This window comes from uncultured Kluyvera sp. (genome assembly GCF_902485085.1).
GTDB lineage: Bacteria > Pseudomonadota > Gammaproteobacteria > Enterobacterales > Enterobacteriaceae > Kluyvera > Kluyvera ascorbata.
Map to the genome: position 1 here is coordinate 1 of NZ_CABTJS010000182.1, position 57,671 is coordinate 57,671.

The following is a 57,671-nucleotide window of genomic DNA, read 5'->3' on the forward strand; positions in this document are numbered from 1 at the left end:
AACGGTCTAAATAGGCTGATTCAAGGCATTTACGGGAGAAAAAATCGGCTCAAACATGAAGAAATGAAATGACTGAGTCAGCCGAGAAGAATTTCCCCGCTTATTCGCACCTTCCCTAGCGCATCCACATTCCCGCCCGAAGCAATAATCTCTTTAAAGCTGCTGCGGTGGATATTGCCCATCGTGCAGTAGAGCCAGAACAGATAGATAACCAGCGCTAACAGCGAACCGTAGACGATACTTTTAATGAGTTTGTCTTTACGTTTGCCGTAGCAGATTATCAGGCTGGGAATGTTGCCATGAAAACCAAACGACGCCAGGCATACCGGCACCGCCATCAGAATATAGGGGAGGCAGGTACTGTTCGCTTCCGGTGCCGCAATATCGCGAAGAATGGTGTAGTCGACCTGAAAGAAGAAGGAGCCAAAGACCACCACGAAGGCGATAATTTTAATGCCGAGGAAAAAGGAGGTGATACGGCTAGCCGCAAGGGAGCTAACCCACAGCACGCTGGCGACAAACACTGCGCTACAGATACCGACGATACGTGGATTAACATGCGTTCCGGCGTTGATGCTGATGGTTTCGCTGATGATCGCCCCGTTGACCGAGATATAGGCATAGGTCAGGATATACAGAACGAAGGCAACGGTAATACCGCTGACCACATTCCACTTATTACCGATTAAATCTTTAGTGATGGTATTAAAACTGGAACCTACGGGATAATTAAGATTAGCCTCTAAAAGTAGTAACCCGGAATGCAACATAGAAAACCAGGAAATAATTAAAATAAATGCACCCCAGAAAAACCATGCCCCAGCAAGGTCAACCGGTAATGCAAACATTCCGCCACCGATGACGGTGCCGGCAATAACCATAATTCCCCAGAAGGAGGAATGTTTTGTATTCGACGCTTCTTCCATGGCCTTCCCTTATTGATAACGTTTACGTTTCTGCTGTCGTCAGAAATAATCAATGATGCCAGGTGCCAGAATCTCCAATGGCTATATCAGTGATATAGCCATTGGAATCGGTGGGAATTAAACTTCTTTCAGTTTTGCGGTGAAGTGTCGTAATACTTTCGGTTCGTAGGTAAAGGTTAAGCCTTTAATATTTGGTGCATTCTCCTTCACGTGTTCAAAGGCTTCAATAATGAAGTCCATATGCGTTTGGGTGTAGGTGGCGCGTGGAATGGTTAAGCGCAGTAGCTCTGCCGGGCAAGGGAGCTGCTTGCCGGTTTTCGGATCACGTCCTAGCAGGAAGGAGCCGATCTCAACGGCGCGAATACCGGCGACTTTATACAGTTCACAGGCCAGCGCCTGCGCCGGGAACTGCTCGGCTGGGATGTGCGGTAGCAGCTTACCGGCATCGACAAACGCCGCGTGCCCACCCGCCTGTTGGCAGGTAACGCCGATAGCCTCCAGCCCGTCGACCAGATACTGAATCTGCTTAATACGATAGGAGAGCCAGTCCTGATTCATCCCGTCGGTCAGGCCAACGGCCAGACGTTCCATCGCCCCGCCTTCGAGGCCGCCGTAGGTTGGGAAACCTTCCTGCACCACGCACAGCGTGCGGCATTCGGTGTAAACATCGAAGAAACCATCATCTTTGATACACAGCAGGCCGCCCATCGGCACCATCGCATCTTTTTTCGCCGACATCGCCAGCATATCGGCATATTTGTAGGTTTCGCGGGTAATCTCTTCAATGCTCCAGTCGTGATATCCCGGTTCGCGCTGTTGAATAAACCAGGCATTTTCCGCGAAGCGCGCGGAGTCCATCACCACCGGAATGTCATATTTCTTCGCGATGGCATACATCGCTTTCAGGTTCGCCATGGATACCGGTTGGCCGCCCGCGGAGTTACAGGTGATGGTAGCAACAATATAAGGAACGTTATTGGGGCCGACCTCTTCAATGCCGTTTTCCAACCCCTGCAAATCGAAATCGCCTTTAAAATCATTACGCGCAGAGGTATCAAATGCCTCTTTAATATAAACGTTGCGCACAGTGCAGCCGTTAATCTGGCTATGGCCTTGGGTGGTATCAAAGAAATAGTTGGAGAAGGCGACCATTTTGCTGCGGTCCAGCCCTTTTTCCTGCTCGCGCTTTTTGATTAATACCGGAATATAGATTTGCTCTGCGCCGCGTCCCTGGTGGGTTGGAATCGTGTACTGGTAGCCGAAAATCTCTTTAACGGCATGGCATAGCGCGTAGTAGCTGCGGCTGCCGCTATAGGCTTCATCGCCGCGCAGCATGGCAGCCTGCATATTTTGCGTGACGGCGCCGGTGCCGCTGTCGGTCAACAGGTCAATAAAAACATCTTCGCTGTCGAGCAGAAACGGGTTCATGCCCGAAGCAACAATCGCATTTTCACGGTGTTCCCGGGTGGTGCGTTTTACCGGCTCGATAACGCGAATACGGAAAGGTTCTGGCAAATGTTTAAAGTTATTCATGGCGTAATCCTTTTTTAGACACACTCGTCCCGCAGGTTATTCATTTATGATGAAAACCATTTTCTGGGCGCAATACGAATACCTTGACCAGATAACGTTATATAGCGACAAGTCCCGCTCGCGGCATATTAAAAATGCGTGCGGTACATCTCTGCTATTAAACAGTTATCTTGAGATAGGTATGTGATATCAGAAACAGAATTCAGGCTTCTGTTTGCAATGATATGGACGCGAAGTCGTATGAGGGGCTAAGGACGGTGATTGACAATAACGTTGTCAATATTAAACCATTTTGAGGTGTTATACGTTCTATTGTGGAAGTTCATAATGTATGCTCTCCATTAGACACGAATATACATTATTAGATTTAACTTATTTGTCTATTGGCGTTTTATTCAATTGTGAATTTGGTCACGAATGCGTATATCTCATTATCAATAGTGAGTGTTTAGCCTGCACTTAATAAATAAAGCAATAATGACCTACGTGAGTAATAAAGCGGGCGTGAAGCCACGCCCGCTTTATTAAGGTGTCAGATAAATCTGCGGTACCGCCGCTTCCGGGTGCTGGCACATCGCAATTTCTGCGCCGTACCAGCGGTGAATCACCGATTGCTGAATAACTTCCTGCGGCGTGCCCTGCGCTACAAGTTTTCCCTGATGCAGCAGCAGTATCGAGTCGGCCCACAGCGCGGCGAGATTGAGGTCGTGCAGCACGATACAAACATGCAGCTTGCCGCGTCGGGTCAGCTTTTTCAGCAGTCGCAGCAGGTGCTGTTGGTAGTAAAGATCCAGCGCCGAGGTGGGCTCATCCAGAAACAGCCAGCCCTGCGGGCCATCTTCACCCCATAGCTGCGCGAGGCTTCTTGCTAACTGTACGCGCTGCTGCTCGCCGCCGGAAAGCGCCGGATAAAGTCGGCCTGCCAGATGCGTACAGCCGGTTTCGGCCATCACCCGCGCAATCAGCGCCGGGTCAACCTGCGTTCCCCACGGCGCACGTCCCATTGCAATCACCGTTTCCACCGGCCAGTTGGCGTTAAGCTGCGTGCGCTGCAGCATCACCGCGCGACGGCGGGAAAGGGCGGAGGCAGACCAGGCGCTCAGCGCCTTGCCCTCGATATGCTGCTCGCCGCTGTCGGCGGATAAAAAGCCGGTCAGCAGCCGCAGTAACGTCGATTTTCCTGCGCCGTTAGGGCCAATCAGCGCGGTCACTTCGCCGGGCTGTAGTGCCAGCGAGATATTATCAATTACCCGGCGTTTGCCGAGTTTCAGCGATAGCGAGCGCGCAATGTACTGGTTATCCACGCATCCCCCTTTCCTGACGGAAAATAAGCCACAGGAACCACGGCGCGCCGAGCAGGCTAGTCAGCAGACCGACTGGCATTTCGGCGGGCGCGGCGATGGTACGGGCGAGGGTGTCGGCAATCAGCAGTAAAATGGCGCCTGCCAGCAGCGAGCCGGGGATAAGCCCCCGGTGATCCGGCCCCAGCCACATCCGCATCAGATGCGGCACCACCAGCCCGATAAAACCAATGACGCCGCTGATCGCCACCGCAGCGGCCACCAGCACCGCGCTGCACAGTAGCAGCAGCCTTTGCAGCACTCGCACGTTAACGCCGAGGTAGTGCGCCTCTTCATCACCCAACTGGAGCAGGTTCAGGCGTGCCGCCGTCCACCAGACTACCAGCGAAGCAGGAATAATCAGCGTGGCGGCAACCAGCAGCGTCGGCCACTCGGCCTGCCCCAGGCTGCCCATTCCCCAGAGTGACATCTGGCGAAGCTGCGTGTCGTTGCTTATCCATGACAGCATGCCCACCAGCGCACCGCACAGGGCGTTAATCGCAATCCCAACCAGCAGCAGGCGGGAGAGCGAACCGTCTCCCGCCTTACTCAGGACAAAAATCACCGCCATCACGGCCAGGCTGCCGATAAACGCCGCCAGCATTGGCGCATACAGGGCCACCAGCGCCGGTACCGAAACGGGTAGCACTACCCAGAAAGACACTGCCAGCGCCGCGCCGCTGCTGATCCCGAGCAGACCCGGGTCCGCCAGCGGGTTACGAAACAGCCCTTGCATCACGCAGCCGGAGAGCGCCAGCGCGCTGCCAACCAGTAGCGCCAGCAGGACGCGGGGCAGGCGGATGGTGAGCCAGATATGACGCAGCACTTCATCGCCCGACGGCCAGATGCTCGCCAGCGGTAGGCGCATGGCGCCGAGCGTGGTGGCAAACAGCGTCAGGGCAACGAGCAGCAGCACCATCAGCCACAGCTGGCGTGAGGCGGTGACGTTCATCAGTACAGTTGCTCCGCTTTCTGGCGCAGCTGTTGCAGCGCCTGCGGCGTACGCGGGCCGAAGCCCAGCAGTGCCATATCGTCAATCACCAGCACCTGCTTATTGCGCCCGGCAGGCGTTTGTGCCAGCCCCGGCAGCTTCCACAGCGCGGCTTCACCGCCCATGCCTTTCAGACCATCAGCGGAGATAACCACCAGATCCGGCAGGCTGGCTATGACCCCTTCCTGCGACATGGTGCGGTAGTGGTCGAAGCCCTGCATGGCGTTTTGCAAGCCTGCCAGCTTGATAGCACCGTCGGCTGCCGTTTGCTGACCGGCCACCAGCGCGCCGGAACCGCCGTGGCTCAGGATAAACAGCACGCGCTTGTTCAGCGGTTGCGACGGGATGTTGGCCATCTCGTCATGTAACGTTTTGCGCAGCGCATCACCCTGTGGCTGTTTACCCAGCGCGTCGGCAATGACCTTTACCTTGCTGTCCATCGCGGCGGCATCGTAGCCGCCCGGCACGTTCACTACCTTCACCTTGCTGCCTTCTACTTTTTGCAGCACCAGCGAGGGCTGTGCCTGCCTGCTGGCGAGTACCAGCGTCGGGCGCAGTGAAAGAATGCCCTCGGTGCTCAGTTGGCGAAGGTAGCCGACATCCGGTAAAGCGGCCGCCTCTGGCGGCCACTGACTGGTGCTGTCGCGTGCGACAAGCGCCGACTTCGCCCCAAGTGCGTAGACAATCTCGGTGACGTCGCCGCCGAGCGTAACGAGTCTCTCCTGAGCAGCCGAAAAGGCCATCAGAGGAAATGCGGCAATCAGGGCAAGCAGGCATCTCATGCCGGCTGTCCTTCTGCTGTCAGCGCATTAATCTGCGCGCGCCACTGAGCCTGTTCTGGTTCACCTTCTGTACGCTGACCAAAAAGCTGGGCAATTTGCGTGCCGTCCTTCGCGAACAGTTCCAGGCTGGTGACGTGGCCGTCAGCGGTGGGTTTACGCGTGACCCAGGTTTCAGCGATATGCTCTTCCATCAGATGGAGAGTGAAGGTTGGGTTAAAGATGTTCAGCCAGCCCTTCATCGGCACGACCTTTTCAATGGTGCCGGTAAAGATTTGCACGCAGCCGGTATTTCCCACGAACACCATAATTTCGTTGGCGTCCTGATTTGCTGCTTCCAGAATCTGAGAAAGCGCATTGTTTGGCACTTTGCAGGCGAGATCGTCACCCACGAGCTCAAAGGCCTGCTGACGGCTCAGGTTATGGCGTTTCATCAGTAAGAAGAACTGGTGGACGTCGGTCATGGCGCGCCATTCCCGATCGACGGTCTGCGCGTCGGCCGTTACGGTGGTGCTGGTGGTTTCTTTGGCTTTCAGCACGAGTGGTGCATTTTCATCAACGATGAAACGCTGCAATACCGCTTCCCAGGCAGTGGTGTCAGTGTTGTCGGTTGCGTAGACTTTAAGCAAGGCATCGCCCTGATGGTCAAAGAACTGGATGCTCTGACGTTCGCCGCGGGCGGTATTCTCCTTGATGAAGAAGACGCTTGCCCACTGATTCAGGAACAGACGTAAATCGAGCGCGCGTGGGTTTAGCACTAACCCGGCATGGCCGCTCAACTGTTGATTGGTAAAAGCACCCACCTGCTCGTGTACGGCATATTCGTTACGGCAGATGCATTTGGTTTCGCCAACCGCTTCCAGCGCGGTCAGAATATCGCGAATTTCGCCGTTCAGTCGTTTGGCATCATGACCAACGCGAGCAAAGGTCAGCTCGGCTTCGCTGATGTTCATTAAACCTGCGATGTCGCGGGCGTATTTGCCTGGGTTTTGTTCTTTTAGCTCAAGCCAGCGAGTGTAGTGGTTCATTGTCTCTTCCTTCCAGATAATGGCCCGGCCAAATGCCGGGCCGAATTGTTACCATTGATAGCTTACGAAAAGTTTGCCGCTGCGGCCGTCCTGCGGGATCCCCTGCGGTGACCAGTACTCTTTATCAAAGGCGTTACCCAGCACCAGCGTGGTGGTCATGCCTTTCAGCGCTTGCTGACCTTGGTAGCTAACGTAGAAGTCGTTCACCGCGTAGCCTGGCTGTTTGCTATAAGAGCTGCTGATGTGCGTTGAGCGATCGGCAAACGTACCAATCCAGCCGACGGAGAAACCGCTGTGAGCAACCGGAATATCCAGCTTGCTGGTGACGGTATCCGGGTTGATGCTGGAGATATACTCGCCGGTATCCGTATCTTTACCGCGGGTGCGGTTATAGGCGACGTCGAGGCTGAACAGGTCAGCGGTATATTTGGTCATCACGTCCCAGCCCCAGATTTTGGCGTTAGGAACGTTATAGGACATGGTGGTCGCCGCGGCGAAATCGACGGTCGTGGAGATGTAGTCTTTCGCTTTGGTATCGAAGTAGCTGGCTTTAAATTCCAGTGCGTCGTTGGAGAGCATCAGGTTGTCAAAGCGTAAGCCGAACCCGTATTCCTGGGTTTCGTTCGTTTCCGGGCGAAGATTTGGGTTTGGTACCCAGTAGTTGGTGTAGAAACGGCCAATCGAGAAGTGCTTCTCGTCATTGTACATTTCACCCATCGTCGGCGCCCGGAAGGCCTGAGCGTAAGAGCCAAACAGCATCAGCCAGTCGGTCGGGCTGACGGTCATGCCCGCGCGCGATGACCATTTATCGGCATCTACATCCGCGTAGCCGTCGCTGCTGCCGCGATAGTTATCGTAGCGAGTGCCGCCTAACAGGGTGACAGGCAGGTCTCGTAGGGTGATTTCATCCTGCAACCAGCCGGAGCTGAAGTCGATTTTCGCGTCAGGGAAGCCGGTCGCCGCACCGCTTGGGCTCTGTTCCTGACGATAGTATTCGCCACCGTAGGTCAGCAGGTTAGAAGCAAAGGAATCCGCGAACAGACGAGTACGATTTTCTACCTTACCGCCTTTGGTGGTTTGTTCACGATATTCAGTCGTTTTATCCAGATTCTCGGCATTAATTCGTGCCTCTGATCAGTACACTTTGGCATCGGCATTCAGCCAGTCGTTACCCTGTGGCGCAATTTTGTAGGACAGCTGCGCATCACGCTGGATAGTCGAGCGGTCAACCATTGGGTTACTGGAAGTTGAGGCTTCAATTTCCTGCGGGTTTTTCGGTTCCTGAGCTTTGTTGTTGTAATAGCGGAAGGAACCGCTCAGGGCCTGCGCTTCATCAATGGTCCAGGTTCCCTTCGCCAGCATGTTGTTGATAGATTCATCATTTGGCGCGGTTGAACCGTCGCTCTGTTTTAAGTCCCCGCGATCGCGGCTAGACCAGGAAACCAGGCCATCCAGATTATCCGTACGCCCAAATGCACTGGCGCCCATCCCCAGGCTATGGTCGCCGGTAGCCCCTGTACCAAACACGCGGAATCCGCTGTTCTGGCCTTCCATCAACAGGTCTTTGGCATCCACGGTATCGTAGGAGATTACGCCACCCAGCGCGCCGCTGCCGTACAGTTGGGCGGATGGGCCACGCACGACTTCAATACGCTTGATCAGTGCAGGATCCAGGAACGTGCTATTCAGGTGACCCGTATCCGTACCCTGACGTACGCCATCGACCAGAACCAGCACACCACGACGGTCGTAGCCGCGAAGATTAATGTCTTGCCCGTTGGTTCGGCCTGTGCCGCTCAGCGTAATTCCCGGTACGCTACGCAGGAGGTCTGCGGCTGAACTGGCGGTCTGGTTTTCCGGTGCCGATGCATCAATCACGCTGACCATCATCGGCGCTTCGAAGGCGCTGCGGGCGTTGCCCGTTGCGGTGACGGTAAGGGTGTCTGTTTGGGCAAAAGCCGCTGCAGGTAAGAGGCTACTAATGGCAAGCGCTAACATTGAAGGGCGCAGCGGGGCGTATTGCAGGCGTAACATAACAACTCTCCATAGGGAAATTGAAAAGCGCTTGCTGCCTGGGGATAACCTGGGTGGCTGGCGGTATTTAATAGGTTGTGTTTATTTAGTCAGAATGAGCTTTCCGGATTGCGTCTGGCGCAGCAGATAGTGTTGACCATTATGTTCAATCAAGACCCAGCCTTCTTCGCCGAGCAAAGCTTTACTCTGGATCAGCTGTTTTGAACGGGTCGGAGAAAGCGGCGCGTTTTCTTTTTTTAGTATTGCCGTAGTGTCATGCATATGGGCACATCCGCAGTGAAATGATGAATAAATGTAAATAATGCGAATGATTATCTTTAAGATAAGCGTTCTCATCAAGAACTTTTTCGTAAATCTGTGTCTAAGGTGAATTTATGCGGAAATCATCAAAATAATGCGCTACAAATCGCTATCTTGTGAATATATTTGATTAAATTGATATGAGTATTAAATGATGCCGAAGCCCGCGATTGTTATTACGTACTGCTCCCAGTGCAACTGGATGCTCCGTGCCAGCTGGATGGCGCAGGAATTGTTACATACTTTTAACGTTGACATTGCCTCGGTGATGCTGGTACCCGGCACCGGCGGGATTTTTACTATTACCGTTGGCGAGGTGCTCATCTGGGATCGCAAGCGCGACGAAGGTTTCCCGGATGCCGCCGAGCTAAAGCGTCGGGTTCGCGACGTTTGTTTCCCGGAAAAACCGCTGGGACACGTGGATAAGCACGAAGGATAATGCGGCTGCAAAAGCGCCATTAAAAGTGTATTATTAATGCATCTTTATTGGTAAGGAACAGGCTATGGCAGGCAAACGCATCGACCGGGAAAAACGGACCATCCGCAGCATGATTGCGCTCTATCAGCAACGTTGCCCGCAGGCGCAGGATGATGCAGAGCACTATCAGGCGCTGAATGCCTACGCTGATAAACGACTGGATAAGTGCGTGTTTGGCGAGGAAAAACCGGCCTGCAAGCAGTGCCCGGTACACTGCTATCAGCCCGCCAAACGCGAAGAGATGAAGCAGATTATGCGCTGGGCTGGCCCGCGTATGCTGTGGCGTCACCCGATCCTGACCCTCCGCCATCTGATTGACGACCGTCGCCCGGTGCCGGAGCTTCCGGAAAAATATCGCCCGAAGAAATAGCTACATCGTGCGGCAGTGACGGCGATATTCCGACGGCGAACGTGCCGTATGTTTACGAAAAATCCGGCAGAAGTAGTTGCTGTCCTCAAAGCCGCAGTGATGGGCTATCTCTTTGATTTTCATCTCATACCCGCGCAGTAATTTCTTCGCTAGCTCCAGTCGTACTCCGGTCAGATACTCGTTGAATCCCACCGAGCCGGACTTCTGAAACAGGTGCGACAGGTAGTTCGGCGTAATGTGGAACTTCTTCGCCACCGTCTCCCGGCTGAGCGCCTCTGCGGCGTGCTCATCGATATATTCCTGAATGGCCAGAAATAGCTCTTTGCTCTTGCTGACCGTGTCCGCCAGATGGGTGAGTTGATCGATACAGTGGCTCAGTAGCCCGCTTAGCACAATCTGCGCCGTGGGCATCACCGGGCGAATAGCCAGCTCGTTCATCGCCAGCAGCAAATATGACCCGACCCGAGGCCCGAGGCGCGCGACGTGCTGCTTACGGATCTCGACGAATTTTTTGCCGTCGAAACGTTGCAGGCTGAAGCCCAGCTTTTGTTTGCTGAACAGAATGCTAAGGGTGGTGGCAGCACCTTGCCATTGTGGGGCATTCCAACGCCCGCCGGGCAAATAGAGCGCCTGCAATGGGCCTAGCGGCGCGCTCAGGCAGCCGTCAGCAAGCTCGCCTTCCAGCACGATTTCCAGCCGGGGGAACGATACGCTCATCGCCAACTCCGGCGCGGGCTGCGAGGTTTGCGGAAACCGCACGACAAGGTCGCTTTGCCGGGCAAGCAGCTGCTCCAGCACGGGGACGAGGGATTGCTCTGACATGCTCATGTCCTGGTTATTATTCTGGATTTTGAATCTCATCACACTTTATTTTGCTGTACACAAAAATCCAGTGTTGTGTAGCTATCTCATACAGAATGCCGACCGCGCGTGCAGTAACTTTTCATACATGTTGTGAAATGGTTAACAAAAGAGAGGGCGGTATGGACAAGCAAGCGGCATTCTGGCTGGAGGCGCTGGGCGCGAGCGGCGAACTGTCAGCAACGATGAAACATGAACTGGATACTCAAGGCTACACCATCGTCCACGGCGTGGCGGATGCCGACTGGCTGGCGGCGATGCGTGAACGCATTGACTATCTGGTGGAAAAAGAAGGGGAGAACCTGGCGGTGGAGCACCACCAGGAAGAGACGGCGACGCGCGTGGCGAACCTCGTTAATAAGGGCGTAGTGTGGGAAAAGGTGTGGTCGCATCCGCTGATTTTGTCGGCGTGCCGGTACATCTTTGAGGGCGAGTTTAAAATCTCCAGCCTCAACGCCCGCGAGGCGCTGTACAACGGCGGTCATCAGCCGCTGCACGCCGACTGGAAAAAACCGCGCCCGGATTTCCCGAAAGTTCACCTGGTGAATACCATCTGGGCCATCGACGATCTCTACGCCGCCAACGGCGCGCCGCGCATTATCCCGGCGACCCATCTGCGCCCGGAATTGCCGGAGGATGTGTTAGAAGATGTAGGGTTACCGCACCCGGATGAAGTGATTTTTGAAGCTCCGGCAGGCAGCGTGATGATCTACAACGCCCACGCCTGGCACGGCGGCACCACCAACCGCGAAGGCTCACGTCGCCGCGTGCTGCACGGGCTCTATATCGACCGGGCGGATACCGCGCAGCAGGATCAGCGCCGCTGGTTAACGCCGGAAACGGCGAGCCGGTTGACCCCGGCGCAGAAGTGGCTGTTGGATGTGGAATAAGGTACCGTGCCGGCCCCGGGGTCGGCATAAATGCTTCGCCTGGGCTACATGAGCATGTAGCCCGGCCAAGTGAAGCGCCGCCAGGAATGCTCTGCGCTCATCCCCCCATCACCACCCGATACCCAGCCTGTTCCACCATCGCCCGAATTGGCGCAATCTCTTCGGCTTCCGGCGCTTTTATCCCCGCCATTGCCCACTCACGCTCCAGCAGGGAATACTTCGGCTCGCCGTACTGATGGAACGGCAGTAGATGCACTTCCTCAACCGGTAGCGGTGCCAGAAATGCCAGAATCTGCGCGACGTTCTCGGTGCTGAGGGTGTAACCGGGGATCAGCGGCAGCCGTGGAATCACCTTAATACCTTCTGTAACCAGCAGGCGAAAGTTCTCCAGCACCCGCGGCTGGTTCATGTTCAGCACCTGGCGCGCCTGCGCGCAGTCCATGATTTTGAGATCAAACAGCACTTCATCGCAGGCCTGCGCCAGCGGCAGCAGGCGGCGAGGAGAGGTATCGCCCGCGGTCTCAATAGCGGTACGAATACCCCACTGCTTGAGGCGCTGTAAAAAACGGGTGGCGAACTCGGCCTGCATCAGTACTTCGCCGCCGGAGAGCGTCACGCCGCCGCCGGACGCGCGGAAGAACACCTCATCTTTGAGCACTTCCCGTTCGAGAGACTCCAGCGTCACGTCGCGGCCAATATGCTCCCACGCGCCCGACGGGCATTCGTCGGCATCCTGTAAACAGGTGGCGCAGTGCAGACACTTGCTCTCCCGGCGGACGGTCTCTATTTTTGGCGACATCGACTCCGGGTTGGCGCACCACGGACAAGAATGTGGGCAGCCTTTGAAGAACACCACGGTGCGGATGCCCTGACCATCGTTTAACGAATAGCGCTGGATATTGAAAATGCGCGCCGTATCGGCGCGCGTCTCAATCACCTCACAGCTGATGCGCGGTGCGGCGGATAATGTCATCCTGAATCTCCTTCGACAGCTCGACAAAGAAGGCGCTGTAGCCCGCGACGCGCACCACCAACCCGGCGAAATCCTGTGGTCGTTGCTGGGCTTCACGCAGCGTTTCGGCGTTCACCACGTTGAACTGGATATGCTGGAGCTTGAGCTTGGTAAAGGCATGCAGGAAATCCGCCAGCTTATTAAGGCCGCTTTCCCCCTCGAGCGTCGCCGGAGTGAACTTGACGTTCAGCAGCGTGCCGTTGGAGAGCAGGTAGTTATCAAGCTTGCTCACTGATTTCAGCACCGCCGTGGGGCCCTGACCGTCCTGGCCGACCATTGGCGACAGCCCGCCGTCCGCTAGCTGTTCTCCGGCGAAACGTCCATCTGGCGTTGCGCCAACCACCGACCCTAGCGGCACGTGGGCGGAGACGGTATAGGAGCCAGGCGTAAACTGGCCGCCGCGCGGGTTGCGGTACTTTTCCACTTCTTTGCAGTAAAAACGCAGCAGATCGGCGCTGATGTTATCGACATCGTCGATGTCGTTGCCGTATTTCTCAAAGCGGTTAATCAGCCGCGCGCGAACTTTCTCGCCCTCCGGCGTGGCAAAGTTGGCCTTCAGCACCGCCAGCAGTTCGTCGAAGCTCATGCGCTGCTGGTCGAACACCATGCCTTTCAGTGCATGCAGCGAGTCGCTCAGGTTGGCGATACCAATGCCCTGCACGCCGGAGAAGTTGTAGCGTGCGCCGCCGTCGGTAATGTCTTTGCCGTTGGCGATACAGTCTTCAACAAACGAAGAGAGCAGCGGCACCGGTGCCCAGTCGCGGTGGCCGATATCGCAGATATTGCTGCCTTCGACCATCAGCTTAATGTAGTGACGAATTTTGTCGCGGATGCTTGCCAGCAGGCCGTCGTAGGTGAGCTGCGGATCGCCTTCGTGCTCAAGCATGACGATTTCCATTACCTTCAACAGGTTAAACATGGCGATGTCATGCAAACCGTAGGTGCGGCCAGGAATCGATAGCTCGACGCAACCAACCACCGCGTAGTCGCGCGCATCTTCCAGCGACACGCCGCGGTTGAGGAACGCTGGCACCACTACCTCATCGTTGAAGATTTGCGGAATGCCGGTGCCGAGACGCACGGTTTCGGCGGTTTTGCGCAGGAACGGGCGGTCGATCAGTTCGTTGACCCGCACACCGAGGTTCGGCTGCGGCAGACGCACGTTCTGGTAGGCATCCAGGCAGGTAAAGGAGAGGATATTCACCGCGCTGCGGCCATTCTCGGTCAGGCCGCCGAGCAGGGCGGTGTAGCCGGTCGGGAAACCTGCGAAATAGCGGGCGCTGCTGGTGGAGCGCAGCAGCACGATGTCGTTGCATTTCACCCACAATGACTCCAGCAGCTCCTGCATGAACGCCGGGTCTTCGCCGTGGTTCAGCGACGCTTGCCAGAACGGAAGCATGTACTGGTCAAAGCGGCCGAGCGAGATGGAACTGGCGTTCGACTCGTACTGCAAAATGATGTTCATGTACCAGAACAGCTGGCAGGCCTGCCAGAAGTTTTCCGGCTTCTGCCCGGCGTTATGGCGCGAGACGCTAGCGATGGTCTCCAGTTCCTGACGACGCTGCGGGTCAGGGCAACGGCTCGCCATCTCATCGGCCAGCGCGGCGTAACGCAGGATGTGGCGCTGGGAGGCTTCCAGCAGAATCAGCACCGCCTGGTAAAAGGCGTTATCCGGCTGCTCGTGCAGGTGGGCGTGCATCTCATTAACCAGCGCGTCCAGACCGTTATTCAGCAGGCGCGGATAATCGATGATGATATGGCCCTGGCCTTTGTCGGTCTGGTTGACGCTGAATATCTGCGTGCTGACGGCGGCTTTCACTTCATCAGTCATCTGCGCGTTGATGAAGTCTTTCATCGAGCGCTTTTCCCAGTACGGGAACAGTTCGTCGCGGTACAGGCGCTTGTCGTCGTCGCTGATATTAAAACGGTCCTGCGGGCGGGTAGGGAACTGGTCCAGTTCTTTTAGCAGCCAGTATGGGTCCATCTCCGGCGACATAATCCCGGCACGCGGTTTGATGGTGCGGTTGCCGGCAATCAGTTCATCGTCGCGAATGCTGATGGCGACGTTATCGAGAATATGAGCGGTGGCTTTGGCGCGGCGAATGATGACCGGCTCGCCGTCGGTCTGACGGTGACTTTCAGTGTAGAGGACGGCGCGCTCAAGGGAGATTTCGCGCGGGTTGGCAAAGAGGGCGTCTTTCAGGCGCTGGATACGATTAGTCATTTTGCGGGCTCCTCGGGAGATTAACCTGACGTTTCTTATGGCTTCTACGTTAGGCAAATGCGGGGCGGGGAGACAGAAGAGAATGAGGTGATTTACTGGATTATTGTGATCAAAAGGGAAAAATGAGATCTCAATTTTGTCTGGGTGGTAAACCAGATTGCCGGATGGCGGCTTCGCCTTATCCGGCCTACAGGTCCGTGCCGTTTTTGGATTTGTAGGCCAGATAAGCGCAGCGCCGTTAGGCGCGACTAATGCAGCGAAGCAACCCAATTCATCGCCAGCTCCGGCCATGCGGCGGCGGGCAGGCCTTTGGTTCCGCGAATGCCAAACCCGTGTTTACCTTCGGCAAACAGATGCAACTCCGTCGGCACGTTATGCGCGCGCAGGGCGTTGAACATCACCAGCGAATTATCGACCGGTACCGACGGGTCATCCACCGCGTGCATCAGGAAGGTTGGTGGTGTTTGAGCGGTGACATTCAGCTCAGGAGAGTAGTGCTTAATCTGCTCGGCGGATGGCGTGTCGCCAATTAATGCGGTGCGTGAACCGGGGTGAGCAATAGCTTTATCCATCGAAATAACCGGGTAGCCGAGCACCACAAAATCAGGACGCGCGCTCTGTTTATCGACATCATCGAGCGGTGAGTAAACCGCTTCGTCGTAGCGCGTCTCAAGGCTTGCGGCTACGTGCCCACCCGCAGAGAAGCCCATCACACCGATTTTTTGCGGATTAATATGCCACTTTGCGGCATTAGCGCGGACGGTGCGCAGCGCTCGCTGGGCGTCAGCTAATGGCGCATTGGCCCCTTCGGCATGACCGTCGGCGGGCATGCGGTAGGTCATCACAAACAGCGTGTAGCCTTTGGCGTTAAACGGCGCGGCTAAATCGCTGCCTTCTTTATCCAGCACCACCCGCTGATAGGAGCCACCCGGCGTCACCAGCAGCGCCACGCCGTTCGGATGCGCCGGGGCGTAGACGGTGATTTGTGGCGCGCGGATGCCGGTAACGGCACGATCCGGTAGTTTCGGATCTTTACTACGTTCCACCAGCGCGTAGGTTACCGGGCTGTTTTTAGCCCCCGGCGCTTCGCCATTGGGCCAGACGGAAAGGATGGGTAGAGCGGCAAAAGCCGCCTGCGCGGAAAATGCCAGAACAAGAGCAGCGGACAGAGGTAAGCGAATCATAGACGTCTCCACGGGGAAAACGCTTATTTATCATCCATTAAATTGTGAGAACGGGAATGTATTCACAAAATGGTGTTTCATAAATAGAGAAACGAGAAGGTGTGAGGTGGGTGTTATTCCCGGCGTCGCGTAGCCCAACTGAGCAGCGCGACGCCGGGGAAAACTTACGCGCGGGTGGCGATAAGAATCGCGGAAGCCTTGATCAGCGCAATAGCGCGGCTGCCTTTCGCCAGCTTCATCTCGCTCTGGCTTTCGTTGGTGACCACGGCAACAATCTCAAAGCCAGCGTCGGTTTTGATATGTACCGTCGCGTTTACCGCGCCTTCGGTGACCTGGGTCACTTCACCGGCAAACTGGTTGCGGGCAGAGAACTTCAGGCCACAGTCTTCGGTTGCCAGAGTTACCCACGGGGCTTTAATCAGGGCAATGGCTTCCTTCCCATTGACCAAGCCCAGCGCTTCTTTACTGCTATGGGTGACGATAGCCACCAGCTTTGCGCCGCCCGGCAGGGTCAGTTCGATTTCGTCGTTGACCGCGCCGGTTGAGACTGCGCTGATGGTGCCCGTTAATTGGTTACGTGCTGAAACTGCCATACGATACTGCCTCCATTCACTCGTTATCGAATCAGAGGTCAGTATAGCCACAGTTTTTACATTAACGAATCTTTATCAATGCCCAGACGTTTCATTCTTGAGAGCAATGTGGTGCGCTTAAGCCCCAGACGCTGCGCTGCGCCTTTCGCCCCGGCGACCACGCCGTTAGTCTCTTTCAGTACCCGGACGATCAGCTGATATTCGTCTTCGCCCTCTTTCGGCGCTTCGGCGAGCGGCGTTGGCTCCGGTGTTTCTTCGCTGGCAAAGGCCAGCTCCGGCATCGAAAGCTGCAACACGCTGCCGCGCGTCAGCAGCACCGCACGCTCAATCACGTTCTCCAGCTCACGCACGTTACCCGGCCATTCCATCTGGCTCAAGGTGCGCAGCGTTTCCGCCGGAATGCTGTCGATATTGCGCCCCAAACGACGGGCGATTTTAAAGGTGAAGGCTTTCACCAGCAGCGGAATACCTTCCGGACGCTCGCGCAGCGGCGGCAGGTGGATCGGGAAAACGTTCAGGCGGTAGTAAAGATCGCTACGGAATTCGCGATCCAGCACCATCTGCTTGAGATCGCGGTTGGTGGCGGCGATCAGACGTACGTCGGTCTGGATCAGCTTATTGCTGCCCAAGCGCTCGAATTCCTGCTCCTGCAACACGCGCAGCAGCTTCGGCTGTAGCTCCAGCGGCATATCGCCCACTTCATCGAGGAACATGGAGCTTTTATCCGCCAACTCAAAGCGGCCAATACGCTGGGCGCTGGCACCGGTGAACGCACCGCGCTCGTGGCCGAAGAGATCGCTTTCCAGCAGACCGGCCGGCATTGCCGCGCAGTTCATCTTCACCATCCGACGGGTGTTTCGGCCGCTCAGGTTATGAATGGCGCGGGCAATCAATTCTTTACCGGTGCCGGTTTCGCCGAGGATCAGCACGGTGCTGTCGCTTGGCGCCACCATCTCAACCTGCTTGAGCACGTTGAACATCGCTTCGCTGCGGCCAATGATTTCGCCAAACTCACCGTCAACGTTGTTGAGCTGTTCGGTCAGGGCGAGGTTCTCGTCGACCAGGCGCTCTTTCAGACGATGAATTTCCTGATAGGCGAGGGCGTTATCGACGGCAATGGAGACCCGCTCGGCGATTTGTTTGAGCAGCTTGAGGTTGGCAGCACTAAATACTTTTTCGTCACACTGGGCAAGTTTCAACACGCCAAGCATCTTGTCGCCAGACATCAGCGGCAGCAGGCACAGCGTCTGAATTTTGTCGTCCCACATTTCAAACAGCTGGCGTTCGTACGGGGCCAGCTTGTCCTGCTCGTCGAGGTTAAGCTTGAGCATCTCTTTGCTCTTGAACACCCGCTCGGTCAGCGTGCCGGACTCGTTCACTTCGCTCTGATCGTGGACCGGATCGTTTACGTCAATATAGTGCGTCGAGTAGATGTTCAGCTTGCCTTTGCGGTTACCGCGCAGCACCACGCTGATGGCATCGATATCAAAGTAGTAGTGGATCTCTTTGGCCACCGCGCCGACCAGATCGTCCATGTCGAGACGCGACAGCACGGCGTTGGTGATAGCCACCAGAATGCGGAAGTTATCGCGCTCGCGGCACAAGAGATCGTAGTCGACATTGTTGGTGACACGGCTTTGGATCTGCTCGGTCACCACGGCGACAATCTGCGTAAAGGTGTGCAGACGCTGGTACTCTTTTTCCGTCCATGGCTGGTCATTCTGGCGGATAAATTCACAGCCGCCGAAGATGCGCCCTTCAGCGGCCAGCGGCAGCAGGCAGTAATGGCCAAACGGCGTGTAGAGCCCGCTGTGCGCCAGCTGCGGCCAGGCTTCGAGAAACTCGCTGTAGCTACAATGCAGGGCATCCGGGCGTGAAAGCAGGCGTCTGACCGGCCCATTCGCCAGCACGTTATCGTCTTCATAGGCGATGGGGTTACCCGCTTCGCGCGTCGCGTGGTATCCCGCGCGGTGGTTTCCCGGCTGCAGCAGGATTATCGCCGCGCTGTCTGCCAGCGCAGATTGTTTTGCAAGCTGCGCCAGCGTTTCGCTGAGCGTGGCCAGATCGGGTTGTTGGAGAAGAGTCCGGGTGATATCAAACAGCCCTTGCTGTCCGAGATCGCCCATCGGTGTATACGACATGTAGCTTGCCCATAAAAGCACCGTGATCGGTGCGATAACTAATAATAATAATAAATTGCAGACCTTGAGCGGTCTGTTAACAGATTCGTGGCAGCGGTTCGGCGTGAGGAAGATCCAGCGTGCGTTTAACGCCATACAGGCCGGCAACGCGAACCCCACGACGTTCAGTGATTTCGCCAATGATAGCGGCATCACGGCCCAGTGGATGGGCGCGCAGTGCGGCGAGCACCTCTTCGGCTGCTTCGCGGGTGACGCCAATCATCAGTTTACCCTCATTTGCGAAGTTAAGGGCGTCAAGACCCAATAATTCACATACACCGCGCACGGTATCTTTCAGCGGAATATTCTGTTCATGAATCTCAACGCCGTGTCCGCTGGTGGCGGCAAATTCATGGGCTACCGCGTTCACGCCGCCGCGGGTGGCGTCGCGCAGCGCCTTCACGCCAGCAATCGGGCGCAGGCTTTGGATAAGCGGGGTGAGCACCGCGCAGTCGCTTTGCAGTTCGCCATCAAGGCCTAACTGTTCGCGCAGGTTGAGGATGGTCGCGCCGTGATCGCCCAGCGTCCCGCTGACAATCAGCAGGTCACCCGGCGTAAGCGTGGCCGCGCCCCAGTGGATATCGGACGGGATAGCGCCCATCCCGGCAGTGTTGATAAACAGTTTGTCCGCCGCGCCGCGACCCACCACTTTGGTGTCGCCGGTGACGATGGCGATATCCGCCGCTTTGGCCGTTTCCGCCATGCTGTTGACCACCGCCTCCAGCGTCTCCATCGGCAGCCCTTCTTCAATGATAAAGCCGCAGGAGAGATAACGCGGCACCGCGCCGCTGACCGCCACGTCGTTGGCGGTGCCGCAAATCGCCAGCTTGCCGATATTGCCGCCGGGGAAGAACAGCGGGTCAATCACGTAGCTGTCGGTGGAGAAAGCCAGACGGTCGCCGTGGGCGGTCAGCGAAGCCAGCGACAGGCGCGCCTGATCTTCCTGCTCCGCCAGCCAGGGGTTGGCGAAGGCTTTCATAAACAGGCCGTCGATAAGCTGCTGCATCGCCAGACCGCCGCTCCCGTGCGCTAACTGAATACTCTTCATGCTTCTGCCTCCTGACTACGATATTGATACCAGGCGGCGCACGCGCCCTCGGACGACACCATCAGCGCGCCGAATGCGCTCTGCGGATTGCAGGTGGCGCCAAACAGCGGGCACTGATGCGGTTTGCAACGGCCGGTCAGCACGTCGCCGCAGCGGGCGCGCGGGTCATCGCAGACGCGCTGCGGCTGCGGTTGGAAGTGCGCTTCTGCATCAAAACATTGATAGTCCGGCGTCAGCTGCACGCCGGAGTCGTTAATTAACCCAAGGCCGCGCCATTCGCTGTCGCCTTTGACCGCAAACACCTCAGCAATGGCGTTCTGCGCAAGCTTGTTGCCGTCATCCGGCACCACGCGACGGTACTGGTTTTCGACACAAGGCGCTGCGGCAATTTTTTGCTCCACCAGCATGTTCACGCCTTGCAACAGGTCGACCGGCTCAAAGCCCGCCACCACCAGCGGACGCTGGTAATCGCTGGCGATAAAGCCATAGGCGTGCGTGCCGATGACCATGCTGACGTGGCCCGGCGCAAGAAACGCATCGATACCGTTGTCCGGCTGGTCGAGCAGACTGCGCAGGGTAGGAATAAGGGTAATATGCTGGCAGAAAAAGAAGAAGTTGCTGACCTTCTGCGCCTTCGCCTGTTGCAAGGTGATGGCGGTGGTCGGCATGGTGGTTTCAAAGCCTAAGCCAAAGAACACCACTTTGCGATCCGGGTTCTGCTGCGCCAGCTTAAGGGCGTCCATCGGTGAATAGACGATACGGATATCCGCGCCGCGCGATTTTGCCTGCATCAGCGAGCCGTTTTTCCCCGGTACGCGCATGGCATCGCCGAAGGTGCAGAAAATCACCTCTTGATGGCTGGCGATTTCAATACAGGTGTCGATGCGTCCCATCGGCAGTACGCACACCGGGCAGCCTGGCCCGTGGATAAATTCGATGTTCTCCGGCAGCAGCTGGTCGAGACCGAATTTGAAAATCGCGTGCGTATGGCCGCCGCACACTTCCATGATGCGCAGTGGGCGCTCAGCGGTATAGGCCAGATGTTGCGCCCGGTTTTTCAGGTGGGCAATCAGCTGCATCACCTGCTCGGGCGCACGGTACTCATCAACAAAACGCATTATCGTTCCTCGCCAAAGAGCAGCGCGCCAACGTCGGGCTCAACTTCAAACATATTTTCCAGCGCCGCGAGAGTATCGCGCGCCTCTTCTTCGTTGATGATGCTCATGGCAAAGCCCACGTGCACCAGAACCCACTGGCCGATGCGCGACTGACCGTTTTCGTCCACCGCGCCGACCAGCGTCAGGTCGACATCGCGCTTAATGCCGCAAACGTCTACCTTCGCCTGTACGCCGTCAATGGCAGAAATTTGTCCAGGAATGCCTATGCACATCGCTGCGTCTCCAGCCAGTTCAGCCAGGTGTCCATGCCTTCACCGCTGGTGGCGGAGAGCAGGATGATTTCAATATTCGGGTTCACTTCACGCGCGCAGGCGAGGCATTTCTCAACGTCGAAATTGAGGTACGGCAGCAGGTCAACTTTGTTGAGCAGCATGACCGACGCGGCGGCAAACATATGCGGGTACTTGAGTGGTTTGTCTTCACCTTCAGTGACCGACAGCACGGCGACTTTGTGGCGTTCGCCTAAATCAAAGCTCGCCGGGCAAACCAGGTTACCAACGTTTTCGATAAACAGAATTCCGTTGCTCTCGAGCGGCAGGCGCGGGGCGGCATCGGCAATCATCTGCGCATCAAGGTGACAGCCTTTCCCGGTGTTGACCTGAATCGCCGGTGTGCCGGTGGCGCGAATGCGCGCGGCGTCGTTCACCGTCTGCTGGTCGCCTTCGATAACGGCGCAGGATACGCGGTCTTTCAGGCGCATCAGGGTTTCGGTGAGCAGGGTGGTTTTACCGGAGCCGGGGCTGGAAACCAGATTCAGCACCAGCAGCTCGCGGGCGGCAAAGCGCGCGCGGTTGCGGGCGGCAATCTGGTTGTTTTTATCCAGCACGTCGATTTCGACTTCCAGCATCCGGCGCTGGCTCATGCCTGGCGCGTGGGTGCCCGCTTCGCCGTGACCGTAGTGCAGGTCGCCGTTGTCGGCGGCCTGTGGTTCAAACTCTCGGGTTCTGACGCCGGTAATGGACAGCGCCGGACGGCCTGCCGGGGCGAAAGGCGCGCTGCGGAACAGCGAGTGCGGGTTACGTTCATCGCCCTCTATATAGAGGTTGCCATCGGCACAACCACAGGTGGTACACATACTTTACTCCTGATCAATTTCAATTCGCTGAATCTGTAAACCGTCGTCGGCGACGATGCGCAGGTTGTCGCTATGGCATTGCGGACAACGGCGCACGTGAACTGACACGAGCTGAACGTACTGCTGGCAGGATTCACACCAGCATTCCGCTTCCTGTTCCTCGACGTGCAGTGTACAGCCTTCAGCCAGCGTGCCGCGGCACACCAGATCAAAACAAAAGGTCATTGCGCTCGTCTCTACACAAGAAAAAGCGCCGACCTTCATCCAGACGCCGGTGACGCGCTTCGCGCCGTTCTGTACCGCCTGTTGTTCGACAATTTCCAGCGCTCGCTGGCAGAGCGTGATTTCGTGCATAACGCCTCCTGTTTCATAACTCGCCGTGATAATGCAATAACGATGCCAGAGATGAAAAAAGGTCATTAAAGACTGTCGATGACGATGTCGTACTGACGAAATGACATGTCACTGTGGCAGTGTCATTTCATTAAATATCAATTAAATCAATTAATTAAAAACATGGCATGAAAAGTGCTTAGGAGGCTTGTTTCTATTAACCGGGTAACCGACATGACTATTTGGGAAATTAGCGAGAAGGCCGACTATATCGCCGATCGTCACCGCCGCCATCAGGATCAATGGCGTGTCTACTGCAACTCTCTGGTTCAGGGGATTACGTTGTCCAAAGCGCGTCTGCATCACGGCATGAACTGCGCGCCAGAGAAAGAGCTGAGCTTCGTGCTGTTCGAACATTTCGTGGTTTCTGTCAGCCTTGCCAGCGGCTTTAACAGCCACACCGTTGAGTACGTTGTTGAAACCCGCGACGGCCTGAATAAACAGTGTGTGGGCAGCGCCGAGATGAGCATGAACGGCTTTATTGACGGCACCGTCAATATCCGTGACCGCGAGCAGGTGCTGGAACACTACCTGGAAAAAATTTCGCCGGTATACGACACCCTGTATGCGGCGCTTGAAAGCGACAGCCCGGTCAGTTTCAGCCAGCTGGCACCAGAGTCTCAACGGGCTTCTCACGCTTGATTATCGGTGTGTCGACGGGTGTCGAAATGACACTTGCTCTGCATGATTTCGTCAAAAATGACTGTCACCTGAGGAAGACCTGGTGAATCGTTTTGTAATTGCTGACTCTACCGTTTGTATCGGTTGCCGTACCTGTGAAGCGGCCTGTGCGGAAACGCATCGCCACCACGGCCTGCAATCTATGCCGCGGCTCAGAGTAATGCTTAATGAAAAAGAATCCGCGCCACAGATGTGTCACCACTGTGAAGACGCGCCGTGCGCCGGGGTATGCCCGGTCAATGCGATTACCCGCGTCGATGGCGCCGTACAGCTGAACGAAAGCCTGTGCGTCAGCTGCAAACTGTGCGGCATTGCCTGCCCGTTTGGGGCGATTGAATTTTCCGGTAGTCGCCCGCTGGATATTCCAGCAAACGCCAACTCACCGAAAGCGCTGCCTGCGCCACCGGCTCCGGCTCGCGTCAGTACGCTGCTGGACTGGGTGCCTGGCGTTCGCGCTATCGCGGTCAAATGCGACCTGTGCCACTTCGATGAAGAGGGCCCGGCCTGCGTGCGTACCTGTCCGACCAAAGCGCTGCATCTGGTGAACAATATGGACATCGCCCGCGTCAGCAAACGCAAACGCGAACTGACCTTCCACACCGATTTAGGCGATTTGACGCTGTTCCAGGCGCAACAAGGAGAGGCGAAATGAGCGTCATGACGTTGATTAATAGCGCAGTGGCCTGGTTTGCCGCTGCCGCCGTGCTGTCCTTTGTGCTGTCGTTTAATAAATCTCTGAGCGGTTTTGTCGCCGGTGTCGGCGGCGCGCTGGGCAGCCTGTGCGCGGGCCTGGCGGGCGTTCAGGTACTGGTTCACGGTTTCCCGGTGATAGGTAGCCTGTCGCTGGTTCACTACAGCGTGCTGGTGTCGCCGCTGAACGCGGTATGGTTGATTGCGCTCGGCCTGTGCGGCCTGTTTGTCAGCCTCTACAACATTGACTGGCACCGTCACCCGAACGTGAAAAGCAACGGTCTGCTGATCAACATCCTGCTGGCGGCTGCCGTCTGCGCGATTGTGGCGAGCAGCTTCGGTTCGCTGGTGGTGATGGCGGAAATCATGGCGCTGTGCGGCGCGTTCCTCACCGGCTGTGCTTCCTCGGGCAAGCTGTGGTTTGCGCTGGGCCGTCTGGGTACCATTCTGCTGGCGATTGCCTGCCTGCTGCTGTGGCAGCGCTACGGTACGCTGGATCTGGTGCTGCTGAACGAACGTGCGCAGATGCTGCCAATCGGTTCTGACATCTGGGTACTTTGCGTGATTGGCTTTGGCCTGCTGGCAGGGATCATCCCGCTGCACGGCTGGGTGCCGCAGGCGTACGCTAACGCGAGCGCACCGGCCGCCGCGCTGTTCTCTACCGTGGTGATGAAAGTGGGTCTGCTCGGCATTCTCACCGTATCGCTGTTGGGCAACGTTCAACCGCTGTGGTGGGGCATTGCGCTGCTGGTGCTGGGCATGATCACCGCGTTTGTCGGCGGTCTGTACGCGCTGATGGAACACAATATTCAGCGTCTGCTGGCGTACCACACGCTGGAAAACATCGGCATTATCCTGCTCGGTTTAGGCGTGGGCGTGACCGGTCTGGCGCTGCAGGAACCGGTAATGGTGGCGCTGGGTTTGACCGGCGGTCTGTACCATCTGCTCAACCATAGCCTGTTCAAAACCACGCTGTTCCTCGGCGCGGGCTCCGTCTGGTTCCGCACCGGTCACCGCGACATCGAGAAGCTTGGCGGTATCGGCAAACGTATGCCGATGATTTCGCTGGCGATGTTAGTCGGCCTGATGGCAATGGCCGCGCTGCCGCCGCTGAACGGCTTTGCCGGTGAGTGGGTTATTTACCAGTCCTTCTTCAAGCTGAGCACCAGCGGGGCGTTTATTGGTCGTCTGCTGGGGCCGTTGCTGGCCGTTGGCCTGGCGATTACCGGCGCGCTGGCGGTGATGTGTATGGCGAAAGTCTACGGCGTGACCTTCCTCGGCGCACCGCGCACTAAAGAGGCGGAAAACGCCTGCTGCGCGCCGCTGCTGATGGCCATTAGCACCGTTGTGATGGCGCTGCTGTGTATCGTCGGCGGCGTTGCCGCGCCGTGGCTGCTGCCAATGCTGAGCGCCGCCGTGCCGCTGCCGATGGCCACCGCGCACACCGTGGTCTCCCAGCCGATGATTACCCTGCTGCTGATTGCCTGCCCGCTGCTGCCGTTCATCATTCTGGCGCTGCTCAAAGGCAACCGCCTGCCAAGCCGTTCTCGCGGCGCGGCGTGGGTCTGTGGTTACGACCACGAACAATCCATGGTGATCACCGCGCACGGTTTTGCGATGCCGGTGAAACAGGCCTTTGCTCCAGTGCTGAAACTGCGCAAATGGCTCAACCCGGTCTCTCTGGTTCCGGGCTGGCAGAACGCGGCGGCGCCGCTGCTGCTGCAACGTCTGGCGCTGGTTGAACTGGCGGTGCTGGTCGTGATTGTCATCTCTCGAGGAGCCTGAACATGACGTTCCTATTTGCTGTACTGCAGGCGCTGGTACTGTTCGCCGTTGCGCCGCTGCTTTCCGGTATCACCCGCGTGCTGCGCGCACGGTTGCATAACCGTCGCGGGCCGGGCGTGATGCAGGAGTATCGCGACATCATCAAACTGCTGGGCCGTCAGAGCATTGGCCCGGACGCTTCCGGCTGGGTGTTCCGCCTGACGCCGTTTGTGATGGTCGGCGTGATGCTGACGATTGCCACCGCTCTGCCGGTGGTGACCGTCGCGTCTCCGCTGCCGGGTTTGGGTGATCTGATCACCCTGATCTATCTGTTTGCCGTCGCGCGTTTCTTCTTCGCCATTGCCGGTCTCGACACCGGTAGCCCGTTCACCGCTATCGGCGCGAGCCGTGAAGCGATGCTCGGCGTGCTGGTGGAGCCGATTCTGCTGCTGGGTCTGTGGGTGGCGGCGCTGGTTGCCGGTTCGACTCACATTAGCAACATCACCGATACGATTTACCACTGGCCGGTCAGCCGCAGCATTCCGCTGGCGCTGGCTTTCTGCGCCTGCGCTTTCGCCACCTTTATCGAAATGGGCAAACTGCCGTTTGACTTAGCGGAAGCAGAGCAAGAGTTGCAGGAAGGCCCGCTGTCCGAGTACAGCGGCAGCGGCTTCGGCGTGCTGAAGTGGGGCATCAGCCTCAAACAGCTGGTGGTGCTGCAGATGTTTGTTGGCGTCTTCATTCCGTGGGGACAGATGACCAGCTTTAGCGTTGGTGGTCTGGTGATTGCTGTGATTGCCGCTGTCGTCAAGCTGGTGGTCGGCGTGCTGATTATCGCCCTGTTCGAAAACAGCATGGCGCGTCTGCGTCTGGATATTACCGGTCGTATCACCTGGACCGGGTTCGGTTTAGCCTTTTTAGCCTTCGTCTCCTTGCTGGTGGCGTGATAAGAGAGTTTTGAGCATGTCTGAAGAAAAAGTGGGTCAACACTACCTCGCTGCGCTGCACCAGGCCTTCCCGGGCGTGGTGCTGGACGAAGCCTGGCAGACCAAAGACCAGTTAACGATTACCGTGAAGGTGAACTACCTGCCGGAAGTCGTCGAGTTTCTTTACTACCAGCAGGGCGGCTGGCTGTCGGTACTGTTCGGCAACGATGAACGTAAACTGAACGGACACTATGCGGTCTACTACGTGCTGTCGATGGAAAAAGGCACCAAGTGCTGGATTACCGTGCGCGTCGAAGTTGACCCTAACACCCTCGAATACCCGTCCGTAACGCCGCGCGTTCCGGCGGCGGTCTGGGGCGAGCGCGAAGTGCGTGACATGTACGGCCTGCGCCCGGTGGGCCTGCCCGACGAACGTCGTCTGGTGCTGCCGGATGATTGGCCGGACGAGCTGTACCCGTTGCGTAAAGACAGTATGGACTACCGTCAGCGCCCGGCACCGACCACCGATGCCGAAACCTACGAGTTCATCAACGAGCTGGGTACCAAGAAAAACAACGTGGTGCCAATTGGCCCGCTGCACGTTACTTCCGATGAACCGGGTCACTTCCGCCTGTTCGTTGACGGCGAGAACATCATCGACGCCGACTACCGTCTGTTCTATGTCCACCGCGGCATGGAAAAACTGGCGGAAACCCGCATGGGTTACAACGAAGTGACGTTCTTGTCTGACCGCGTGTGCGGCATCTGCGGCTTTGCCCACAGCACCGCGTATACCACCTCCGTCGAGAACGCGATGGGCATCGTGGTACCGGAACGTGCGCAGATGATTCGTGCGATTCTGTTGGAAGTTGAGCGTCTGCACTCGCACCTGCTGAACCTCGGCCTGGCGTGCCACTTCACCGGCTTCGACTCCGGCTTTATGCAGTTCTTCCGCGTTCGTGAAGCCTCCATGAAAATGGCGGAAATCCTGACCGGCGCGCGTAAAACCTACGGCCTGAACCTGATTGGCGGTATCCGTCGTGACTTCCTGAAAGACGACATGATCCAGACCCGTCAACTGGCGCAGCAGATGCGCCGTGACGTGCAGGACCTGGTGGATATTCTGCTGAGCACCCCGAACATGGAACAGCGCACCGTCGGTATCGGCCGCCTGGATCCGGAAATCGCCCGTGACTTCAGTAACGTCGGCCCGATGGTTCGCGCCAGCGGTCACGCCCGTGACACCCGCGCCGATCACCCGTTCGTGGGCTACGGTCTGCTGCCGATGGAAGTGCATAGCGAGCAGGGCTGCGACGTTATCTCCCGCCTGAAAGTGCGTATCAACGAGGTGTTCACCGCGCTGAATATGATTGATTACGGCCTCGATAACCTGCCTGGCGGCCCGCTTGCGGTGGAAGGGTTCACCTACATTCCAAACCGCTTCGCGCTGGGCTTCTCGGAAGCGCCTCGCGGTGACGATATCCACTGGAGCATGACCGGCGACAACCAGAAGCTGTACCGCTGGCGCTGCCGTGCGGCGACCTACGCCAACTGGCCAACCCTGCGCTATATGCTGCGCGGCAACACCGTTTCCGATGCGCCGCTGATTATCGGTAGCCTCGACCCTTGCTACTCCTGTACCGACCGTATGACCGTGGTCGATGTGCGTAAGAAGAAGAGCAAGGTCGTGCCGTACAAAGAACTTGAGCGCTACAGCATCGAACGTAAGAACTCGCCGCTGAAATAAGGAATCGTCATGTTTACCTTTATCAAAAAAGTCATCAAAACCGGCACTACGACATCGTCCTATCCGCTGGAACCGATGCCGGTTGATAAAAACTTCCGCGGCAAACCGGAACACAATCCGCAGCAGTGCATCGGCTGCGCGGCGTGCGTGAACGCGTGCCCGTCGAACGCTCTGACAGTGGAAACCGACCGCGTCAGCAACCAGCTGGCGTGGCAGTTCAACCTCGGCCGCTGCATCTTTTGCGGCCGCTGCGAAGAAGTGTGCCCGACGGCGGCGATTAAGCTATCGCAGGAGTACGAACTGGCGGTGTGGAAGAAAGAGGATTTCTTGCAGCAGTCCCGTTTTGATATCTGCAACTGCCGCGTCTGCAACCGTCCATTTGCGGTGCAAAAAGAGATTGATTACGCCATTGCGCTGCTCAAGCACAACGGCGACAGCCGCGCGGAAAACCACCGCGAAAGCTTTGAGACCTGCCCGGAATGTAAGCGTCAGAAATGTTTGGTGCCTTCCGACCGTATTGACCTGACTCGCCACATGAAAGAGGCCATCTGATGAGCAACTTAATAGGGCCACGCGACGACAACGGCATGCCGGTGCCGATGACGGTAGAAGAGTCTATCGCCAGCATGAAGGCGTCGCTGCTGAAAAACATCAAGCGTTCCGCCTACGTATACCGCGTGGACTGCGGCGGCTGTAACGGCTGTGAAATCGAAATCTTTGCCACGCTTTCACCGTTGTTCGACGCCGAACGTTTCGGCATTAAAGTGGTGCCGTCACCGCGTCATGCCGACATTCTGCTGTTTACCGGCGCGGTGACCCGCGCCATGCGTTCTCCGGCGCTGCGCGCCTGGCAGTCCGCGCCAGACCCGAAAATCTGTATCTCCTACGGCGCTTGCGGCAACAGCGGTGGGATCTTCCACGACCTGTACTGCGTCTGGGGCGGCACCGACAAAATCGTGCCGGTAGACGTTTACATTCCGGGCTGCCCGCCAACGCCTGCGGCAACGCTGTACGGCTTCGCCATGGCGCTGGGCCTGCTGGAGCAGAAAATCCACGCTCGTGCGCCAAGTGAACTGGACGCGCAGCCGGCTGAAATTCTGCATCCGGATATGGTCCAGCCGCTGCGCGTGCAGGTTGACCGCGCCGCGCGCCGCCTGGCGGGCTACCGCTATGGTCGCCAGATTGCCGACGACTATATGCTGCACTTGGGCCAGGGGGACACCCAGGTTCAGCAGTGGCTGGCCACAGAAAACGATCCGCGTCTGACGGAAATCGTCACGCAGCTTAACCACGTAGTAGAAGAGGCACGTATTCGATGAGCGAACAGGTGGTGTTCAGTCAACTGAGCCGTAAATTTATTGATGAGAACGATGCCACGCCTTCCGAGGCGCAGCAGGTTGTCTATTACAGCCTGGCGATTGGCCACCACCTTGGGGTCATCGACTGTCTCGAAGCCGCGCTGACCTGTCCGTGGGATGCGTATCTGGCGTGGATTGCTACGCTGGAAGCGGACAGTACTGCGCGGCGCAAAATGGAAGGCGTGCCGAAGTACGGCGAGATTGTCATCGACAGCAACCATGTGTCGATGCTGGCGAACGCGTTTGATAAAGCGCGGGCGTCACAAACGCCGCAGCAAAAAGAGTGGAGCCAAGCGATGCTCAATATGCTGCACGCCATTCATCAGGAGAGCGCCATCTATCTGATGGTGCGCCGCCTGCGCGACTGATTTTACGATTGAGGAATGACCATGACTGACGTTTTACTCTGTGTCGGCAACAGCATGATGGGCGACGATGGCGCTGGCCCTCTACTTGCCGAAATGTGTGCAGCCCAGCCGAAAGGGGCGTGGGTCGTGATTGACGGTGGTAGCGCACCGGAAAACGATATTGTGGCGATCCGCGAGTTGAACCCGGATCGTCTGCTGATTGTTGATGCCACCGATATGGGGCTGAACCCCGGTGAGATTCGCATTATCGACCCGGACGATATCGCTGAGATGTTTATGATGACCACCCACAATATGCCGCTGAACTACCTGGTCGATCAGCTGAAAGAAGACGTGGGTGAGGTGATTTTCCTCGGCATTCAGCCGGATATCGTGGGTTTTTATTACCCAATGACCCAGGCGATTAAAGACGCGGTTGAGGTGGTTTATCAGCGTCTTGAAGGGTGGCAGGGGAATGGCGGGTTTGAACCGTTAGCGGTTGAGGATGAAGAGTAGCTTATCTTCGCTAGAAAAAAGGCCTCTTGAGCGAACGCCGTCTCAAGAGGCCGTGTAAGAGATGATTTATACCTATAGGTAGCTTAGGCGTAGACGTAATTAACCTGCCGCTTCGGCTTTAAAATCTTTATAGTAATACGCTTTATCCCGGTCGGTTATTTCTCTGATAACTTTGCATGGTACGCCCGCCGCAACGACATTTGCGGGAATATCTTTCGTGACAACGCTGCCTGCACCGATAACGCTGTTTTCTCCAATTGTGACTCCCGGATTGATAACCACGTTGCTGCCGATCCACACATTGTTTTCTATCGTCACCGGGAAAGAAAACATCTCGCCTTTTTCCCTCAATTCATGGTGGGCTGGGTGTCCGGTTACCGAAATCGTAACGTTAGGGGCGATCAGGACATTATCACCAATCGTCACCGTGTGATCGTCAACAATGGTGAAGTTGAAATTGGCATAAAAACAGTCACCGATAAAAATATTACTGCCGTAGGCGAAGCGAATGGGTGGCTCAATCCACGGATTTTTTCCCACTTTACCGAACATTTTATAAATGAGCTCAATTCTCTTTTTTTCTTCGGACGGGCGAGTGTTATTAAAGTCATACATTAATTCTTTGCCTCGCAGTCTCTCTTCGGGTAACCCTTCACACATATCCGTGAATAGCATGCCTGATTTTATTCTCTCTCTCATCGGAATGTTCATTAGCGTTATTTCATCCTGATTTTATTGGCTATTTTTTGCGAGATAATGGGAGAACGGCTTTGCCCCGCTAAGGGTAAATACCGAGATGGCTGTGAAGCTCAGCGCAATCATCCCCAGAACCAGATAAGCCCCCTGGAAACCAATGCTCTCGTACATGTTGCCCGCCAGTACGGACATAAAAATCATTGCCAGCTGTTTGAAGAAACAGAAGCACACCAGATAAATCGTTGCGGAGAAACGCACCTCAAACTGGCTGGTGATGTATTTAAAGCAGCCGACTATCAGGAACGGTATTTCAAACATATGCAGCGTTTTGAGGATAACGACTTCCAGCGCAGAGGTGGCGAATGAGGAGCCGATAATCCGCACCGACATAATCGTCCCCGCCAGCAGCAGGGCGTTTTTACCGCCGATGCGATTCACAATCAGCGGCGCAAAGAACATGATGCAGGCGTTGAGCAATTCCCCCATGGTGGTGACGTAACCAAATACGCGGGTACCCTGTTCACCGGTGGCAAAGAACGAGGTGAAGAAGTTGGCAAACTGTTGGTCAAATACGTCATAGGTACAGGAGACGCCGACTACGTACAGTGAAAGGAACCAGAGCTTCGGCTGCTTGAACAGTTCCAGAGCCAGCTTAAGGCTGAAGGCCGAGTGGTTGGCGCCTACCGCGTCTGCAACCTGTGCGGAAGAAGGAACCTCCGTTTTTGAAAAGAACAGCAGTAGCGCCAGAATGACTGCGCAGCCGGAGCCCAGCCAGAAGACAAACTGGTTATTGATGTTAAACATAATTCCGGCAATCGAGGCGCACAGCGCCCAGCCCACGCAGCCGAACATCCGCGCGCGGCCAAATTCGAAGTTGCTTCGGCGACTTGCCTTTTCAATATAGGCTTCAATCGCAGGGGCACCGGCATTGTAAATAAAGCCAAGGTAAATCCCGCCGACAATCGAACCCAGCAGAATATTAGCCTGTAATAATGGACCGAAGACGTAAATAAAGAATGGGGCAAACATCACCAGCATTCCGGTAATCACCCATAGCAGATGTTTACGCAGGCCGAGCTTATCGGAAAGTAAACCGAAAATAGGCTGGAATAGCAGTGAGAACAGTGAAATACAGGCGAAGATAATACCGGTATCCCCTTTGCTGATATGGTTTATATCGTGTAACCAGATCGGGAAGAAAGGGAAATAGGCACCCATAATGAAAAAATAAAAGAAGAAGAAAAAGCCAAACATCCAGAAATTAGTATTTTTTAAATAATACATGATGGACTTCCTTTCGAAGAAAGCTGGCAGGCGTTAACCTGCCAGATAATTATGTTTAACCCCAGACCAACTGGTAGTGGTAGCATCCGGCGCTCAGTTGGTATTCCGGAGAAACAGAAGGGCTCCAGGAGTCGTCTCCGCCCACGCCCATATGGAAGCCATCAATATTGAGCCAGGTTCCCGCTTCAGGTTGTAGCAGATGGCGGTGACTGGTCTCCATTAGCTGCTTCTGACCGTAGCGGCTAATGTTGAACTGGAAATCACCGCGCCAGCAGTGCGGGCCATAGCTCAGTTCGCGAGTGTGGCAGCGCAGGCCGTTTTCGCTTGGGAAAACATAAGGGGTGTACATGGCATCCAGCGGCAGATCCCAACGATCGACGCAGGCAGAAGAAAGCCGGTCTGGGTAGTTTTCATGTGGGCCTAATCCCAACCAGTTGACCCGATCCGCCACTTGCGCAAGCTGACAGCTCAGGCCGATGCGTGCCGGATGCGGGGTCCCACTGGCAACCTCAACGTCCACGCTGATGTGCATCTCGCCCTGGCCGTCAATGCGGTACGTTTTGCGGCTGACAAACAGCGTCTCTCCGCGGTACTGCCACGCGTGCGCGGTGGTTATCAGCACCGCGCTTGCCAGTGCGTCCGCCTCACATTGCAGTAAGGTAGCCTCAAGCTGATAGTGACCGGCAGCTTTCCAGCGTTCTACCCAGGCATTAGGATCAATGCGGGTTGACTCGCTCACGCCGATATCGTTGTCCAACGGCGCGCGGGTAAATTGATCGATGAGCGGGGTCAACAGCTGCGCTTCTTCGCCAATAGAATACTGCGTGAGCAGGCCAGCATGGCGGCTGAACACCCAGCATTTATTGCCGACGGTGATACGGTATTCGCCCTCGCTGGCGGTGAGCTCAGGCGTGCGGCTGGCGGATTTTGGCAGCGGCGTGCCGAGCTTCTCGCCCACTTTCCACTGCTGCCATGCGCAAATATGCCCTGCCTCTGACCACGCGGTTGCCTGCGGTTGTTCGACGCGAACCGTCAGCCACAGTTCACCCTCATGTGCCTGTTGCGGACGTTCTGGTAAGGTAATGACCTGCCGACCCTGCGGTGGAATATCCAGCGTCGTCACGCCTGAAGCCAACGGTTTGCCGTCCAGCGCCAGCGACCAGTGCAGCACTTCGTTATCGCTGTGGCGGAACAGGTATTCGCTGACAACTTCAATCTGACATTTGTCTCCCGGCAACAGAGCAAACTGGAAAAACTGCTGCTCGTGTTTGGCTTCATATAGCGCCGGGTGTGGCGTACGATCGGCGAACACTAGCCCGTTCATGCAGAACTGCCGATCGTTTGGCGTATCACCAAAATCGCCGCCGTATGCTGACCAGGCGTTACCGTTCTCATCGTATTTGATCAACGATTGATCCACCCAGTCCCAGACAAAGCCGCCCTGCAGGCGCGGATATTGACGGAACGCCTGCCAGTATTTGGCAAAACCGCCGAAGCTGTTCCCCATGGCGTGGGCATATTCGCAGAGGATCAGCGGACGTTGCTCTCCGGGTAATGACAGCCATTTTTTGATTGACCATTTTGGCACTGCGGGGAAGGGTTGATCCTGATCAACACGGGCGTACATCGGGCAGATGATGTCGGTGGCAGCAGAGTCTGCGCCGCCGCCTTCATACTGCACCGGGCGGGAAGGGTCTTCTGACTTCAGCCAGCGGTACAGGGCATCGTGGTTGGTACCATGACCGGACTCATTGCCCAGCGACCAGATAATGATGCTTGGATGGTTGCGATCGCGCTGCACCATGCGCGTCACGCGCTGGCTCATGGCCGGTAACCATGCCGGATCGTCGGTCAGGCGATTCATCGGCACCATTCCGTGCGTCTCAATATTGGCTTCATCCACCACGTACAGGCCGTAGCGATCGCACAATGTGTACCACAGCGGATGGTTCGGATAGTGAGAGCAGCGCACAGCGTTAAAGTTATTTTGCTTCATCAGCACGATATCCTGCACCATCGTTGCCTCGTCCATCACCTGACCGTTGACCGGGTGATGCTCATGGCGGTTGGTGCCGCGAATCAGCAGCGGTTTGCCGTTCAACAGCAGCAGACCATTTTCAATGCTGACCTGACGGAAGCCGACATCGCTGGCCTCAGCTTCTATCAGCGTGCCGTCGACGGTGTGTAATTGCGCCACGGCACGATACAGATTTGGCGTTTCCGCGCTCCACAGCGCCGGTTCTTTGACGTTCAGGCGCAGGGTTACCCGGTCCTGATAAGCTCCGCGCTCGTCAATAATGTCACTGCCCAACGCGGCGGTATTTTCACCAATTAACGTTTCGTTATCCCACAGCTGCACCGTCACGCGTAAATTATCGTGCAGCTCACCCGCGACCCGGACCTGCGTTTCCAGAACGGCACGGCTAAAGTCGTCGTTAAAACGGGTGTTAATTTGCAGGTCGCTGATTTGGGTGGCGGGCTTATGGAGTATTGATACATCGCGGAAAATCCCACTCATCCGCCACATGTCCTGGTCTTCCAGATAGCTGCCATCGCTCCAGCGCAGCACCAGTACCGCCAGACGGTTTTCACCGCTACGCAGATAATCGCTGAGGTCGAATTCAGACGGTAGACGGCTGTCCTGCCCGTAGCCCACCCAGCGTCCGTTACACCACAGATGGAACGCCGAGTTCACGCCGTCAAAGATGACCCTCGTTTGGCCTTGCTGAAGCCAGGCATCGTCAATACAAAATGTGAGCGAGTAACAGCCTGTGGGGTTCTCTGCTGGCACAAACGGCGGATTAACCGGAATAGGATACGCCACGTTGGTGTAAATCGGCGCATCATAGCCGTCCATCTGCCAGTTAGATGGGACGTTGATGGTATCCGCCTGAGGCAGATCGCTCGCCAGCCAGCTTTCCGGAACCGCTTCAGGAGAGGCAAACCAGCTAAATTTCCATTGCCCATTCAGGCTGCGTTTTTGTGAAGAGTCTCGTCCGGCGTGAGCATCATCGGCATTTCGCCAGCTGTAAAAAGGAGGATGCGCTTCCAGACGGTTGAGCTGCGTTACGCCAGGGTTTTCCCAGTCGCGACGGTGTAGTACGGCGGCGAGTGAATCGGTGTTCAGGGACATATCTGTATCCTTATCGAAATTGTTATCCGCTCACAATTTTTGTTAAAATAGGGGCGTAGCGTTCTTTCTGTAAAGGATGAGATGAGCAATGAGTGAGCTAACTCACACAATTTCACTCGCTCACATTTTGGGGGAGAGCTGAGAGATCTGCCGTGCTAGCTGGATGAGTGAATTGGCCAATGCTTCAGGGGAAGCCGCATGGGTAGTGGGAGGACAAACGGTCTTGCGTTGAATCAGTGATACCGGCAGTAGCTGATTGTTCGCGGCGGGTTCGTCGGCAGATAGCTGTAGCAGCTTGTCTACGCTCGTTTTTCCAAGCAGCGAGAAATCCTGTCTGATGGTGGTTAGCGGCGGAATATAGCAGGCGCTATCCTCGGTATCATCATAGCCAATAATGGAGATGTCGCTCGCTACGCGCAGACCGAACTCGCTGATGGCCCGCATCGCGCCGAGCGCCATCTGATCGTTCGCGACCAGCATAGCGGTTGGAATGGTGCCGTTATTAAGCATCTGCAAGGTTTGCTGAAAACCGGACATCGCACTCCAGTCACCTTCCGTTTCGGCAACCGGCTGCAGGTGGTATTGCGTCAGATATTTATGCCAACCCGCGAGTCTCAGCCGCGCGGAGATTGATGAGTTTGGCCCGGCTAGTAGCGCAATGCGTTTATGCCCATGCTCCACCAGATGCTCAACCCCCAAACGTGCGCCATCATCGTGAGAGAAAATCACGCTGTTAATGGGAGAGGTATCAGAAACATCAAGAAAAAGTACCGGCACGTTGCCACAGCTTGCTGCAACCTCAATAGCGTCATTTTCATCGAGCGGATAGTTAACGATCAAACCGGTTACCCGCTGCGTCAGCAGATTATGTACTGCCGCTTTACAGGCTTCCACGCCGTTACGTTCCACCATGGCGATGACCACGCTGGCACCCGAACTGTCGGCGCGGGATTTAATCGCCGCGACAATCTGAGACGGTGCATGCAGCGCGAGGTTAGTGGTTGCAACGCCGATGAGCGGCGTCTGTTTCCCCGCCAATTGCTGCGCAACGCGGTTGGGGATGTAATTCAGCTCAGCCATTGCGGCTTCGACTTTTTCACGGGTTTTGGCGGAAACGTGGCGAGCCTGATTCACGACGCGAGAGACGGTCTGATAAGAGACCCCCGCATGGTCTGCAACATCGTACAGCGTTACCGGTTTCACACTCATTACCCCTGAATTCAATGTGTTCTGCACGCTATGATGCCACACCTCCCATAAAAATAGGAGGTGGTGCAATCTCATGCATTGAGCCAGGGAGTGACTTTTACGCCAAATCTTCCCCGTTGCTGGCAATCACTTTCTTATACCACCAGAACGACTTCTTACGCGTACGCGCCAGCGTGCCGTTGCCCTCATCATCGCGGTCAACGTAGACAAATCCGTAGCGCTTGCTCATCTCGCCGGTCGACGCTGCCACGAGATCGATACAGCCCCAGGTGGTGTAGCCGATAACCGGAATCCCGTCTTCAATGGCTTCACCCATCGCCCGAATATGCTCGCGCAGATAGCTGATGCGGTAATCATCATCAATCTGCCCGTCCGCGTTGACCACGTCTTTCGCGCCGAGGCCGTTTTCCACCAGAAACAACGGCTTCTGATAACGGTCGTACATCATGTTCATGGTGATGCGCAGGCCGAGCGGGTCGATGCCCCAGCCCCATTCGCTGGCCTTGATGTACGGATTTTTCAGCGACTTCACAATGTTTGCCGCGTTGGTGTTGTTGGCGTTCATCTCCGCCGATGCGCAGCGCGAAGCGTAGTAGCTGAACGAGACAAAGTCGACGGTGTGCTTGAGGATTTCATCGTCGCCCGCTTCTTTAGCGATCGTCACGCCTTTCTCGCGGAACACCCGCGCCGAGTAGGCCGGATAGCTGCCGCGCGCCTGCACGTCGATAAAGAACAGGTTCTCGCGGTCTTTCTCCAGCGCCGCCCACACGTCTTCTGGCTTGCAGGAGTAAGGATAGAAGTTACCGCCCGCCAACATGCAGCCGACCTGGTTCTGCGGGTTCACCTCATGGGCGATTTTGGTTGCCAGCGCGCTGGCGACCAGCTCGTGGTGTGCGGCCTGGTACTTCACCTGATCCTGGTTTTCACCGTCTTCAAACACCAGCCCTGCGCCGGAGAACGGGCTGTGCAGCATGATGTTGATTTCGTTGAAGGTCAGCCAGTATTTCACCAGTCCATCGAACGCCTCAAAGCAGGTGCGGGCGTAACGGGCAAAGAAATCGACCATTTTACGGTTGCGCCATGAACCGTATTCGGTGACCAGATGCATCGGTACGTCGAAGTGGCACAGCGTCACCAGCGGCTCAATGCCGTACTTCTGGCACTCGCGGAACAGGTCGCGGTAGAAGGCGATGCCCGCTTCGTTTGGCGTCAGTTCGTCACCGTTCGGGTAGAGACGGCTCCAGGCAATCGAGGTGCGGAAAACGGTAAAACCCATCTCCGCCATCAGCGCGATATCTTCTTTGTAGCGATGATAAAAATCGATCGCCTGATGGCTCGGGTAGAACTCATCGTCGCGCAGCGTAAAGCGCTTCTCTTGCCCCAGCTTCACCGGCAGGCGGTTCGCGCCGTGCGGAATCATATCCACGGTGGTCAGCCCTTTGCCGCCCTCAAGATAAGCCCCTTCGGCCTGGTTGGCGGCAATGGCGCCGCCCCAGAGAAACCCTTGCGGAAATGTCGACATGCGTTACCTCGCTAAAAATTTATGAAATTCGTGCCGTTACAGTTGCGGCAGGCTTAGCGGCCTGGCGTTTACGCGCCTCGACGGCAGCCTCTTCGACGGGAATATCTTCAAAACCAAGAATCAGCGTCAGCACAAAGGAGAGCACCACCGCCAGCGCCATGACACCAAACACCCAAACGATAGTCATTGGGTTAGCCGGGTCGAAGAACTGTACGCTGGTGAACAGCCCCGGCGCGGCCATGGAGTGGCTGGCAAGCCCGACAGCACCAGCAATACCGCCGCAGATAAAGCCACTTATCAGGCTGGCAATCAGCGGGCGTTTCAGGCGGATGGCGACACCATAAAGCGCCGGTTCGGAAATCCCGGCCAGAATCGCGGAAGCGGCAGCCGCCAGCGCGGTCTGGCGCAGCTCCGGGTTTTTGGTTTTCCACGCCACCGCCAGTGACGAACCGCCGAGCGACAGGTTGGCACCGATTTCCGACGGCATGACCATGCCTTCTTTGCCGGTTTCGGCGATGGTCTGAATGATGGTTGGCGTAAAGACGCGGTGCATCCCGGTCATCACCAGCAGCGGCCACAGCGCGCCCATAATGGCGACCGACAGCCAGCCGAGATAGCCGTGAATGGTGTACACCAGCGCGGAGATGGCGCTACCGATCCAGATACCAATCGGGCCGATCAGCAGGATCGCCAGCGGTGCGGCAATCAGCACAATAAGCATCGGCTTAAGGAAGTTTTTGGTCACCGCCGGGGTGATTTTGTCGACCCAGCGTTCAATGTAGGAGAGGCACCAGGTCATCACCAGCGCCGGGATAACCGTGTAGGTGTACTTGACCGCCGTCACCGGAATATAGGCAAATTCGACGTGCTCGCCCTGGGCGGCTTTCGCCATCAGCTCAATAAAGCTCGGGTGCACCAGTACCCCGGCGATAGCAATCGCCAGCGACATATTGGTTTTGAATTTCACCGCCGCGGAGGCAGCCACCATCAGCGGCAGGAAGAAGAACGCGCCGTCGCCGATCACCGTCAGAATGGTGAGCGTCGGCGCGCCTTTTGGCAGCACGCCGGTCATCTCGAGGATCATCGCCAGCAGCTTGACCATCGATCCACCGATAATTGCTGGGATCAACGGCGACATGGTGCCGATCAGCGCGTCGAGGATTCCGGCGCCAATGCGGCGTAAAGTGAGCTTCGGTTTTCCGACCGGGGCGGCAGGCTGCAGGTTGCTCGGCAGCAGGTTCACCACCTCGCGATAGGCCTGAGAGACGGTGTTGCCGATAATCACCTGGCACTGGTTGTCGTTACGCACCACGCCCAGCACGCCGCTGATGCCCTTGAGGCTGGCGCTGTCGACCTGCGTTTCGTCTTTCAGTACGAAGCGCAGACGGGTCATGCAGTGCGTGACGGCGGAGATGTTCTCCACGCCGCCGAGTGCGCCCACCACGGATTGCGCCAGAGCCGCATAGTTTTTAGACATCGGAAAATCCTGTTTTATCAGTAGGGTACTTATCGCTTATCGCCCGATGTAGTCGGGGTGATGAAACGTTGTATAGGAAACCGGTTCCACATAATATTCATGTGTTAATTTTGTTACATCAAGATCTAATTTTTGTTTTTGGTTAATTCGTGAAATCGATCACAGGAATGTCCGTTGAGCAAAAAGCGCACGCATCGGCGGGTGCTGTAAATAACGAAACGGTGCAGTACACTGCTGGCAAATGATTTCTCAAGGGTATGAATATGACGACAATGCTGGAGGTAGCGCGACGGGCGGGCGTGTCGAAAGCCACCGTATCCCGGGTGCTATCGGGCAACGGTTATGTCAGTCAGGAGACGAAGGACCGGGTGTTTCTGGCCGTCGAAGAGAGCGGCTATCGGCCCAATCTGCTGGCGCGTAATCTGGCGACCAAAAAGACGCAGACCCTGGGGCTGGTGGTCACCAACACGCTTTATCACGGTGTCTATTTCAGCGAGCTGCTGTTCCATGCGGCGAGTATGACGGAAGACCAGGGGCGACGCCTGATTCTGGCGGACGGTAAGCACAGCGCCCAGGAAGAGCGTGAGGCGATTCAGTATCTGCTCGACCTGCGCTGTGACGGCATTATTATTTACCCCCGTTTTCTGAGCGTCGACGATATTGACGACATTATTCAGCAACAGCAGCAGCCGATATTAGTCATCAACCGTCGATTGCGACGAAATAGCAGCCACTGCGTTTACTGCGATCAAAAATCCGCCAGCCAGAACGCGGTGGAGCGATTAATCAGCCTCGGCCATCGCGATATTGCGTTTATTACCGGTTCGCTCGATTCGCCGACCGGCATTGAACGTCTTTCTGGCTATAAAGATGCGCTAACGAAGCACGGTATTGCGGTACGCAACGAACTGATTGTTGAAGGAAAGTGGACGCCCGCAACCGGTGCCGCCGGGGTGGATACGCTGCGCGAGCGGCAGGTCAGCTTTAGCGCACTGGTCGCCAGTAATGACGATATGGCGGTGGGGGCGATTAAGCGCCTGCACGTCCACGGAATAAATGTGCCGCAGCAGGTTTCGGTGCTGGGTTTTGATGACATAACCCTCGCGCCTTATATGGTTCCCGCGCTCTCCAGCGTGCGTATTCCGGTCACGGAAATGATCAAAGAGACCATTCATCGCCTTATTTTTATGCTCGACGGCGGGGACTTTAAATATCAGCAAACCTTCCCGGGTGAACTGATTGAGCGTGAGTCCATTGTCCCAGGGCCGCACGCATAGCGTCGTCATCTGTCATCGTCATAAGTGACGATGACAGCTTATCCTTCATCACCTGCCAAAAAATCCCCTTTAAAAACAGTCAAATAAAAGTTGGCTCGAATAATGCATTCTCCCGCGAATTCACTGTCATTGCTGGAGAAGTTGATGAACCGTTTCATCATTGCTGATGCGAGTAAATGTATTGGCTGCCGGACATGCGAAGTCGCATGCGTGGTGTCCCACCAGGAAGATCAGAACTGCGCCGCGCTGACGCCGCAATCTTTCCTGCCTCGTATTCACGTTATTAAAGGCGTGAATGTATCTACCGCTACCGCCTGCCGTCAGTGCGAAGACGCCCCGTGCGCTAACGTCTGCCCGAACGGTGCTATCAGCCGCGACAAAGGCTTTATTCACGTGATGCAGGAACGCTGCATTGGTTGCAAAACCTGCGTGGTGGCCTGCCCTTACGGCGCGATGGAAGTGGTAGTGCGTCCGGTCGTTCGCGACAGCGGCGCGGGCCTTAAAGTGCGTGCGGAAAAAGCGGAAGCCAACAAGTGTGACCTCTGCTACCACCGCGAAGCTGGCCCAGCCTGTATGGAAGCCTGCCCGACTCATGCGCTGTTTTGCGTGGACCGCAGCAAGCTTGAGCAGCTTAGCGCGGAAAAACGTCGTCGCGCTGCGCTCGATAGCGCCACGTCTATCTCTCTTTAATCATCCTTATTTCTCTTTTAACAGGTCTGTTACTGATGAAAAAAATCACGAGTGTGTGCCCTTACTGTGGCGCTGGTTGCAAACTGAAGCTGGTTGTCGACAACGGTAAAATTATTCGCGCCGAGGCCGCCGAAGGGAAAACCAACCAGAATGAGCTGTGCCTGAAGGGCTATTACGGCTGGGACTTCCTCAACGATACCAAGCTGCTGACCCCCCGATTAACGCAGCCGATGATCCGCTATGAAAAAGGCGGCAAGTTCACCCCCGTGAGCTGGGATGAGGCGATTCGCTATACCGCGAAGCGTCTTGGCGATATCAAAGCCAAATTCGGGCCGCGCGCCATTATGACCACCGGGTCATCGCGCGGCACCGGCAATGAAACTAACTACGTGATGCAGAAATTCGCCCGCGGCGTGCTGCACACCAATAACGTCGACTGCTGTGCGCGCGTCTGTCATGGCCCATCGGTGGCCGGGCTTCAGGATGTGCTGGGCAACGGCGCGATGAGCAACAGCATCGGCGATATCGAAAACTCCCGCTGCCTGCTGGTCTTTGGCTACAACTGCGCGGACTCGCACCCGATAGTGGCGCGTCGCGTGATTAAAGCGAAAGACAAAGGGGCCAAAATTATCGTCTGCGATCCGCGTCGTATTGAAACCGCGCGCATCGCCGACCAGCATCTGCAAATGCGCAACGGCAGCAATATGGCGCTAGTGAACGCTTTCGCCCACGTGCTGCTGGAAGAAGACCTGTACGACCACGAATACGTTTCTCGTTACACCACCGGGCTTGATGAACTGCGTGAAGTGGTCAAAGACTACGCGCCGGAAGCGGTGGAATCCCTGACCGGCATTCCGGCCATGCAGGTTCGCCAGGCGATGCGTACCTACGCGGCCGCGCCGTCGGCGACCATTATGTGGGGCATGGGCGTGACCCAGTTCGGCCAGGCCGTTGACGTGGTGAAAGGGCTGGCAAGCCTGGCGCTGCTGACCGGTAACCTCGGACGTGAAGCCGTTGGCGTTGGCCCGGTGCGTGGGCAGAACAACGTGCAGGGCGCGTGTGATATGGGCGTGCTGCCAAACCAGTTCCCTGGGTATCAGGACGTGGTCGATGCCGCCGTGCGCGAGAAGTTCGCCAGGGCCTGGGGCATCGACGCCAGCTTGATGGACGACAAAGTTGGCGTTCGCATTACCGAAGTGCCGCATCTGGCCATCGAAGGGAAGGTGAAAGCCTACTACATCATGGGCGAAGACCCGCTGCAAACCGAGGCGGATTTAGGCCTGGTGCGCCAGGGATTTGAAGCGCTCGACTTTGTGGTGGTGCAGGACATCTTTATGACCAAGACCGCCGAACAGGCGGACGTGCTGCTTCCCGCCACCTCATGGGGCGAACACGGCGGCGTCTTCACCTGCGCCGACCGCGGCTTCCAGCGCTTCGAAAAAGCCATCGAACCGACCTATAACGTGAAGCGTGACTGGGAAATTATCAGCCTACTGGCAAGCGAAATGGGCTACCTGATGCATTACGACGACAACCAGCAAATCTGGGACGAAATGCGCGAGCTGTGCCCGCTGTTCTACGGCGTAACCTACGAAAAAATGGGCGAGATGGGGCACGTGCAGTGGCCATGTCCGACGCTCGATCATCCGGGGACGCCGTATCTGTACGAAGGCAATCAGTTCGCCACGCCTGACGGTAAAGGCCACCTGTTTGCGGCTCCGTGGCGTGCGCCAGCCGAAACGCCGGACGACGACTTCCCGCTGGTGCTCTGCACCGTACGCGAGGTCGGGCACTACTCTTGTCGCTCGATGACCGGCAACTGTGCGGCGCTGCAATCGCTCGCCGATGAACCCGGCTTTGTGCAGATGAACCCGCAGGATGCCAGCCTGCTTGGCGTGCATGATAAGCAGCTGGTGTGGGTCTCCTCGCGTCGCGGCAAGGTGATTAGCCGCGCCAGCGTCAGCGAACGCATCAACCATGGCAGCGTTTATATGACCTACCAATGGTGGATTGGTGCCTGCAACGAACTGACTCAGGACAACCTCGACCCTATCTCGAAAACGCCGGAAACCAAGTACTGCGCGGTGAAAATCGAGGCGATAGAGGATCAGAACTGGGCCGAAATCTACGCGCAGGACAGCTATCAGTCGATGAAAACGCGCCTGAACGCGGCGCTCAACGGGTAATCAAATGAACGCAAACGGCGTGCAGATCCGCATCTGCGGAAAAGTACAGGGGGTGGGCTTCCGCCCCTTCGTCTGGCAACTGGCACAGCAGCGCGGCTGCCTTGGCGATGTCTGTAACGACAGCGCTGGCGTCCTGCTACGCCTGTTCGGTGACGAAGCGGATTTTATCGCCGCGCTGTACCAGTACTGCCCGCCGCTTGCGCGTATTGATAGTACCCACGTTGAGCCATTCGAGTGGCCGACGCTGCCGACCGATTTTACTATTCGCCAGAGCGGTGCCGGGGCGATGAGCACCCAGATTGTCCCGGATGCGGCAACCTGTCCGGCCTGTCTGGCGGAAATGAACGACCCGCAGGAGCGGCGCTACCGCTATCCGTTTATTAACTGCACCCACTGCGGGCCGCGTTTTACCATTATTCACGCTATGCCCTATGACCGCCCGCTGACGGTGATGGCGGCGTTTCCGCTCTGCCCGTCGTGCGAGGCGGAGTACCGAAACCCTTACGACCGTCGTTTCCACGCCCAGCCGGTGGCCTGCGCCGAGTGCGGGCCGTGGCTAATGTGGCATAGCGGTGAGCAACGCGCGGAAAAAGAAGCGGCGCTTGCCGCCGCTATCGCCATGATTGAAGCCGGTGGCATTGTGGCGGTGAAGGGAATTGGCGGCTTCCATCTGGCCTGCGATGCCGGCAATGCCGCGGCGGTAGCGACGCTTCGCGCCCGCAAACATCGCCCGGCAAAACCGCTGGCGGTGATGATAGCTAACGCTGACGCGCTGTCGATTGACGCGCGCTCGCTGCTCAATACCCCCGCCGCACCGATTGTGCTGGTGGATAAACATCTGGTCTCTGGGATCTGCCCGGAGATTGCGCCGGACCTCGCGGAAGTAGGCGTGATGCTGCCCGCCAACCCGCTACAGCATCTGCTGATACAGGCGCTGGCGCGCCCGTTGGTGATGACCTCCGGCAACCTGAGCGGTAAACCTCCGGCGTTGACTAACGACAGCGCGCTGGCGGATTTGGCCGATATTGCCGACGGTTTCCTGTTACACAACCGCGATATCGTGCAGCGCATGGATGATTCGGTGGTGCGCCAGAGCGGCGAAATGCTGCGCCGTTCGCGCGGCTATGTGCCGGATGCGCTGACGCTGCCGCCGGGCTTTCGCGACGTACCGCCGATGCTCTGTCTTGGCGCGGACATGAAAAATACCTTCTGTCTGGTACGCGGCGACCGGGCGGTACTCAGCCAGCACTTTGGCGACCTGACCGACGATGGCGTGGAAGCCCAGTGGCGACAGGCGCTGGCGCTGATGCAGTCCATTTATGACTTTACGCCGCAGGCGGTGGTGGCGGATTACCACGCGGCTTATCGTTCTTCTCAGTGGGCGACGGAGCTTGCGCTGCCGCGGCATCAGGTACTGCATCATCATGCCCATATTGCCGCCAGCCTTGCTGAACACGACTGGCCGCTTGACGGCGGCGACGTGATTGCGATGGCACTCGACGGTATTGGCATGGGCGAGCACGGCGCGCTGTGGGGCGGTGAGTGTCTGCGCGTGAGCTACCGCGAGTGTGAACATCTCGGCGGCCTGCCCGCCGTGGCGTTGCCAGGCGGTGATCTGGCGGCGCGTCAGCCGTGGCGCAACCTGCTGGCGCACTGTCTGGCGTTCGTTCCAGATTGGCAAATGTTCGGTGAGACGCAAGCGGTGCAGCAACAGAACTGGCCGCTGCTAGCGCAGGCGATCCAGCGCGGGCTCAATAGCCCGCTGGCGTCTTCCTGTGGTCGCCTGTTTGACGCTGTAGCCTGTGCGGTGGGCTGCACGCCGCTCGCGCTGAGCTATGAAGGCGAGGCGGCCTGTCGACTGGAAGCGCTGGCGACAGGCTGCGCGGGCATTGTTCATCCGGTGACCATGCCGGTTGTTGATAGCCAGTTGGATCTCGCCACCTTCTGGCCGGCGTGGCTCGGCTGGCAGGCGACCCCGGCGCAAAAAGCGTGGGCGTTTCACGACGCGCTGGCGCAGGGCATCGCCACCTTAATGCGCCAACACGCAGAGCGTTTTTCGCTGTCGACGCTGGCTTTCGGCGGCGGCGTGCTGCACAACGCGCTGCTGCGCAGCCGTCTTACGCATTATTTACACGATTTCACTTTGCTCTTTCCGAAGCGTTTACCCGCGGGGGATGGGGCAATTTCATACGGGCAGTCTGTGATTGCTGCAGCTCGCCATCTGGTTTAAGGAGTTACTCATGTTGTGGAATGTTCTTCGTCAACAGCCGCGCGCAACGCTGCTGGTTCTGGTTCTTGTGTTGGCGAATTTACTGGCCTGGGGTTGGGCATGGCAGGCATTTGGTCATAACGGCGCGCTGATGGCCGCCAGTCTGCTGGCGTGGGGCTACGGTCTGCGTCACGCGGTGGACGTCGACCATATTGCGGCGATTGATAACGTCACCCGTAAAATGATGCAGCAGGGCAAGCGCCCGTTCGGCGTCGGTGCCTGGTTCTCACTCGGTCACTCCTCCATCGTGGTGCTGGCGTCAGTGGCGATTGCCGCCACGGCGACCGCGTTCCAGCACAAAATGAGCTGGTTCCACGACACCGGTAGCATCATCGGCACGACCGTGTCGGCGGTGTTCCTGCTGGCAATGGCGCTGGTGAACCTGATTATTCTGCGCGGCGTGTGGCGCAGCTTCCAGGCGCTGAAAAAGGGTGAGTCGGTCTCAGCCGAGCTGCCGGTGGCGGGCGGTATGATGAGCGCGCTGTTCAGCCGTACTTTCCGCCTGATTGGCAAAAGTTGGCATATGTACCTGGTGGGTTTCCTGTTTGGTCTGGGCTTTGATACCGCTACCGAAATTGGCGTGCTGGGCATCTCTGCCGCCAGCGCCTCGAGCGGGATGTCGATGTGGTCGATCATGGTCTTCCCGGCGCTGTTCGCGAGCGGCATGGCGTTGGTTGATACGCTGGATAATATTCTGATGGTGGGTGCGTACGGCTGGGCCTTCAATAAGCCTCAGCGTAAGCTTTACTACAACATGACCATTACCGGCGCATCCGTGGTGGTCGCGCTGTTTATCGGTGGGCTGGAAGCGCTGGGGCTGATTATCGATAAGTTCGACCTGACCGGCGGCATCTGGAGCGGTGTGTCGATGCTGAGCGATAACCTTGGTAACGCGGGCTTTGTGGTGATTGGCCTGTTCGCACTGTGCTGGCTGGTGTCGATGGTGAACTACCGCTGGCGCAACTATGACGCACTGGTGGTGCGTTAAGGGAATTCAGCTACCCGCCTCGCGGGTAGCTGAAAGTTCGGTGACGTGTTATTCGAATTTCACCGGATTGTCGCGATAGGCTTTGAGTTTCTCACGCATCCAGCGGCTGCTATTACGGTTAACCGCGCTGACGACGCCCGTCGTGGCTCCGCCACCAACCTGTACGTGGAAAATACTGCGTGACGGGAAGTCGTGGTATTTCGCCGTCGAGAGATCCCAGGATTGGCGGCTAAATAGATCGCGAGGGTTGCGGCCCATCATACCGACGTGTACGTCGAGAAATTCAATGTCCAGCAGCTTGGTATTGATAGCATCTACGGCGCTGCCAATTTCAGGATGACCCATCAGATAGCTACCGCCGGTGCCCCAGAACTGTTCCTCCAGTTCGCCAACTTCCTCGCTGACGCTTGCCAGGCGGCTAGCCGGAACCTGCCATGGCATGACCGGCTGGCGCAGATGGCGGCTGAGCGAAGCGCAGAAATCAAACGTCCGATCCCACTCATAAGGCGAATAACAGTAACCGTTTTTATAGGCGCGAGCGGTGAAGTCATCGGCCTCGTAGCGATCGGCAGCCATAAAATCGGCTCCTTTGGCAACGGCGGATGCGCCATTGGCGAGCGTATATTCGATATCGTCAAACACGCCGACCATCAGCGCATATTCTGCCGAGAGCTTACCCGCGAGTTCAGGGGTAATGGTCATGCGCTTTTTCGTGCCATCTTCAGGATCGAAAACATCATCGTAGGTAAAGTCCTGGTACACCCACTGTGAGCCGCCAACGCTCCACAGGTTGATTTGCCAGCCGAGAACGACGTCCGGCGCAACCACGCGTACCAGCCAGTTAACCGCCTTAATGTAGCCTTTCAGGGTGTCGGTAATGCCCGCCGGGATGGTGATATCAACACCGTGGTGCGCCATAGCTTCCGCCAGCGGCTTGCGAACCGTCACCGGATAATCTGCGGCGAAACCGTATTTCTGGCATTCGCCAAGGTAATCCGGGTTAACGATAAAGCCAGCCGGTACCGGGTGCTCGTCATCCTTCATTGCCTGAGCCATTTGCAGCGCCTGAATGAAGTTCGCGAAGCTAAACTGGTGACGGACAGGATCGTTAATAATATTGGTCACATCGCCCAATGACAGGTTGCAGGTATAGGACACCATGACGGGCAGCACGTGTTCTTGCGTGCTGCCCGTAACGTTACGCGCCATTTCGATGATTTTTGGCGTAGGCTCTTTTGCCGGATCCAGGTAGGCGGATGCATCTCCCATACCATCGTCGCCGGAATATTTAAAGAGAGACGACACGCGCGCTTCGGCAAGGTCCGCTACGTTACTCGGCGACATATCGGCACAGCCGCCAAAGCTCAGAAAGTCCGGGAACCCTTTAACATGCAGATTCGCACCTTCTGTTACCGCGACCGTTAAGGTCAACGCTGCGTCATTATCAACCCGCAGCTGCTGCGAGGCGGTATCAACGTAATAAATGACGCCATTCTGAATCACGGTAGGGCTTTCTACACGGTAGTTCCCCGGCGCGATGCTGGCGATGGCGTTGTGATTGCCCGGCTGCATCGGCAGATTGCCGAAATGATATTGGCGCGGAGTATCATTTTCGTCGATGAGGCGAATATAAAATGCGGCATCCACGGTTTTTTCCACGTTAATGGCGATATTAAGCGCGGCGGAGTGCGCCGCGGTATCACTCTGCGAGTGAATCTGAGCGTCGCCAAAAACAATATTCTCGTGCTGATTATTCAGCGGCCCTTGCACGACATCAACGCAGTAGTGGGCGTTGTTCAATCTGATATCGTCAATGCGCAGGGTGAACTGACCGCTAATCGGCAATTGCTGCAGGCGGACTGACTGCCCGACGCGCAGTGCGATGCGTTGCGCTTCAATCCCGTTCTCCTCGTAAACCAGCTGTAAAGTTTCATTGTACAGCGCGTGCGATGTGGATAAATCGAGCTTCACATCGAGGGTGGTGCTGCGTTGTGCGGGCCCAAAGGTGACGTTCAGCGCGGTGCGCTGGCCTTTGCCGATGGTCACCTGAGAGGACCCCAAGGCTACCTCGGCCCGTACGGTTCCATCAGCGGTGCACAGCTGCGCGGCGCTGACGGTGTAGGTACCGGCGACAATACTCAATGTATTATTTCCCGCAACCAGCGCGCACGTTTCGCGTTGTTCACCGCGGGTCAGCACCAGTTCCAGCGGCGTCTGCTCCAGCCCGGTCGGGAAGGCGGCACAGGTGACGACAAGCTCGCCTGCGACCTGAGTTTCTTCATCTGCGGCGAGCGTGAAGGAATCCTGGAACGTCTGCCAGGCCGGCACCGTATCGGATGCCACATTCACGCCCATATGGATCGTGGAAATAGCGTTACCAATTGCAGAACCATCGGCAGCGGAAATTGTTAATTTGATATCAAATATACCGCTGGAAATTTCACTGGTCTCGATATCTGTTTTTAATTCACACCATGGGTTGGTGGAAATAGTGATATCGCCGGCAGTTACCTTCCCCGGTGCGCTGAATGTCAGCACCATTTTTTCTTTGATATCGATAACTTCAGCGGTCGTCGATTTTATATTGTTGATATCAACTGTCGGATACCAGGTATCGCTGCTGAAGGTGAGTTCAAATCCTAATTGCATGAGTTATCTCCGTTAATTTCTTTTTCATGTGGTATTTGTATGACACGCAGGGGCGTCTACCTCTTATTGGCGTTATTTACCCTGTGGGCTTTTACTTATAAACGACAGTTAATGAGAAAACAGCTATGTAAAAGAGATGGTGATAGTTAATGATTGAATGTTATCTGCGGCAGATTTATTAATGTCGCGAGGGGGTTGTGATGATGTAGAAATAGATTTTAATGATGTTAAGTGAGTCGGGGATAATAATAAAAAAGCCCCGGGCAGCGGGGCAAGTAACAATGAGACTTTCGCGCTTCCATGCGCATGCGGTTAAATTAAACAGTGAACAGAGGGGGAAGCCTTATTGATGGAGTGACTTCAGCAAAGCAAAGGCCTCTTTCATTCGTTCTTCGCTCACCACGAAAGCGCACAGCTGCTGACGGTCGTCATACCCCTGCGCCAGCATGCCGTCGGCGCGAGTTTCAATCTTCCAGTTCAAATCCGGGCGGCGGGTTTCACCGGCCAGATGCAGCGGCAGATCCGGCGTTTTCACCTTTACCAGCATGTTCGGCAGCTTCAGCTCGCCGGGCTGGCCGAGCAGATTCTTCGCCAGACACATGGCGCTCATCAGAATCGGCTGCAGGAACGGCAGCACCGTACCGTTAATCTCAGCGCAGTCGCCCAGCGCGTAGATATCCGGATTACTGGTGCGCAGCGTCCCGTCGACCTTCACGCCGCGGTTAATCTCGAGACCCGCCATGCGCGCCAGCGCCGTTTCCGGGCGCAGGCCGGTGGCGGCCACTACCGCATCAACCTCGACGTGGCGGTCACGGTCAAAGGTGGCGCGAATGCCGCTGGCGGTCTGTTCCAGCGATTGCAACTGAGATTTCAGCAGCAGATGAATACCCATGTCGGTCAGACGATGCTGCAAACGGCTGCTTACTTCCGGCGGCATCAGCGAAGCTAGCACGCTGGCAGAGTTATCGACCACGGTGACCGCTTTACCGGCGCGGCTGAAGTCCATTGCCAGCTCGCAGCCAATCAAACCACCGCCGATAATCAGCACGCGTCGGGCATCGCGCAGCGTACTTTGCGCCGCGCCAAACTCCTGCTGGCTGTTGAGGGTCAGCATCAGCTCTTTGCCCGGTACCGGCGGCACGATGGTGGACGCGCCCGTTGCCAGCACCAGCTTGTCGTACTGCCACTCATGGTTCTGGCTTTTCACCACATGCGCGGTTGCATCGATGCTGGTCACCCAGGTCTGCGGGAACAGGTTCAGGTTGTACTGCTCGGCGAACTCGCCTGCGGTTTGCAGGGTGAGGTCGGCGGCGGTTTGCCCCCGGCTCACCACATGGCTTAAGTCCGGCTTGTTGTACTCGTCGATGCTGTCGGCGGCGATGAGCGTCAGTTTGACGCTCGCGTCGAGCTTACGAATATTCTTCACCAGCTGGCGGGCGGCGAAGCCCGAGCCAACGATCACGATGCCATGATTCATTTTGCCTCCGTCGCCAGTACGTCGAAGACGTCTTTGCCTAATGAACATTCCGGGCACAGGAAATTGTCCGGGACTTCGCTCCACGGGGTGCCTGGTTGCACGTCCTGATTAGGTTCGCCTTTCGCTGGGTCGTAAATCCACTGGCACACGCTGCACTGCATGCTTGGGCCGAGGTCGGCTGCGGCAGCGGCGGCACAGGCCTCTTTCGCGGCGTCGGGTTTTGCGGTGGCTTCTGGCAGCGGAGCCAGCGCCCACTGGCGAGCGATTTCACGACCGTGCTGACGGCACACTTCCAGCGCATCAACATCAGGACGCCATTTGGCTTTCAGGCTCAGGGACATTTCAAAGCCCGCATCCTGCAAACGGGTCGACAGACGGTCGACCGCGCCGCCGCTCCAGCCGTGCGAACCAAAGGCGCTGGCGCGCTTGTTGCGGAAGCGCAGGCCGGTCATCTCTTCCACCAGGCCAGCGATTTTCGGCATCATCACGTTGTTCATGGTTGAAGTCCCAACCAGCACGCCTTTAGAGCGGAAGACGTTGGTCAGAATTTCGTTTTTATCGCTGCGGGCGACGTTGAAGATTTTCACCGCCACGTTCGGGTCAACTTCGTTGATCCCCTGGGCAATGGCATCCGCCATCATGCGGGTGTTGTTGGACATGGTGTCGTAGAAGATAGTGATACGGTCTTCCTGATAGTCTGCCGCCCATTTCAGGTACAGTTCAACAATCTGGGTTGGGTTATCGCGCCATACCACACCGTGAGAGGTGGCAATCATATCAACCGGCAGGTTGAAGCCGAGGATCTCGGTGATTTTTGGCGTCACCAGGCGGCTGAACGGGGTCAGGATGTTGGCGTAGTAGCGCTGGCACTGTTCGAACAGTTCGGTCTGATCTACTTCGTCGTTGAACAGGCGTTCGTCACAGTAGTGCTGGCCGAAGGCATCGTTACTGAACAGCACCGCGTCGCCGGTCATGTAGGTCATCATGCTGTCAGGCCAGTGCAGCATCGGGGTTTCCACGAAGATCAGCTGTTTGCCGTTACCGATGTCCAGGCTGTCACCGGTTTTCACCACGTGGAAGTTCCATTCTGGGTGATGGTGGTGACCGTTGATGGAGTCAATGGCGTTAGCAGTGCAGTAGATTGGGGTGTCCGGGATCTGCGACATCAGCTCGGTCAGCGCACCGGCGTGGTCTTCTTCAGCGTGGTTAATGATGATGTAGTCGATGTCAGCGAGGTCGATTTCACCGCGCAGGTTCTGTACGAATTCACGACTGAATTTATGGTCGACGGTATCAATCAGGACATTTTTTTCTTCACGGATAAGGTAGCTGTTGTAGCTGCTGCCGCGCAGCGTTTTGTATTCGGTACCGTGGAAATCACGTACTTCCCAATCACGTTGACCAACCCAATGAATGTTATTTTTAACCAGAATAGACATAGCAACCTCAATTAATTCAGCGTTTTTCAAAAAAGATGTATTGCTAATTGCAGGTTGTGTGCCAACTTTTTAATTAATTGATTTTATTGAATTAATTAATTTTTACCTCTTTGTTGTTAGTCAAAATGACTATGCTTGATATTGTCAATATGACATCATGCATTGTCAAAATGACTGTAAGAGGTACGCCATGAGCTTTTCCGTTGATGTGCTGGCGGGCATCGCCATAGAACTCCAGCGCGGCGTCGGTCATCAGGACCGATTCCAGCGTCTGATCACCACGCTGCGTCAGGTGCTGGAGTGCGATGCCTCGGCGCTGCTGCGCTACGACGCCCGGCAGTTTATTCCGCTGGCGATCGATGGGTTGGCGAAAGACGTACTCGGCAGGCGCTTTACCCTCGAAGGGCATCCGCGGCTTGAAGCGATTGCCCGCGCGGGTGACGTGGTGCGTTTCCCGGCGGATAGCGATTTACCCGATCCGTACGACGGTCTGATCCCCGGTCAGGAAAGCCTGAAGGTCCACGCCTGTATCGGGCTGCCGCTGTTTGCCGGGCAAAACCTGATTGGCGCATTAACCCTCGATGGCATGTCGCCGGACCAGTTCGACGTGTTCAGCGATGAAGAGCTGCGGCTGATTGCCGCGCTGGCGGCGGGGGCGCTCAGCAACGCGCTGCTGATTGAGCAGCTTGAAAGCCAGAATATGCTGCCGGGCGCGCCGACCGACTTTGAGCAGGTAAAAGAGACGCAGATGATTGGCCTGTCGCCGGGCATGATGCAGCTTAAAAAAGAGATTGAGATTGTTGCTGCCTCTGACCTGAACGTGCTGATAAGCGGCGAAACCGGCACCGGGAAAGAGCTGGTGGCGAAAGCGATTCATGAGGGCTCGCCGCGTGCGGTCAGCCCGTTGGTTTATCTGAACTGCGCCGCACTGCCGGAGAGCGTGGCTGAGAGTGAGCTGTTTGGTCACGTCAAAGGGGCGTTTACCGGGGCTATCAGCAACCGCAGCGGCAAGTTTGAAATGGCCGACAACGGTACGCTGTTCTTAGATGAAATTGGCGAGCTGTCGCTGGCGCTCCAGGCCAAGCTGCTGCGCGTATTACAGTATGGCGATATTCAGCGCGTCGGTGATGACCGCAGTCTGCGCGTTGACGTACGGGTGTTGGCTGCCACCAACCGCGACCTGCGTGAAGAGGTGGTTGCCGGTAATTTCCGCGCCGACCTGTTCCATCGCCTGAGCGTGTTCCCGCTTTCCGTGCCACCGCTGCGTGAACGAGGTGACGACGTGGTGCTGCTGGCGGGCTACTTCTGCGAGCAGTGTCGGCTGCGGCTTGGATTGTCGCGAGTGGTATTAAGCAGCGGCGCGCGGACGCATCTGCAAAGCTACGGTTGGCCGGGTAACGTGCGCGAGCTTGAACATGCGGTACACCGTGCGGTTGTGCTGGCGCGGGCAACCACGCGCGGCAACGGCGAGGTGGTACTGGAAGCGCAGCACTTTGCGTTTCAGGAAGGGACGCCAACGACGGCGGTCGTAGAGACAGCGGCGCCGATGCCGGCGGTGAACAACCTGCGTGATGCTACCGAGCATTTTCAGCGGCAGATGATTCGCCAGGCTTTAGAGACGCATCAGCATAACTGGGCGGCAAGCGCCCGGGCGCTGGAGACAGACGTCGCCAACCTGCACCGGCTGGCGAAACGTCTTGGGCTGAAGGATTAAAGGATGCCAGCCTGGTAGAAGTTTTGCAGGTTAATCGCGCCGACCAGTCGATGGTTTTCATCCACCACCGGCGCGGCGCTGATTTTCTGCTTCATCAGCTGTTCTTTGGCGTCGACCGCACGCGCCTGATCGTGCAGGGTCACGCCGCCTTTGGTCATCGCGTCGTTAACGCAATCGTCCAGCGAACCGCCGCTCACCAGCCAGCGGCGCAGGTCGCCGTCGGTGAAGACTCCCTGAACCTGTGATTGCTCGTTACAGACCGCGACCATCCCCATGCCGGTACGGCTGAGTTCCAGCATCGCGTCCATTACGCTTGCGTGAACGGTGACCTGCGGGACATCGTCCTCGTGACGCATCAGGTGGTGAACGCGGTTGAGCAGACGTGCGCCCAGCGCACCGGCCGGGTGAGAGCGAGCAAAATCTTCTTCGTTAAAGCCGCGGGCCTGCATAACGGCAATCGCCAGCGCGTCGCCCATCATCAGCGTGTTGACGGTGCTGGAGGTGGGCGCCAGGTGCATCGGGCAGGCTTCGCGCTCAACGGCAATGTCGAGCACGGCATCGGCCGCCTGCGCCAGCGCGGAGTTGGCCTTGCCGGTCATCGCCAGCAGCACCACGGATTTCTCTTTCAGCCGCGGAATGATGTAGTCCAGCTCTTTGGCGCTGCCGGAGTAGGAGATAAACAGCATGACGTCGCGGCTCTCTACCATCCCCAAATCGCCGTGCAGCGCTTCCGCCGGATGAACAAAGAAAGCGGGGGTGCCGGTGCTGGCGAAGGTGGCGGCGAGTTTTTTGCCGATATGGCCAGATTTGCCCATCCCGGAAACAATCAGTTTTCCTTTGCAGTTCAGGATGGCGTTGGCGGCCTGAACAAAGGTCTCGTCAAGACGGTCGGGTAGGCGGCTGGCTTCCTGCAGTTCCAGTAAGAGGGCCTTACGCCCGGCCTCTAACAAAAAATCACTCATTGCTCTCTCCGGTTATGATTACTTCAATCCCTTTGTCTTCCAGCGCTTGACGAAACGCCGGGTCGATTCCCGCGTCGGTAATCAGCTTATCAACGCTTTCCAGACTGCACACCACGTTAGGGCTTTTGCGTCCGAATTTTGAGGAGTCTGCCATCAGGATCACTTCGCGTGCCGCGTTGCACATCGCTTTACTGACGGTATAAACCTCGTTAAAGGTGGTCACGCCAGCGTTCAGATCGATGCCGTCAGTGCCCATAAAGAGTTTATCAAAGCTGAAATGCTCAAAGGCATTTTCCGCTAATTGCCCGTGGAACGAGGCCGATTTTTTGCGGAAGGTGCCGCCAGGCATCAGGATAGTCTGTTCATTGTCCAGTTCCGACAGCGCGTTAACGATATGCAGGCTGTTGGTCATGACGGTGATGTTGCGAAAGCGAGCAAGCATGGGAACCATCTGTAGCACTGTGCTGCCTGCATCCAGAATGATGGAGTCGCCGTCGTGAATAAAGGTGATAGCCGCTTGCGCGATACGCTCTTTTTGGTGGGTATTGATGAGCGTTTTGTGATCGATAGGCGGGTCGGACTCATCTTTGTTTAACACCACGCCGCCGTAGGTTCGAATGACGGTTCCGGCATTTTCCAGAATGACCAGATCCTTGCGAATGGTGGTACCCGTGGTGTCAAAGTACTGGGCCAACTCTTCAACCGAGCATTTACCCTGTTTTTGCAGGTGCTCAAGAATAGCGGCCTGACGCTGACGAGGTTTCATAGGCGTGATTACCCTGACATAAATTTGCGAAATGATAATTTCGCAAGCTATTAGCATTCACAACGAAATTACCCATGTTTCAGTTTAAGCGCCAATGATAGTGCATTCTGCGAGAGGGGATCATGGGGAAAGATCACATCGGGCTGTAATTCATCACGATGTTTTCCTTTTACCCCGTTAATTTCACCCGGTCTGGCGAACACGGTCACTCCTTTCATAAATAGCGTATCGACGACGTGGAGATGTTCATCCAGCGCGACAGCGACCACGACGCGTGGCTTAAAGCGACCGCCGGAGCGCCCTACGCCAACGCGACCCTGCTGGCAGAGTTTGTCGAACGCCCGGTTGAAGCGGTGGATTTGCCAGCCGCCCAGCGCGAGCTGAGCGCACCAGGCGATAACGGCAACGGTAATCAGGGCTGAAACCATAGTGTGCTCCTGGTGGTGCCGGATGGCGGCGGTGCCTTATCCGGCCTACCGATTTGATGTAGGCCCGGTAAGCGTAGCGCCACCGGGCATAGCGTTTAGAACATCACCTGGCCGCCGGTGACGTTGATTGACTGGCCGGTACAGTAGGAGGCTTTCTGGCTGGCATAGAACAGCAGCATGTTCAGCACATCCTGATAATCGCAGCCGCGTTTGAGCGGTACTTTATCGATGTAGTATTGCTCCACCTCGCCCGGCTCAATACCAAGCTTGGTGGCATACTGCGGCAGCAATGACTGAAACATCGGTGATTTCAGCAGGTTGCCCAACATTAGCGAGTGTACGGTGATGCCGTACTCGGCCAGATCCAACGCCAGCGACTGCGTTAAGCCTACGCCGCCAAACTTTGCGGCGCTGTAGCCGGAGTTGTGTTTGCTGCCCACCTTGCCAGATTTTGAGTTGATTTGAATGATCCGTCCGGCAACGCCGTCGCGGATCATCAGCCGCGAGAATTCGCGGGCGCAGAGGAAATAGCCCACCAGGTTGACCTGGAGCGAGCGGTCGAAATCACCCAGTTCGAAATCGCTGATAAATGCGGCTTTGGCGATGCCCGCGCTGTAGACCAGCAGATCCACGCGGCCAAAAATTTCGTCGACGCCGCGTGAGAGCGCCAGCACGCTGTGTTCGCTGGTGGCATCGGCACCAAAGCCATAGGCCATCCCCTCGCCAAATTCGGCGTTAATCTCTTGCGCCACGCTGGCGGCTTTATCGCTTTGAATATCGACCACGGCGATGCGGTATCCTTCTGCGGCGAGGCCGCGGCAGAGGAATGCCCCAAGGGTCTGGCCTCCACCAATAACTACGGCAACCTGCTTCATTATTTTCTCCTTAAATATTAATCGATAAACTGCAATATGGTTCCCGGTGCGATATCGTCCGGCGTTGACCCAGCGAGGTGTACCGTGCCGGGAAATTTCGCTTCGTTTCGTCCATCGAAGCACAGAGTGATATGCCCCAGTTCACGTAAGTTTTGTTCGGCTACGCTGCCTACGGCGGTGACCC

Annotated in this window: 50 protein-coding genes and 2 pseudogenes (1 of these 52 running past the window's edge); 18 read left to right on the forward strand and 34 right to left on the reverse strand. The window is 56.7% G+C overall.

From position 1 onward, the window contains the following. Positions 1–110 precede the first annotated feature (110 nt). The 9 genes and pseudogenes from tnaB to hemP form a co-directional block, all read right to left on the reverse strand. Positions 111–926 (reverse strand): annotated as a pseudogene (tnaB, locus tag RDN66_RS22725) (low affinity tryptophan permease TnaB); the annotation flags it as partial. Between the two features lie 117 nt (positions 927–1,043). Continuing rightward, entirely contained in the window at positions 1,044–2,459 is a 1,416-nt protein-coding gene (gene tnaA / locus RDN66_RS22730) for a tryptophanase (protein WP_202217297.1), read from the reverse strand. A 248-nt stretch (positions 2,460–2,707) separates the two neighbouring features. Continuing rightward, complete coding sequence (tnaC, locus tag RDN66_RS24385; RefSeq protein WP_072011356.1) at positions 2,708–2,785, reverse strand: tryptophanase leader peptide; 78 nt, start codon at positions 2,783–2,785, stop codon at positions 2,708–2,710. Between the two features lie 198 nt (positions 2,786–2,983). After that, a complete protein-coding gene (locus RDN66_RS22735; protein WP_202217298.1) occupies positions 2,984–3,763 on the reverse strand; it encodes a heme ABC transporter ATP-binding protein in 780 nt (259 codons plus the stop codon). After that, complete coding sequence (locus RDN66_RS22740; RefSeq protein WP_202217299.1) at positions 3,756–4,751, reverse strand: iron ABC transporter permease; 996 nt, start codon at positions 4,749–4,751, stop codon at positions 3,756–3,758. Before RDN66_RS22740 ends, RDN66_RS22735 begins: the two co-directional genes overlap by 8 nt. Further along, positions 4,751–5,572, reverse strand: a complete 822-nt coding sequence (locus RDN66_RS22745) for a hemin ABC transporter substrate-binding protein (RefSeq protein ID WP_308538199.1) — start codon at positions 5,570–5,572, stop codon at positions 4,751–4,753. The genes RDN66_RS22740 and RDN66_RS22745 overlap by 1 nt, the downstream gene beginning before the upstream one ends. Beyond that, on the reverse strand, positions 5,569–6,597 hold the full coding sequence (gene chuS, locus RDN66_RS22750) for a hemin-degrading factor (protein ID WP_202217301.1): 1,029 nt from the start codon (positions 6,595–6,597) through the stop codon (positions 5,569–5,571). Before chuS ends, RDN66_RS22745 begins: the two co-directional genes overlap by 4 nt. A 48-nt stretch (positions 6,598–6,645) precedes the next feature. Next, a pseudogene (locus RDN66_RS22755) lies at positions 6,646–8,631 on the reverse strand (TonB-dependent hemoglobin/transferrin/lactoferrin family receptor). A gap of 81 nt (positions 8,632–8,712) precedes the next feature. Next, positions 8,713–8,967 carry a hemin uptake protein HemP gene (gene hemP / locus RDN66_RS22760; RefSeq protein WP_373995147.1) on the reverse strand — a complete coding sequence of 85 codons (255 nt, stop codon included), beginning with the start codon at positions 8,965–8,967 and terminating at the stop codon, positions 8,713–8,715. A gap of 115 nt (positions 8,968–9,082) precedes the next feature. On the opposite strand from hemP, the gene RDN66_RS22765 reads away from it, so the two are divergent. Both RDN66_RS22765 and RDN66_RS22770 read left to right on the forward strand, forming a co-directional pair. Next, positions 9,083–9,370 (forward strand): SelT/SelW/SelH family protein, encoded by a 288-nt coding sequence (locus tag RDN66_RS22765; RefSeq protein WP_202217303.1) that lies wholly within the window; start codon positions 9,083–9,085, stop codon positions 9,368–9,370. Between the two features lie 64 nt (positions 9,371–9,434). Continuing rightward, the gene (locus RDN66_RS22770) at positions 9,435–9,779 is read left to right on the forward strand and encodes a nitrous oxide-stimulated promoter family protein (RefSeq protein WP_202217304.1); all 345 of its coding nucleotides are present in this window, start codon (positions 9,435–9,437) and stop codon (positions 9,777–9,779) included. On the opposite strand, the gene RDN66_RS22775 is transcribed toward RDN66_RS22770, so the two are convergent. After that, positions 9,780–10,601, reverse strand: coding sequence for a helix-turn-helix transcriptional regulator (locus RDN66_RS22775; RefSeq protein ID WP_051910727.1), 822 nt, complete (start codon positions 10,599–10,601; stop codon positions 9,780–9,782). Positions 10,602–10,762: 161 nt separating this feature from the next. Between RDN66_RS22775 and RDN66_RS22780 the strand changes: the two genes are divergently transcribed. Then, positions 10,763–11,530 (forward strand): phytanoyl-CoA dioxygenase family protein, encoded by a 768-nt coding sequence (locus RDN66_RS22780; protein ID WP_123650577.1) that lies wholly within the window; start codon positions 10,763–10,765, stop codon positions 11,528–11,530. Positions 11,531–11,627: 97 nt separating this feature from the next. Here RDN66_RS22780 and RDN66_RS22785 read toward each other — a convergent pair whose 3' ends face one another. The 10 genes from RDN66_RS22785 to hypA form a co-directional block, all read right to left on the reverse strand. Further along, positions 11,628–12,503 (reverse strand): [formate-C-acetyltransferase]-activating enzyme, encoded by an 876-nt coding sequence (locus RDN66_RS22785; RefSeq protein WP_202217305.1) that lies wholly within the window; start codon positions 12,501–12,503, stop codon positions 11,628–11,630. Next, positions 12,469–14,766 (reverse strand): formate C-acetyltransferase, encoded by a 2,298-nt coding sequence (locus tag RDN66_RS22790; RefSeq protein WP_308538200.1) that lies wholly within the window; start codon positions 14,764–14,766, stop codon positions 12,469–12,471. Before RDN66_RS22790 ends, RDN66_RS22785 begins: the two co-directional genes overlap by 35 nt. 248 nt (positions 14,767–15,014) lie before the next feature. Beyond that, the gene (locus RDN66_RS22795; RefSeq protein WP_202217307.1) at positions 15,015–15,950 is read right to left on the reverse strand and encodes an alpha/beta hydrolase; all 936 of its coding nucleotides are present in this window, start codon (positions 15,948–15,950) and stop codon (positions 15,015–15,017) included. A 164-nt stretch (positions 15,951–16,114) separates the two neighbouring features. Beyond that, positions 16,115–16,543 (reverse strand): molybdopterin-binding protein, encoded by a 429-nt coding sequence (locus RDN66_RS22800; RefSeq protein ID WP_123650573.1) that lies wholly within the window; start codon positions 16,541–16,543, stop codon positions 16,115–16,117. Positions 16,544–16,599: 56 nt separating this feature from the next. Then, positions 16,600–18,684 (reverse strand): formate hydrogenlyase transcriptional activator FlhA, encoded by a 2,085-nt coding sequence (gene flhA, locus RDN66_RS22805; protein ID WP_308538201.1) that lies wholly within the window; start codon positions 18,682–18,684, stop codon positions 16,600–16,602. 76 nt (positions 18,685–18,760) lie between these two features. Continuing rightward, positions 18,761–19,771, reverse strand: a complete 1,011-nt coding sequence (hypE, locus tag RDN66_RS22810; RefSeq protein WP_202217308.1) for a hydrogenase expression/formation protein HypE — start codon at positions 19,769–19,771, stop codon at positions 18,761–18,763. Next, complete coding sequence (hypD, locus tag RDN66_RS22815) at positions 19,768–20,889, reverse strand: hydrogenase formation protein HypD (RefSeq protein WP_202217309.1); 1,122 nt, start codon at positions 20,887–20,889, stop codon at positions 19,768–19,770. Before hypD ends, hypE begins: the two co-directional genes overlap by 4 nt. Next, a complete protein-coding gene (locus RDN66_RS22820; protein ID WP_035892574.1) occupies positions 20,889–21,161 on the reverse strand; it encodes a HypC/HybG/HupF family hydrogenase formation chaperone in 273 nt (90 codons plus the stop codon). The genes hypD and RDN66_RS22820 overlap by 1 nt, the downstream gene beginning before the upstream one ends. Continuing rightward, a complete protein-coding gene (gene hypB / locus RDN66_RS22825) occupies positions 21,152–22,024 on the reverse strand; it encodes a hydrogenase nickel incorporation protein HypB (protein ID WP_123650569.1) in 873 nt (290 codons plus the stop codon). The genes RDN66_RS22820 and hypB overlap by 10 nt, the downstream gene beginning before the upstream one ends. A gap of 3 nt (positions 22,025–22,027) precedes the next feature. Continuing rightward, positions 22,028–22,378, reverse strand: coding sequence for a hydrogenase maturation nickel metallochaperone HypA (hypA, locus tag RDN66_RS22830; RefSeq protein WP_035892572.1), 351 nt, complete (start codon positions 22,376–22,378; stop codon positions 22,028–22,030). A 213-nt stretch (positions 22,379–22,591) separates the two neighbouring features. Between hypA and hycA the strand changes: the two genes are divergently transcribed. The 9 genes from hycA (at position 22,592) to hycI (ending at position 30,446) form a co-directional block, all read left to right on the forward strand. Further along, positions 22,592–23,059, forward strand: a complete 468-nt coding sequence (gene hycA, locus RDN66_RS22835; protein WP_035892571.1) for a formate hydrogenlyase regulator HycA — start codon at positions 22,592–22,594, stop codon at positions 23,057–23,059. An 82-nt stretch (positions 23,060–23,141) separates the two neighbouring features. After that, positions 23,142–23,750, forward strand: coding sequence for a 4Fe-4S dicluster domain-containing protein (locus tag RDN66_RS22840; RefSeq protein ID WP_035892570.1), 609 nt, complete (start codon positions 23,142–23,144; stop codon positions 23,748–23,750). Then, the gene (hycC, locus tag RDN66_RS22845; RefSeq protein WP_202217310.1) at positions 23,747–25,573 is read left to right on the forward strand and encodes a formate hydrogenlyase subunit 3; all 1,827 of its coding nucleotides are present in this window, start codon (positions 23,747–23,749) and stop codon (positions 25,571–25,573) included. Before RDN66_RS22840 ends, hycC begins: the two co-directional genes overlap by 4 nt. 2 nt (positions 25,574–25,575) lie before the next feature. Next, positions 25,576–26,499 carry a respiratory chain complex I subunit 1 family protein gene (locus RDN66_RS22850; RefSeq protein ID WP_202217311.1) on the forward strand — a complete coding sequence of 308 codons (924 nt, stop codon included), beginning with the start codon at positions 25,576–25,578 and terminating at the stop codon, positions 26,497–26,499. 16 nt (positions 26,500–26,515) lie between these two features. Beyond that, positions 26,516–28,225, forward strand: a complete 1,710-nt coding sequence (gene hycE / locus RDN66_RS22855) for a formate hydrogenlyase subunit HycE (RefSeq protein WP_123650565.1) — start codon at positions 26,516–26,518, stop codon at positions 28,223–28,225. A 9-nt stretch (positions 28,226–28,234) separates the two neighbouring features. Further along, a complete protein-coding gene (locus RDN66_RS22860; RefSeq protein WP_035892566.1) occupies positions 28,235–28,777 on the forward strand; it encodes a formate hydrogenlyase complex iron-sulfur subunit in 543 nt (180 codons plus the stop codon). After that, positions 28,777–29,544 carry an NADH-quinone oxidoreductase subunit B family protein gene (locus tag RDN66_RS22865; RefSeq protein WP_035892565.1) on the forward strand — a complete coding sequence of 256 codons (768 nt, stop codon included), beginning with the start codon at positions 28,777–28,779 and terminating at the stop codon, positions 29,542–29,544. Before RDN66_RS22860 ends, RDN66_RS22865 begins: the two co-directional genes overlap by 1 nt. Then, positions 29,541–29,951: a formate hydrogenlyase maturation HycH family protein gene (locus tag RDN66_RS22870; protein ID WP_202217312.1), complete on the forward strand. Its 411-nt coding sequence runs from the start codon at positions 29,541–29,543 to the stop codon at positions 29,949–29,951. Before RDN66_RS22865 ends, RDN66_RS22870 begins: the two co-directional genes overlap by 4 nt. A gap of 21 nt (positions 29,952–29,972) precedes the next feature. Beyond that, positions 29,973–30,446, forward strand: a complete 474-nt coding sequence (gene hycI / locus RDN66_RS22875; RefSeq protein ID WP_202217313.1) for a hydrogenase maturation peptidase HycI — start codon at positions 29,973–29,975, stop codon at positions 30,444–30,446. A gap of 99 nt (positions 30,447–30,545) precedes the next feature. Here hycI and lacA read toward each other — a convergent pair whose 3' ends face one another. The 6 genes from lacA to ascF form a co-directional block, all read right to left on the reverse strand. After that, positions 30,546–31,157 (reverse strand): galactoside O-acetyltransferase, encoded by a 612-nt coding sequence (gene lacA, locus RDN66_RS22880; protein ID WP_308538202.1) that lies wholly within the window; start codon positions 31,155–31,157, stop codon positions 30,546–30,548. Between the two features lie 21 nt (positions 31,158–31,178). Next, a complete protein-coding gene (locus RDN66_RS22885; protein ID WP_202217314.1) occupies positions 31,179–32,426 on the reverse strand; it encodes an MFS transporter in 1,248 nt (415 codons plus the stop codon). Positions 32,427–32,481: 55 nt separating this feature from the next. Further along, on the reverse strand, positions 32,482–35,559 hold the full coding sequence (locus RDN66_RS22890; RefSeq protein WP_035892560.1) for a beta-galactosidase: 3,078 nt from the start codon (positions 35,557–35,559) through the stop codon (positions 32,482–32,484). Positions 35,560–35,679: 120 nt separating this feature from the next. Continuing rightward, the gene (locus tag RDN66_RS22895; protein ID WP_202217315.1) at positions 35,680–36,768 is read right to left on the reverse strand and encodes a LacI family DNA-binding transcriptional regulator; all 1,089 of its coding nucleotides are present in this window, start codon (positions 36,766–36,768) and stop codon (positions 35,680–35,682) included. Between the two features lie 97 nt (positions 36,769–36,865). Continuing rightward, positions 36,866–38,290, reverse strand: a complete 1,425-nt coding sequence (locus tag RDN66_RS22900) for a 6-phospho-beta-glucosidase (protein ID WP_202217316.1) — start codon at positions 38,288–38,290, stop codon at positions 36,866–36,868. Between the two features lie 19 nt (positions 38,291–38,309). After that, complete coding sequence (gene ascF / locus RDN66_RS22905) at positions 38,310–39,767, reverse strand: PTS cellobiose/arbutin/salicin transporter subunit IIBC (RefSeq protein ID WP_123650558.1); 1,458 nt, start codon at positions 39,765–39,767, stop codon at positions 38,310–38,312. Positions 39,768–40,030: 263 nt separating this feature from the next. On the opposite strand from ascF, the gene RDN66_RS22910 reads away from it, so the two are divergent. From RDN66_RS22910 to RDN66_RS22930, 5 genes are all read left to right on the forward strand, one after another. Further along, complete coding sequence (locus RDN66_RS22910) at positions 40,031–41,044, forward strand: LacI family DNA-binding transcriptional regulator (RefSeq protein WP_035892556.1); 1,014 nt, start codon at positions 40,031–40,033, stop codon at positions 41,042–41,044. A gap of 144 nt (positions 41,045–41,188) precedes the next feature. Beyond that, positions 41,189–41,734: an electron transport protein HydN gene (gene hydN, locus RDN66_RS22915; protein ID WP_035892555.1), complete on the forward strand. Its 546-nt coding sequence runs from the start codon at positions 41,189–41,191 to the stop codon at positions 41,732–41,734. A 35-nt stretch (positions 41,735–41,769) separates the two neighbouring features. After that, on the forward strand, positions 41,770–43,920 hold the full coding sequence (gene fdhF, locus RDN66_RS22920; protein WP_202217318.1) for a formate dehydrogenase subunit alpha: 2,151 nt from the start codon (positions 41,770–41,772) through the stop codon (positions 43,918–43,920). Between the two features lie 4 nt (positions 43,921–43,924). After that, positions 43,925–46,150 carry a carbamoyltransferase HypF gene (gene hypF / locus RDN66_RS22925; protein ID WP_202217319.1) on the forward strand — a complete coding sequence of 742 codons (2,226 nt, stop codon included), beginning with the start codon at positions 43,925–43,927 and terminating at the stop codon, positions 46,148–46,150. A 10-nt stretch (positions 46,151–46,160) separates the two neighbouring features. Continuing rightward, positions 46,161–47,177: a HoxN/HupN/NixA family nickel/cobalt transporter gene (locus RDN66_RS22930; RefSeq protein WP_308538203.1), complete on the forward strand. Its 1,017-nt coding sequence runs from the start codon at positions 46,161–46,163 to the stop codon at positions 47,175–47,177. Positions 47,178–47,225: 48 nt separating this feature from the next. Here the strand turns inward: RDN66_RS22930 and RDN66_RS22935 are convergent, their stop codons facing one another. The 3 genes from RDN66_RS22935 to norV all read right to left on the reverse strand — a co-directional run bounded on the left by RDN66_RS22935 (position 47,226) and on the right by norV (position 52,742). Then, a complete protein-coding gene (locus RDN66_RS22935; protein WP_308538204.1) occupies positions 47,226–49,826 on the reverse strand; it encodes a hypothetical protein in 2,601 nt (866 codons plus the stop codon). A gap of 343 nt (positions 49,827–50,169) precedes the next feature. Next, positions 50,170–51,303: an NADH:flavorubredoxin reductase NorW gene (norW, locus tag RDN66_RS22940; protein WP_035892548.1), complete on the reverse strand. Its 1,134-nt coding sequence runs from the start codon at positions 51,301–51,303 to the stop codon at positions 50,170–50,172. Then, on the reverse strand, positions 51,300–52,742 hold the full coding sequence (norV, locus tag RDN66_RS22945) for an anaerobic nitric oxide reductase flavorubredoxin (RefSeq protein WP_123650553.1): 1,443 nt from the start codon (positions 52,740–52,742) through the stop codon (positions 51,300–51,302). Before norV ends, norW begins: the two co-directional genes overlap by 4 nt. Positions 52,743–52,932: 190 nt before the next feature. On the opposite strand from norV, the gene norR reads away from it, so the two are divergent. Then, positions 52,933–54,456, forward strand: coding sequence for a nitric oxide reductase transcriptional regulator NorR (norR, locus tag RDN66_RS22950; RefSeq protein WP_035892545.1), 1,524 nt, complete (start codon positions 52,933–52,935; stop codon positions 54,454–54,456). Here the strand turns inward: norR and gutQ are convergent. The 5 genes from gutQ to srlB form a co-directional block, all read right to left on the reverse strand. Continuing rightward, positions 54,453–55,418, reverse strand: a complete 966-nt coding sequence (gutQ, locus tag RDN66_RS22955) for an arabinose-5-phosphate isomerase GutQ (protein ID WP_202217321.1) — start codon at positions 55,416–55,418, stop codon at positions 54,453–54,455. The two genes, norR and gutQ, sit on opposite strands and share 4 nt — an antisense overlap. Next, on the reverse strand, positions 55,411–56,184 hold the full coding sequence (gene srlR / locus RDN66_RS22960) for a glucitol operon DNA-binding transcriptional repressor SrlR (protein WP_202217322.1): 774 nt from the start codon (positions 56,182–56,184) through the stop codon (positions 55,411–55,413). Before srlR ends, gutQ begins: the two co-directional genes overlap by 8 nt. Positions 56,185–56,252: 68 nt before the next feature. After that, positions 56,253–56,612 (reverse strand): transcriptional regulator GutM, encoded by a 360-nt coding sequence (gene gutM, locus RDN66_RS22965; RefSeq protein ID WP_202217323.1) that lies wholly within the window; start codon positions 56,610–56,612, stop codon positions 56,253–56,255. 95 nt (positions 56,613–56,707) lie between these two features. Beyond that, complete coding sequence (gene srlD / locus RDN66_RS22970; RefSeq protein ID WP_123650549.1) at positions 56,708–57,487, reverse strand: sorbitol-6-phosphate dehydrogenase; 780 nt, start codon at positions 57,485–57,487, stop codon at positions 56,708–56,710. Between the two features lie 17 nt (positions 57,488–57,504). Continuing rightward, positions 57,505–57,671, reverse strand: the 3' end of a protein-coding gene (gene srlB / locus RDN66_RS22975; protein ID WP_123650548.1) for a PTS glucitol/sorbitol transporter subunit IIA. Its footprint extends 196 nt past the window's final position; 167 of the gene's 363 nt are visible here — the last part of the coding sequence; its start codon lies beyond the right edge, outside the window — the gene reads right to left on this strand; its stop codon occupies positions 57,505–57,507.

Bases quoted from the DNA above. Each gene is read 5' to 3' on its own strand.
- tnaA (WP_202217297.1), bottom strand. From the start codon at position 2,459: ATGAATAACTTTAAACATTTGCCAGAACCTTTCCGTATTCGCGTTATC.
- tnaC (WP_072011356.1), bottom strand. From the start codon at position 2,785: ATGAACTTCCACAATAGAACGTATAACACCTCAAAATGGTTTAATATT.
- RDN66_RS22740 (WP_202217299.1), bottom strand. From the start codon at position 4,751: ATGAACGTCACCGCCTCACGCCAGCTGTGGCTGATGGTGCTGCTGCTC.
- RDN66_RS22745 (WP_308538199.1), bottom strand. From the start codon at position 5,572: ATGAGATGCCTGCTTGCCCTGATTGCCGCATTTCCTCTGATGGCCTTT.
- chuS (WP_202217301.1), bottom strand. From the start codon at position 6,597: ATGAACCACTACACTCGCTGGCTTGAGCTAAAAGAACAAAACCCAGGC.
- hemP (WP_373995147.1), bottom strand. From the start codon at position 8,967: ATGAGAACGCTTATCTTAAAGATAATCATTCGCATTATTTACATTTAT.
- RDN66_RS22765 (WP_202217303.1), top strand. From the start codon at position 9,083: ATGATGCCGAAGCCCGCGATTGTTATTACGTACTGCTCCCAGTGCAAC.
- RDN66_RS22770 (WP_202217304.1), top strand. From the start codon at position 9,435: ATGGCAGGCAAACGCATCGACCGGGAAAAACGGACCATCCGCAGCATG.
- RDN66_RS22775 (WP_051910727.1), bottom strand. From the start codon at position 10,601: ATGTCAGAGCAATCCCTCGTCCCCGTGCTGGAGCAGCTGCTTGCCCGG.
- RDN66_RS22780 (WP_123650577.1), top strand. From the start codon at position 10,763: ATGGACAAGCAAGCGGCATTCTGGCTGGAGGCGCTGGGCGCGAGCGGC.
- RDN66_RS22785 (WP_202217305.1), bottom strand. From the start codon at position 12,503: ATGACATTATCCGCCGCACCGCGCATCAGCTGTGAGGTGATTGAGACG.
- RDN66_RS22790 (WP_308538200.1), bottom strand. From the start codon at position 14,766: ATGACTAATCGTATCCAGCGCCTGAAAGACGCCCTCTTTGCCAACCCG.
- RDN66_RS22795 (WP_202217307.1), bottom strand. From the start codon at position 15,950: ATGATTCGCTTACCTCTGTCCGCTGCTCTTGTTCTGGCATTTTCCGCG.
- RDN66_RS22800 (WP_123650573.1), bottom strand. From the start codon at position 16,543: ATGGCAGTTTCAGCACGTAACCAATTAACGGGCACCATCAGCGCAGTC.
- flhA (WP_308538201.1), bottom strand. From the start codon at position 18,684: ATGTCGTATACACCGATGGGCGATCTCGGACAGCAAGGGCTGTTTGAT.
- hypE (WP_202217308.1), bottom strand. From the start codon at position 19,771: ATGAAGAGTATTCAGTTAGCGCACGGGAGCGGCGGTCTGGCGATGCAG.
- hypD (WP_202217309.1), bottom strand. From the start codon at position 20,889: ATGCGTTTTGTTGATGAGTACCGTGCGCCCGAGCAGGTGATGCAGCTG.
- RDN66_RS22820 (WP_035892574.1), bottom strand. From the start codon at position 21,161: ATGTGCATAGGCATTCCTGGACAAATTTCTGCCATTGACGGCGTACAG.
- hypB (WP_123650569.1), bottom strand. From the start codon at position 22,024: ATGTGTACCACCTGTGGTTGTGCCGATGGCAACCTCTATATAGAGGGC.
- hypA (WP_035892572.1), bottom strand. From the start codon at position 22,378: ATGCACGAAATCACGCTCTGCCAGCGAGCGCTGGAAATTGTCGAACAA.
- hycA (WP_035892571.1), top strand. From the start codon at position 22,592: ATGACTATTTGGGAAATTAGCGAGAAGGCCGACTATATCGCCGATCGT.
- hycC (WP_202217310.1), top strand. From the start codon at position 23,747: ATGAGCGTCATGACGTTGATTAATAGCGCAGTGGCCTGGTTTGCCGCT.
- RDN66_RS22850 (WP_202217311.1), top strand. From the start codon at position 25,576: ATGACGTTCCTATTTGCTGTACTGCAGGCGCTGGTACTGTTCGCCGTT.
- hycE (WP_123650565.1), top strand. From the start codon at position 26,516: ATGTCTGAAGAAAAAGTGGGTCAACACTACCTCGCTGCGCTGCACCAG.
- RDN66_RS22860 (WP_035892566.1), top strand. From the start codon at position 28,235: ATGTTTACCTTTATCAAAAAAGTCATCAAAACCGGCACTACGACATCG.
- RDN66_RS22865 (WP_035892565.1), top strand. From the start codon at position 28,777: ATGAGCAACTTAATAGGGCCACGCGACGACAACGGCATGCCGGTGCCG.
- RDN66_RS22870 (WP_202217312.1), top strand. From the start codon at position 29,541: ATGAGCGAACAGGTGGTGTTCAGTCAACTGAGCCGTAAATTTATTGAT.
- hycI (WP_202217313.1), top strand. From the start codon at position 29,973: ATGACTGACGTTTTACTCTGTGTCGGCAACAGCATGATGGGCGACGAT.
- lacA (WP_308538202.1), bottom strand. From the start codon at position 31,157: ATGAACATTCCGATGAGAGAGAGAATAAAATCAGGCATGCTATTCACG.
- RDN66_RS22885 (WP_202217314.1), bottom strand. From the start codon at position 32,426: ATGTATTATTTAAAAAATACTAATTTCTGGATGTTTGGCTTTTTCTTC.
- RDN66_RS22890 (WP_035892560.1), bottom strand. From the start codon at position 35,559: ATGTCCCTGAACACCGATTCACTCGCCGCCGTACTACACCGTCGCGAC.
- RDN66_RS22895 (WP_202217315.1), bottom strand. From the start codon at position 36,768: ATGAGTGTGAAACCGGTAACGCTGTACGATGTTGCAGACCATGCGGGG.
- RDN66_RS22900 (WP_202217316.1), bottom strand. From the start codon at position 38,290: ATGTCGACATTTCCGCAAGGGTTTCTCTGGGGCGGCGCCATTGCCGCC.
- ascF (WP_123650558.1), bottom strand. From the start codon at position 39,767: ATGTCTAAAAACTATGCGGCTCTGGCGCAATCCGTGGTGGGCGCACTC.
- RDN66_RS22910 (WP_035892556.1), top strand. From the start codon at position 40,031: ATGACGACAATGCTGGAGGTAGCGCGACGGGCGGGCGTGTCGAAAGCC.
- hydN (WP_035892555.1), top strand. From the start codon at position 41,189: ATGAACCGTTTCATCATTGCTGATGCGAGTAAATGTATTGGCTGCCGG.
- fdhF (WP_202217318.1), top strand. From the start codon at position 41,770: ATGAAAAAAATCACGAGTGTGTGCCCTTACTGTGGCGCTGGTTGCAAA.
- hypF (WP_202217319.1), top strand. From the start codon at position 43,925: ATGAACGCAAACGGCGTGCAGATCCGCATCTGCGGAAAAGTACAGGGG.
- RDN66_RS22930 (WP_308538203.1), top strand. From the start codon at position 46,161: ATGTTGTGGAATGTTCTTCGTCAACAGCCGCGCGCAACGCTGCTGGTT.
- RDN66_RS22935 (WP_308538204.1), bottom strand. From the start codon at position 49,826: ATGCAATTAGGATTTGAACTCACCTTCAGCAGCGATACCTGGTATCCG.
- norW (WP_035892548.1), bottom strand. From the start codon at position 51,303: ATGAATCATGGCATCGTGATCGTTGGCTCGGGCTTCGCCGCCCGCCAG.
- norV (WP_123650553.1), bottom strand. From the start codon at position 52,742: ATGTCTATTCTGGTTAAAAATAACATTCATTGGGTTGGTCAACGTGAT.
- norR (WP_035892545.1), top strand. From the start codon at position 52,933: ATGAGCTTTTCCGTTGATGTGCTGGCGGGCATCGCCATAGAACTCCAG.
- gutQ (WP_202217321.1), bottom strand. From the start codon at position 55,418: ATGAGTGATTTTTTGTTAGAGGCCGGGCGTAAGGCCCTCTTACTGGAA.
- srlR (WP_202217322.1), bottom strand. From the start codon at position 56,184: ATGAAACCTCGTCAGCGTCAGGCCGCTATTCTTGAGCACCTGCAAAAA.
- gutM (WP_202217323.1), bottom strand. From the start codon at position 56,612: ATGGTTTCAGCCCTGATTACCGTTGCCGTTATCGCCTGGTGCGCTCAG.
- srlD (WP_123650549.1), bottom strand. From the start codon at position 57,487: ATGAAGCAGGTTGCCGTAGTTATTGGTGGAGGCCAGACCCTTGGGGCA.